45 protein-coding genes, 1 other RNA gene and 2 pseudogenes (2 of these 48 cut by a window edge) are annotated in these 57,671 nt (G+C 32.1%); 45 read left to right on the top strand and 3 right to left on the bottom strand.

Features of this window, described 5'->3' with window-relative positions:
- From alr to KPL51_RS07410, 13 genes are all read left to right on the top strand, one after another.
- Positions 1-1,064 carry the 3' portion of an alanine racemase gene (gene alr / locus KPL51_RS07470; protein WP_216159040.1) on the top strand. 97 nt of this gene lie to the left of the window's left edge, so the window shows 1,064 of its 1,161 coding nt (coding positions 98-1,161); its start codon lies off the left edge, out of view; the stop codon is at positions 1,062-1,064.
- Between the two features lie 159 nt (positions 1,065-1,223).
- Complete coding sequence (locus KPL51_RS07465) at positions 1,224-1,544, top strand: CopG family transcriptional regulator (protein ID WP_216159038.1); 321 nt, start codon at positions 1,224-1,226, stop codon at positions 1,542-1,544.
- Positions 1,504-1,851, top strand: coding sequence for a type II toxin-antitoxin system PemK/MazF family toxin (locus KPL51_RS07460; protein WP_216159037.1), 348 nt, complete (start codon positions 1,504-1,506; stop codon positions 1,849-1,851). The genes KPL51_RS07465 and KPL51_RS07460 overlap by 41 nt, the downstream gene beginning before the upstream one ends.
- Before the next feature lie 204 nt (positions 1,852-2,055).
- Positions 2,056-2,880 carry a transketolase gene (locus KPL51_RS07455; RefSeq protein WP_216159035.1) on the top strand — a complete coding sequence of 275 codons (825 nt, stop codon included), beginning with the start codon at positions 2,056-2,058 and terminating at the stop codon, positions 2,878-2,880.
- Complete coding sequence (locus tag KPL51_RS07450) at positions 2,880-3,818, top strand: transketolase family protein (protein WP_216159032.1); 939 nt, start codon at positions 2,880-2,882, stop codon at positions 3,816-3,818. Before KPL51_RS07455 ends, KPL51_RS07450 begins: the two co-directional genes overlap by 1 nt.
- Positions 3,819-3,934: 116 nt before the next feature.
- On the top strand, positions 3,935-4,291 hold the full coding sequence (locus KPL51_RS07445; protein ID WP_216159030.1) for a hypothetical protein: 357 nt from the start codon (positions 3,935-3,937) through the stop codon (positions 4,289-4,291).
- Positions 4,292-4,547: 256 nt separating this feature from the next.
- Positions 4,548-5,234: a cell division ATP-binding protein FtsE gene (ftsE, locus tag KPL51_RS07440; protein ID WP_216159029.1), complete on the top strand. Its 687-nt coding sequence runs from the start codon at positions 4,548-4,550 to the stop codon at positions 5,232-5,234.
- The gene (gene ftsX / locus KPL51_RS07435; protein WP_216159027.1) at positions 5,224-6,114 is read left to right on the top strand and encodes a permease-like cell division protein FtsX; all 891 of its coding nucleotides are present in this window, start codon (positions 5,224-5,226) and stop codon (positions 6,112-6,114) included. Before ftsE ends, ftsX begins: the two co-directional genes overlap by 11 nt.
- A gap of 207 nt (positions 6,115-6,321) precedes the next feature.
- Positions 6,322-7,482: a S41 family peptidase gene (locus tag KPL51_RS07430; RefSeq protein ID WP_224853961.1), complete on the top strand. Its 1,161-nt coding sequence runs from the start codon at positions 6,322-6,324 to the stop codon at positions 7,480-7,482.
- A 181-nt stretch (positions 7,483-7,663) separates the two neighbouring features.
- Entirely contained in the window at positions 7,664-8,956 is a 1,293-nt protein-coding gene (locus tag KPL51_RS07425; protein ID WP_216159024.1) for a PDZ domain-containing protein, read from the top strand.
- A gap of 760 nt (positions 8,957-9,716) precedes the next feature.
- Positions 9,717-10,193 (top strand): DUF3888 domain-containing protein, encoded by a 477-nt coding sequence (locus KPL51_RS07420; protein WP_216159022.1) that lies wholly within the window; start codon positions 9,717-9,719, stop codon positions 10,191-10,193.
- Positions 10,194-10,505: 312 nt separating this feature from the next.
- Complete coding sequence (locus KPL51_RS07415) at positions 10,506-10,934, top strand: hypothetical protein (protein WP_216159020.1); 429 nt, start codon at positions 10,506-10,508, stop codon at positions 10,932-10,934.
- 185 nt (positions 10,935-11,119) lie between these two features.
- Positions 11,120-11,554: a hypothetical protein gene (locus tag KPL51_RS07410; protein ID WP_216159018.1), complete on the top strand. Its 435-nt coding sequence runs from the start codon at positions 11,120-11,122 to the stop codon at positions 11,552-11,554.
- Positions 11,555-11,911: 357 nt separating this feature from the next.
- Here the strand turns inward: KPL51_RS07410 and KPL51_RS07405 are convergent, their stop codons facing one another.
- A complete protein-coding gene (locus KPL51_RS07405; protein ID WP_216159015.1) occupies positions 11,912-12,553 on the bottom strand; it encodes a carboxylesterase family protein in 642 nt (213 codons plus the stop codon).
- Between the two features lie 338 nt (positions 12,554-12,891).
- On the opposite strand from KPL51_RS07405, the gene uvrB reads away from it, so the two are divergent.
- The 24 genes and pseudogenes from uvrB (at position 12,892) to KPL51_RS07285 (ending at position 47,854) form a co-directional block, all read left to right on the top strand.
- Positions 12,892-14,877 (top strand): excinuclease ABC subunit UvrB, encoded by a 1,986-nt coding sequence (gene uvrB, locus KPL51_RS07400; RefSeq protein ID WP_216159013.1) that lies wholly within the window; start codon positions 12,892-12,894, stop codon positions 14,875-14,877.
- Between the two features lie 79 nt (positions 14,878-14,956).
- Positions 14,957-17,779, top strand: coding sequence for an excinuclease ABC subunit UvrA (uvrA, locus tag KPL51_RS07395; RefSeq protein ID WP_216159011.1), 2,823 nt, complete (start codon positions 14,957-14,959; stop codon positions 17,777-17,779).
- Positions 17,780-17,848: 69 nt separating this feature from the next.
- Positions 17,849-18,277, top strand: a complete 429-nt coding sequence (locus tag KPL51_RS07390) for an FHA domain-containing protein (protein ID WP_216159009.1) — start codon at positions 17,849-17,851, stop codon at positions 18,275-18,277.
- A 154-nt stretch (positions 18,278-18,431) separates the two neighbouring features.
- A complete protein-coding gene (locus tag KPL51_RS07385) occupies positions 18,432-19,676 on the top strand; it encodes an FtsW/RodA/SpoVE family cell cycle protein (RefSeq protein ID WP_216159007.1) in 1,245 nt (414 codons plus the stop codon).
- Positions 19,669-21,093, top strand: coding sequence for a peptidoglycan D,D-transpeptidase FtsI family protein (locus KPL51_RS07380; protein WP_216159005.1), 1,425 nt, complete (start codon positions 19,669-19,671; stop codon positions 21,091-21,093). Before KPL51_RS07385 ends, KPL51_RS07380 begins: the two co-directional genes overlap by 8 nt.
- Before the next feature lie 291 nt (positions 21,094-21,384).
- The gene (gene uvrC, locus KPL51_RS07375) at positions 21,385-23,250 is read left to right on the top strand and encodes an excinuclease ABC subunit UvrC (RefSeq protein ID WP_216159003.1); all 1,866 of its coding nucleotides are present in this window, start codon (positions 21,385-21,387) and stop codon (positions 23,248-23,250) included.
- 155 nt (positions 23,251-23,405) lie between these two features.
- Positions 23,406-24,323: a UDP-N-acetylmuramate dehydrogenase gene (gene murB / locus KPL51_RS07370; RefSeq protein ID WP_216159001.1), complete on the top strand. Its 918-nt coding sequence runs from the start codon at positions 23,406-23,408 to the stop codon at positions 24,321-24,323.
- 353 nt (positions 24,324-24,676) lie between these two features.
- The gene (rapZ, locus tag KPL51_RS07365) at positions 24,677-25,561 is read left to right on the top strand and encodes an RNase adapter RapZ (RefSeq protein WP_216158999.1); all 885 of its coding nucleotides are present in this window, start codon (positions 24,677-24,679) and stop codon (positions 25,559-25,561) included.
- On the top strand, positions 25,561-26,889 hold the full coding sequence (gene mgfK / locus KPL51_RS07360) for a gluconeogenesis morphogenetic factor MgfK (RefSeq protein ID WP_244998031.1): 1,329 nt from the start codon (positions 25,561-25,563) through the stop codon (positions 26,887-26,889). The genes rapZ and mgfK overlap by 1 nt, the downstream gene beginning before the upstream one ends.
- An 83-nt stretch (positions 26,890-26,972) precedes the next feature.
- Complete coding sequence (gene whiA, locus KPL51_RS07355) at positions 26,973-27,923, top strand: DNA-binding protein WhiA (protein WP_216158995.1); 951 nt, start codon at positions 26,973-26,975, stop codon at positions 27,921-27,923.
- Positions 27,924-27,931: 8 nt separating this feature from the next.
- Positions 27,932-29,236: a DRTGG domain-containing protein gene (locus KPL51_RS07350; protein WP_216158993.1), complete on the top strand. Its 1,305-nt coding sequence runs from the start codon at positions 27,932-27,934 to the stop codon at positions 29,234-29,236.
- Positions 29,237-29,344: 108 nt separating this feature from the next.
- Positions 29,345-29,629 carry a Dabb family protein gene (locus KPL51_RS07345; protein WP_216158991.1) on the top strand — a complete coding sequence of 95 codons (285 nt, stop codon included), beginning with the start codon at positions 29,345-29,347 and terminating at the stop codon, positions 29,627-29,629.
- A 135-nt stretch (positions 29,630-29,764) separates the two neighbouring features.
- Positions 29,765-32,080 (top strand): annotated as a pseudogene (locus tag KPL51_RS07340) (DNA polymerase III subunit alpha); the annotation flags it as partial.
- A 64-nt stretch (positions 32,081-32,144) separates the two neighbouring features.
- The gene (locus KPL51_RS07335; protein WP_216158987.1) at positions 32,145-33,005 is read left to right on the top strand and encodes an LAGLIDADG family homing endonuclease; all 861 of its coding nucleotides are present in this window, start codon (positions 32,145-32,147) and stop codon (positions 33,003-33,005) included.
- 323 nt (positions 33,006-33,328) lie between these two features.
- On the top strand, positions 33,329-34,573 hold the full coding sequence (locus KPL51_RS07330; protein WP_376770077.1) for a helix-hairpin-helix domain-containing protein: 1,245 nt from the start codon (positions 33,329-33,331) through the stop codon (positions 34,571-34,573).
- A gap of 463 nt (positions 34,574-35,036) precedes the next feature.
- Positions 35,037-35,996 carry a 6-phosphofructokinase gene (pfkA, locus tag KPL51_RS07325; RefSeq protein WP_216158985.1) on the top strand — a complete coding sequence of 320 codons (960 nt, stop codon included), beginning with the start codon at positions 35,037-35,039 and terminating at the stop codon, positions 35,994-35,996.
- 72 nt (positions 35,997-36,068) lie between these two features.
- Positions 36,069-37,829: a pyruvate kinase gene (pyk, locus tag KPL51_RS07320; RefSeq protein ID WP_216158983.1), complete on the top strand. Its 1,761-nt coding sequence runs from the start codon at positions 36,069-36,071 to the stop codon at positions 37,827-37,829.
- Between the two features lie 415 nt (positions 37,830-38,244).
- Positions 38,245-38,604 carry a DUF1540 domain-containing protein gene (locus tag KPL51_RS07315; protein ID WP_216158981.1) on the top strand — a complete coding sequence of 120 codons (360 nt, stop codon included), beginning with the start codon at positions 38,245-38,247 and terminating at the stop codon, positions 38,602-38,604.
- A 189-nt stretch (positions 38,605-38,793) separates the two neighbouring features.
- Positions 38,794-40,185 carry a 23S rRNA (uracil(1939)-C(5))-methyltransferase RlmD gene (gene rlmD / locus KPL51_RS07310; RefSeq protein WP_216158979.1) on the top strand — a complete coding sequence of 464 codons (1,392 nt, stop codon included), beginning with the start codon at positions 38,794-38,796 and terminating at the stop codon, positions 40,183-40,185.
- A gap of 128 nt (positions 40,186-40,313) precedes the next feature.
- Positions 40,314-41,558, top strand: coding sequence for a hypothetical protein (locus tag KPL51_RS07305; protein ID WP_216158977.1), 1,245 nt, complete (start codon positions 40,314-40,316; stop codon positions 41,556-41,558).
- Positions 41,559-41,899: 341 nt separating this feature from the next.
- Complete coding sequence (gene lepB, locus KPL51_RS07300; protein WP_216158975.1) at positions 41,900-42,415, top strand: signal peptidase I; 516 nt, start codon at positions 41,900-41,902, stop codon at positions 42,413-42,415.
- 373 nt (positions 42,416-42,788) lie between these two features.
- Positions 42,789-44,180, top strand: coding sequence for a dipeptidase PepV (gene pepV, locus KPL51_RS07295; protein WP_216158973.1), 1,392 nt, complete (start codon positions 42,789-42,791; stop codon positions 44,178-44,180).
- 295 nt (positions 44,181-44,475) lie between these two features.
- Positions 44,476-45,564: a dipeptide epimerase gene (locus KPL51_RS07290; protein ID WP_216158971.1), complete on the top strand. Its 1,089-nt coding sequence runs from the start codon at positions 44,476-44,478 to the stop codon at positions 45,562-45,564.
- Positions 45,565-45,694: 130 nt separating this feature from the next.
- A complete protein-coding gene (locus tag KPL51_RS07285) occupies positions 45,695-47,854 on the top strand; it encodes a HelD family protein (RefSeq protein ID WP_216159109.1) in 2,160 nt (719 codons plus the stop codon).
- 199 nt (positions 47,855-48,053) lie between these two features.
- Here the strand turns inward: KPL51_RS07285 and KPL51_RS07280 are convergent.
- Positions 48,054-48,377, bottom strand: a pseudogene (locus tag KPL51_RS07280) (DUF421 domain-containing protein); the annotation flags it as partial.
- A gap of 236 nt (positions 48,378-48,613) precedes the next feature.
- Between KPL51_RS07280 and KPL51_RS23980 the strand changes: the two are divergent.
- The 6 genes from KPL51_RS23980 (at position 48,614) to KPL51_RS07250 (ending at position 56,046) form a co-directional block, all read left to right on the top strand.
- Positions 48,614-50,401, top strand: coding sequence for a sigma-54-dependent Fis family transcriptional regulator (locus tag KPL51_RS23980; protein WP_216158969.1), 1,788 nt, complete (start codon positions 48,614-48,616; stop codon positions 50,399-50,401).
- A gap of 276 nt (positions 50,402-50,677) precedes the next feature.
- A complete protein-coding gene (locus tag KPL51_RS07270) occupies positions 50,678-52,033 on the top strand; it encodes an L-cysteine desulfidase family protein (RefSeq protein ID WP_216158967.1) in 1,356 nt (451 codons plus the stop codon).
- Positions 52,034-52,202: 169 nt separating this feature from the next.
- A non-coding RNA gene (ssrS, locus tag KPL51_RS07265) (6S RNA) lies at positions 52,203-52,391 on the top strand.
- 346 nt (positions 52,392-52,737) lie between these two features.
- Positions 52,738-53,541 carry a hypothetical protein gene (locus tag KPL51_RS07260; protein ID WP_216158965.1) on the top strand — a complete coding sequence of 268 codons (804 nt, stop codon included), beginning with the start codon at positions 52,738-52,740 and terminating at the stop codon, positions 53,539-53,541.
- A gap of 13 nt (positions 53,542-53,554) precedes the next feature.
- Complete coding sequence (locus KPL51_RS07255; RefSeq protein WP_216158963.1) at positions 53,555-54,673, top strand: ATP-binding protein; 1,119 nt, start codon at positions 53,555-53,557, stop codon at positions 54,671-54,673.
- 8 nt (positions 54,674-54,681) lie between these two features.
- Positions 54,682-56,046 (top strand): vWA domain-containing protein, encoded by a 1,365-nt coding sequence (locus tag KPL51_RS07250; protein WP_216158961.1) that lies wholly within the window; start codon positions 54,682-54,684, stop codon positions 56,044-56,046.
- 194 nt (positions 56,047-56,240) lie between these two features.
- On the opposite strand, the gene KPL51_RS07245 is transcribed toward KPL51_RS07250, so the two are convergent.
- A complete protein-coding gene (locus tag KPL51_RS07245) occupies positions 56,241-56,507 on the bottom strand; it encodes an SWEET family sugar transporter (RefSeq protein ID WP_216158958.1) in 267 nt (88 codons plus the stop codon).
- A gap of 212 nt (positions 56,508-56,719) precedes the next feature.
- On the opposite strand from KPL51_RS07245, the gene KPL51_RS24470 reads away from it, so the two are divergent.
- Both KPL51_RS24470 and truA read left to right on the top strand, forming a co-directional pair.
- A complete protein-coding gene (locus KPL51_RS24470; protein WP_376770078.1) occupies positions 56,720-56,848 on the top strand; it encodes an AraC family transcriptional regulator in 129 nt (42 codons plus the stop codon).
- Positions 56,849-56,999: 151 nt separating this feature from the next.
- Positions 57,000-57,671: the 5' portion of a tRNA pseudouridine(38-40) synthase TruA gene (truA, locus tag KPL51_RS07235; RefSeq protein WP_216158954.1), read on the top strand. 69 nt of this gene lie beyond the right edge of the window; 672 of the gene's 741 nt are visible here — the first part of the coding sequence; it begins with the start codon at positions 57,000-57,002; its stop codon lies beyond the right edge, outside the window.

Raw genomic sequence — 57,671 nt, 5'->3', positions numbered from 1 at the left:
TTATAGCAGTGGTAAAGGCAGATGCTTATGGCCATGGAGCTATAGACGTTGCTCCAGTGCTCCTTGAAAATGGCGCTAATAGACTCGCAGTAGCTGTAATAAGTGAAGCAGTGGAGCTTAGGCGTTCAGGCATAGAATGCCCAATAATGATTTTAGGATTTACACCACCAAATTTAATAGATAATCTATTAAAATATAATATTGAACAGGCTGTATACTCTTATGAATTTGCAAGAGAGTTATCAAAGATGGCACAAAAGAAAAATAAAATGGCTAAAATCCACATAGTTGTAGATACAGGCATGGGTAGGATAGGCTATCTTCCAAATGAGGACAGTGTAGAAGAGGTTTATAATATTAGTAAACTACCTAACATAATTATAGAAGGTATGTTTTGTCATTTTTCTGCAGCGGATGAAAAAGATAAGGCTTATACTTATGATCAAGTGAAAAAATATAATGAATTTTACGAAAAGTTAAAAGAAAAAAAAGTGAACATAAATATTAGGCATATGGCTAATAGTGCTGCTATTATAGATTTACCAGAAACTCATTATGAAGCAGTACGGCCTGGAATAATAATATATGGCTATTATCCGTCTGCAGAGGTAAGTGTGGATAAAATAGATTTAAAACCCGTAATGACATTAAAAACAAATATAGTACACATAAAAACACTACCTCCTGGAGAATACGTGAGTTATGGAAGAAAGTTTAAAACAGAGAGAGAAAGTGTTATAGCTACACTTCCAGTTGGATATGCTGATGGTTATACTAGACTCTTATTTCAAAAGGGAAAGGTTATTTTAAGAGGTAGCTTTGCTCCAGTAGTAGGAAGAATTTGCATGGATCAGTGCATGATTGATGTTACCGATATAAGCGGAGTAATAGTTGGAGATGAGGTTATACTAATAGGTGAAGATGGGAAAAATAAATTCACAGCAGACACTGTAGCGGAACTAATTGGTACTATAAACTATGAAATAGTGTGCATGGTTGGTAAAAGAGTTCCAAGAGTCTACATTAAAGAAGGCAAGGTTGTAAAAATTAGAAACTATGTGTAGCATTAACGCGCTATATGTAGAATGAACTATTAATATGTAAAAATGTACACTGCAAGAGGGCGAAATTACCGATAATTTCTTTGACAGATTGACATAGATTGAATTATAATATACTTTATACATATTGCTCTAAAGTAAATAGGAGGTATTAAATTTTCTATGTCAACTTCAAAGAAATTAGTAGTAAACCTATCGGAAAAACTATACATTGAATTTAATAAGGCGCTTGAAAAAGATTCTAAAAAAAGAAGTGAATTTTTTAGAGAAGCTGTAATACTATATATTGAGGAAAAGAAAAGGCTTAGTTATATAGATGAAATGAAACAAGGCTATTTAGAAATGGCTGAACTAAATTTAGAGATAGCCGGTATGGGTTTTGAAATTGATATCAAAGATTTTAAAGAATATGAAGTTAAGCTTTCGGAGAGTGATTTGTCTAATGACAACAATAGTGAAAAGAGGAGATATATTTTATGCTGATTTGAGCCCGGTTGTAGGCTCAGAGCAAGGTGGGGTTAGACCAGTAATTATAATTCAAAATGATATTGGCAACAAGTACAGTCCCACTATTATTATTGCAGCTATAACATCACAGATAAATAAGGCAAAACTCCCTACTCATGTTGAGATTTCTTCAGAAGAGTATGGTTTAAATAAAGATTCTGTAGTTTTGCTGGAACAAATAAGAACATTGGATAAAAAAAGACTAAAAGAAAAAATTGGTCATATGACTGATAGTGATATGAAAAAAGTAGATATAGCACTTTTAATTAGTGTAGGTTTATAAAATGGGTAAGGGCATTTATTGCCCTTATTTTTGTTTTGTGGATAGATATTACCATAGGTTTTTAATGATTTTTACAGAAGTTTTGAAAACTGTGTTGTTATACTGTGGAATATTGTTATAATAATTAAGGAAGACAAATAGAAGTACAAGTATACAACCATTAATAATTATTATTTATATAAAAGTAACATTAGGAGGATACATATGGAAAAAGCATTAGAAAAATTAAAGGCAATAGCTAGAGAAGTTAGGAAAGATATAGTAACTATGATTACAGAATCTCATTCTGGTCATCCAGGTGGTTCATTATCCTGTGTAGAAATTATCACTACACTATATTTTAATGAAATGAACGTAAGTGCAGAAAATAAGCATGACCCAGATAGAGATAGATTTGTACTGTCAAAGGGACATGCTGCACCAGCATTATATAGTGTGCTTGCTGAAAAAGGATTTTTTGATAAGGAGGAGTTGCTTGGACTAAGAAAATTAGGATCAAGGCTTCAAGGACATCCTAATATGAATACTGTGCCTGGAGTAGATATGTCTACGGGTTCACTAGGACAAGGTATTTCAGCAGCAGTGGGTATGGCACTAGCTGGGAAACTTGATAAAAAAAACTATAGGGTGTATACATTACTTGGTGATGGAGAACTTGCAGAAGGTCAAGTGTGGGAAGCAACTATGTCAGCTGCGCATTACAAGCTTGATAATCTAACTGCTTTTGTAGATCATAATGGACTTCAAATAGATGGTAAAGTTTCTGAAGTTATGGGCTCTGATCCAGTAGATGATAAGTTTTTAGCCTTTGGATGGAATGTTATTACTGTAGATGGACATGATTTTGATCAAATAAAAAATGCTATAGAAGCGGCTAAAAAAACAAAAGCAAAACCAACGGTTATAATTTGTGAAACTATAAAGGGCAAAGGCGTGTCCTTCATGGAAAATGAGGCGTGTTGGCATGGTACCGCTCCAAATAAAGAGCAATGTCAAAAAGCAATAGACGAAATTGGAGGTGCACTATAATGGGTAAAACTGCTACAAGAGAGGCTTATGGTAAGACTTTAGCTAAATTAGGACTCGAAAATGAAAATATAGTTGTTTTAGATGCAGATTTATCTAAATCCACTAAAACTGCGGATTTTAAAAAAGTTGCGCCTGAAAGATTTATCAATATGGGTATTGCTGAAGGAAATATGATGTCAGTAGCTGCTGGACTCGCTACTTGCGGTAAAATTCCTTTTGCAAGTACTTTTGCTATATTTGCTGCAGGAAGGGCTTTTGAACAAATAAGAAACTCAATTTGCTATCCAAAATTAAACGTTAAAATTTGTGCCACCCATGCGGGACTCACTGTAGGAGAAGATGGAGCATCTCATCAAGCTATAGAAGATATAGCACTAATGAGAAGTATACCAAATATGGTAGTTATAAGCCCAAGTGATGATATTGAAACTGCGGCAGCTATAGAGGTAATTACAAAGTATAATGGACCTTGCTATGTAAGACTAGGGAGAATGGGTGTTGAGACAATTAATGACAACCCCGATTACAAATTTGAACTCGGAAAAGCTGTAACACTAAGAAAAGGCAGAGATGCAACTATAATTGCTACAGGCATAATGGTAGATGCTGCATTAGAAGCTTATAACATTTTAGCTGAGGAAGGAATAAAGGTTAAAGTGATAAATATACACACAATTAAACCTATTGATGAAGAAGCAATTATTGATGCAGCTAGAAAAACTGGATTAATTGTTACAGCTGAAGAACATAGCATTATAGGCGGACTTGGCTCTGCAGTAGCTGAGGTTGTTTGTTCAAACCATCCAGTACCAGTTATTAGAGTTGGAGTTAAAGATACCTTTGGTGAAAGTGGCAAGCCGGAAGAACTTTTAAAAGCTTACGGATTAACTGCAGAGGATATAGTTAAAGCTCTTAAAAAAGGTCTTAGTTTAAAGTGATTTTAAAGACTCCTATGCACTATTGCGTAGGGGTTTCTATCTATTATTTTCAGTAATGTTTTTTATGAATAACTATGATATAATACCTCAAGAATAATAATGGGGAGAGGAACCGCATGAAAGAAATTTTAAAAGATTTATTACACTGTTTTATATTGTCATTAAAAATATTTTTGATCCCTATAATTTTAGGAGCTGTCGTTGGGATAATAGGCGGTTTACTTCATGGAGATTTATATCTACAAGACGTTTTGAGTTCGGTAAACAGGATGGCAATTAGGATATCTTGTTTTGGTCTTGCTATTGCAGGAATAGGCTTTGTAAAAAAAGGTATGCTGGAACCGCTAGATTATGAGGAAAAATGGATGGAATATTTTAATAAGTTCAATTTGGTAGGTGTAATATTTTTTATATCATTATTTATGTTAGCTTATTCAACAATTATAGACCTGATTTTATTTCAAATTTATTAATGAAAACTTTGTTTTATTGACTGCCAAATAAATTTAGAGAATTAAAATTATGGGGATTACATAAGTCCTCATATTTTTTGCTTTATAGGAAACTATAAATATAAGCATAAGTTTTCGTGTAAATGAATTAAAGTATCTTAAACATTATTCACGGAAATTTTATAATAAAATTTATTATAGGTCTAATCATTATGATATAATGTTATTATGAATTTTACTGAAACAAATTACATAAACGGGATAAGGAGAATTTAATATGATAGAATTTAAAAAAGTAACTAAGATTTATGATAATAATGTAATAGCCTTGTCGAACGTTGATATAACTATTGAAAAAGGCGAATTTGTATTCCTTGTAGGTCCAAGTGGAGCAGGAAAATCTACTTTTATTAAAATACTTTTAAAAGAGATAGAGCCAACTACAGGTACTGTTATTTTAAACGACATGGATATAACAAAATTAAAAAGAAACCAAGTACCTTATTTTAGAAGAAAAATTGGAGTTGTTTTCCAAGATTTTAGATTGATTGATACTTTAAATATTTACGAAAATGTTGCATTTGCACTGAGAGTTACAGAATGTTCTCCAAAAGAGATTAGAAAAAAAGTGCCTATGGTTTTAGATTTAGTGGGATTATCAAAAAAACATATGGCTTATCCTCATGAAATTTCAGGTGGGGAGCAACAAAGAGTTTCGCTTGCTAGAGCTATAGTTAATAATCCTGCACTTCTAATAGCTGATGAACCAACAGGAAATTTAGATCCTGAAACAGCAATAGGCATCATGGATATTTTAAATGATATCAATAAGGCTGGTACCACAGTAGTTATGGCTACGCATGCAAAAAACATAGTAGACTCTATGAAAAAGAGAGTAATTGCTATAGAAAAAGGTGTTCTAGCTAGAGATGAGCAAAGGGGAAGATACGGTTATGAAGATTAGTACAGTTAAATATTATATTGTGGATGCTTTAAAAAGTTTAAAAAGAAATAGAACAGTTAGTATGGCATCAGTTGCTACAGTTGCAGCTACTCTATTTATTTTAGGTGTATTTCTACTAATTGTTTTTAATGTTAATGCAGGAGTTGAGGAATTAGGTTCTAAACTCCAGGTGAAAATTTATCTTAAAGATGATTTAACAATAGCCGATAAGTCAGCTATTGAAAGAGCCCTTGACAATGTACAGGGTGTTTCAGAAATTAAATTTGAAGATAAGGGTGATGCACTAGAAAAAGTAAAGAAGCAATTTGGTGAAGATAGCAAATCCTTAGTTCAAGGCTTTGAAAAAAAGAATCCTTTCCCAAATGCATATGTTGTAAGTGTAGAAAAGCCTGAAGTAGTAAATAGTGTAGTTAAGGCTGCTGAAGGATTAAAAGGTATAGAAAAGATTAAGGACGTTAGGGAAATTGTTGATAAAATTATAAAAATAACAAACACACTAAAGGTAGTGGGATTGGCATTGTTTGTAATTTTAATAGGTGTATCACTATTCTTAATAGGAAACACAATTAAGTTAACCTTATATTCTAGAAAAAAAGAAATAGGTATAATGAAATTTGTTGGAGCTACTGATTGGTTTATAAGATGGCCATTTATTATTGAAGGTATGATGCTAGGTATATCAGGAGCAATTATTTCTACAGGCATATTATATTATGCTTATAGATTAGTTTTCTTAAAATATACTAATGCATTATTAGGAGTTAATTTAATAAGCCCTCATTTTATATTAAGTACCACTCTATGGCAATTTATGCTAGGGGGCTTAGTTATTGGAGCCGTGGGAAGTATTATGTCAATAAGAAAATTCTTGATTGTGTAAATATAATATATTTATTTTCATATTAGTGTTATAAATTTATTTAAACTACATAAATAATATATAGAGAATTACAAAGAGGTGTATAAAATGGGCGATGAAAATAAATTTGGACAATTTAAAACTGTAACGTATAGTGGTGAAAAGCAGAAAACCAAAAAGACAAAATGGATTATTTGGATTATAGTTTTGGTTCTGGTTACAAATGCTATGACTTTATTCGTTTCAACGCAAATATCTTTAAGAACTCCTAATGGAAAAGTCTTGATTGGAAGAGATGCTTATGACCAAGTAGTAAAGTTTCAAAAACTATTTTTAGTTAGAAATAAATTGTATGAATATTATGATGGTAAAATTAGTGATGATGTTTTAGTAGAAGGAGCTATAAAGGGTATGACAAATTCCCTAGAGGACCCTTATACAGTTTTTATGAACAAGAAAGAGTTTACAGACTTTAATTCACAAACAACAGGAGCTTATACAGGTCTTGGGTTACAAGTGGGGGTTAAAGACAATAACATAGTTGTAATTGCACCTTTTGATAAATCACCAGCAAAGACAGCTGGAATAATTTCTGGGGACGTTATTCAAAAGGTTAATGGCATAGCTGTAACTGGGAAGGAACTAGAAAAAGCTGTTGCTATGATGAAGGGTAAGGAAAATGAAGCAGTTAGTTTAACTATTAATAGAGCAGGTAAGGGCGCTTTCGATGTGAGTATGAAACGCGCTAAAATTGATCTTGTAACAGTTAAAGGCGAGATGTTAGACAAAAATGTTGGATATATTCAACTTACAATGTTTGATGAAAATACTGCTAAAAACTTTAATAAAAAATTAGCAGAATTGCAAGACAAAGGTATGAAGAGTCTATTACTAGATATAAGAGGAAATCCAGGTGGCCTTTTAGATCAATGTGTAGAGCTAACTTCTAATTTTGTACCAAAAGGAAAAGTTATAGTATATACAATAGATAAGAATAAGAAAAAGAAAGAATATAAGTCTACAGGTGGTCTAGCCGTAGGTATGCCACTAACTGTATTAACAGATGAAGGAAGTGCAAGTGCTTCAGAAATTTTTGCAGGAGCTATAAGGGACTATAAGGTTGGTACTTTAGTGGGAGAAAAAACCTTTGGAAAAGGTGTTGTTCAAACTATGCTTTATAGGAGTATGGATGGATTTGATGATGGTACTGCATTAAAAGTAACTATATCAAAATACTACACTCCGAGTGGCGAAAATATACATCACATTGGAATAAAACCAACAGTTCCAATAGTATATCCAAAAGCACTTAAAGAAAAACCATATGATAGAACTTTGGATCCACAGTTTAAAAAAGCTTTGGAATTAGCTAAAGAAAAAATAAAGTAATAACATACTGAGTATCTACCAATAGTTTTGGTAGATACTTAGTTTTTAAAAACAAATCAGCATCTAAGGTGATGATTACAGCACTGAAAGTGATGATTACAGCACTGAAAGTGATGATTAATACATTTACTGTGTAGTATATTATAGGTTTCATAGTAATATGAAAGGAGAATTTTACCCAATGGACATTGCAATACATACTTTAAGAGCAGTTGCTTCTGCAATTGTAGATCCTTCAAATTCGTTTATTTTAATAATGATTGCATTAATTTTTTATAATAAAAATAAGAAAATCGCTATAATGCAGAAAATGATAATGGGAGAAAGTTTAGATTCACCTTTTGAGTTAACTATATCTCAAATTGTGCTAGGGATCTTTGCTGGAGCTATAGCAAGCCTAATGTTTACTTTTTTAGGGCTAGTTTTTGATGAAAATTCAAATATTTATTTATTATTTATGCTATCCTTGTTTTTTATGGCATTTAAGCCTAGGTTTATATGCTTTGCTTATTCAGGCGCAGTTTTGGGTCTAACCAGTCTAGCATTTAAATATGCAGCAATTATATTACATATGCCAAAATTGAATATTGTAAACATAGATATTCTCACCTTAATGACTTTGGTGGGTGTATTACATATTATTGAGGGGATTTTAGTAATGATAGATGGTTCAAGAGGAGCCATTCCTGTTTTTACAAATAGAGATAATAAAATTATTGGTGGATTCGCCTTAAAAAGATATTGGGCATTGCCAATTGCTATACTTATACTATTAAGTACAGCTTCAACAGACTTATTGGCTGGGCAGAGTTTAATGACTCCTCAGTGGATGCCAGCAATAAGAGGGGATATAGTGGCAAAAATTCTTAAAAATTCAATTATAGCTTCTATTGCTCTTTATGGTGTTATAGGTTATAGCAGCATTACCTTTACTAAAACTAAGGCTACGAAGACTCTTTTCTCTGGAGTCTTAATAATGAGTTATGGTCTACTGCTAACAGCAATATCACAATTAGCAGTATTTGGCGCAGCTTATCAATTCTTTATTTTAATATTCGCAGCCGGGTTACATGAAGCAATGCTCCAACTAGAAAAACACCTGGAGCTCACCTTGAAACCTAAATTCATGAGTAGTGATGAGGGAATTATGGTGCTGGAAGTGGCCCCTAGATCTCCTGCCTTCCAAATGGGAATTCAAAGTGGAGACTTAATAGTTCAGATTAATGACAAAGTAATAGAGTTTGAAGACGAGATTGTAAATATTGTTAAAGGAAATTTTAAATCATTAACTTTTAAAATTAAAAAACCTTCTGGAGAACTAATAGACACGAGTTATAGCAATATGCCTGGGAACAAAAGGCTAGGAATAGTAATTGTACCAAGGGAAGTACCAAAGGATAATTCTATAATAAAAGTGGATGATGAAAGCTTTAAAGATGTATTAGACAAAATGAAAGACATAGATAAGAAATAAAAAAGAGTATGAAAGGTCGCCTGCGTGACTTGCAAACGAACTTGAAACTAGAAATTTGATTAAGAAATTCTAATGTTTTGCTCATGTGAAATTCTCTAACACTCACATTCGCCTTCCTGGCTCAGGTTCGCTAGCCTGCCGTCCTGGCAGGCTTACGAGAATTTTACATTCGCAAAACAAGAATTTCTAAATCAAATTTCAATAGTTTCTTCGTTACTTATTGCAAGTCACTCCGGCTGGATTTCATACTTTTTTTGAAGGTGTGGGGTTGAGTGATTATAGGGCACATAGTGATTATTAATTGCTGTGTGTTTTAATTTTTATTGGGAGAATTGTAGTGTGTTAGGCTTAGAGAGTAATAAAGATAGGCAATGTTGACTGTAAGAGTATGTAGCCAATTTTGGTGTTTTTGGAAACATATCGAGCCTTTATCTTTTAGCCGATAGGCTGTGAACTTTATAAATAAGTAAGATTAAAATATTATATAATCTAGTGTATTTGTTAGAAATTATTTTAGGCGGTAGCCTGGTTTTTGAGGGGAGTAAGGGTAAGATAAAAAGATATGAAATTTTTAATTTCTAATTGTTTACTCAATGAATTATTTATAAATAGGGAATAAACTATAAATATACGGTTGATTTAAATTTGTTAAATATGTTGAATTAATAATATGTGCCAATAATTTATGAAACAATTGCTAGTAAGAATTTTTCATAAAAAGGAAATACTATTATAAGAGTTGCTGAGGAGGATGTTTTTTATGATGAAAAAAACAGTAATAGTATTTGTGACATTGTTAATAGTTTTCGGTATACCATTTAACGGATATGCTTATGCTTTTGAACATATAGTGAAGCCTTCAGTTAGTACCACATACGTTCCACCAGAGAAATCACGGGAAGAGTTATATCAAGATGTTTTTATGACCCTACTTTTACCATATATCCAAGATGAAGTGGATAAATATTATAAAGAATATTTAACTACTTCACCTGGTGTAGCACCCTATGGTGTTTATATATTAGAGGCAGATAGAGTTAATGGTTATAGGGGATTTGATTTTAGATTAAAAATAGAGTTACATCCATATGTTGGCCCACACCTTAGTGTTGGAACTGATTATATTACTTTAAGAGTAATTCCATTTTATAATGTTAAGGTAGAGAAATTTGAACATATTACAAGTTCAGAATTGCCACCAAATTATCAAGATATTATAAAAAAGAAATTGCCATAATATAAATATTGCCTTGTTCTAAATCTTGATATTAACAGAAAAGGTGAATAAAGCTCTATTTTATAATTAGTTTTTGACATAAATAATACTACTATTGGATTGTTTTTATAATTGTTATTTGCTATAAATTAGATTTGATCACTTATTAATCAATACCTTAGGATTTAAAACTATTTCATGAGTAATAAATTTATTAACTACATTAAAATTATACATATTTTACTAAAAAAGTGTAATGTATCTGAACTTTAAATACAACATTAAAACATAACTCTAATTCAATATGGGAACATTAGTAGTGAGGTGATTTTTATGAGGAAAAAAACAATAGCTATTATATTTTTATTTATTATGATGTATTCCATAGTGGTCAGTGCTGAAGGTTTTAAATATGCTGAAATTTTTGATCCAAAGCAAGATAAGGTAGTAAAGGTAGTGCAGATGAACAGAAAAATTCATAAGATAGTCTCGAGATATATTAAGGATGTGGATGCTCTTTATGGGAAATACAACCCTCTTACTGATGATGGATATGCTATTAAAATTCCACTTTATCCAGTTGTTAAAGTGCAGGGTAAATGTTTAAATGCACTTGTAAATGAAGTCTATATAATAATTCCTGAAAATAATCCGCCATTTTTTATGATTTTCGAAAATCGGGATAAATTATTATGTTTCCCATTTAAAGGTGACATAGATAAATTATCTAAAGCTCTAGATTTTGAATTAAAAATAAGATGAATTATTTTATTTATTTTTTATGATATCAAATAGTTATAGTTTGTTAACAATATTGACACTTAAATGCAACAATCATATAGTAACATTAATTTATAGAAGAAATTGATTCTTCAAAAATAGTATTATGTCATTATTAGTTTCAATTTGTATCATAGCCTTAAGGGCGGAAAAGAGGAAAAATTATTATGGAAATTAAAGAGAAGAATGTATCTAAAAAATTAAGTAAATCAACTTTTTCAACTGTTATGTATGTTTTTGCTGCAGTTGCAGGAGTTTTTGGAATTGCATTATTAATTAATAACATGATTTTATTTAAAAGCACTGTTAGTCAAGCTGTAGCGCAAGGATATGCTATTGCTACTGTAAAAAAAGCATTATTAACATCACAATTGATACCGGGAATAATTGAGCCTATTGGTACATATGGTGGTATTGCACTTATTTTATTAGGTGTTGGAAAAGTCAATAAAAAAGTATCGAAATGCTTATCATTGTTAACAAAAGTTGAGGTTGGCACTGATGTTATTGAAGAGATTATTGTAGAGCCAAATGTTGTTGATTTAGAAAATGTAGAAGTTACAGAAGAGATAAAAACGAGCGAGCACACAGAAACTATCTAAAAAAGTTAAAGAAGTTAACCAAAAGATTTGTCTTAGAAGATTACTGAGGCAAGTCTTTTTTTCTAAGCGGATGCTAAAGCTTGTTCATACGCATTTTACGCAATATATACTTTTGTTAGCATTCGCTAAGAAAAAATAGTTAGGCTAAGAAAATTCCAAAATTTCTTTTGTTAATGTTAAGGTCTGCTTTGACAGCATTTATTTTTGAAATTCATTCAGAAAAATACAATATAACATATAAAAGTATGAAAGTTCTCCAGAGTGAATTGCAACACGAAACGACAAAACTATTTGAATTTCTTAATGCAATTTCTAGTTTTTAGTTCGTTTGCAAGCCACGTGGGAGAACTTTCATACTTATCTGATCTTTTTCTGAGCTAATAGCCATTTATAAAGTTCTGGTTCGTTGTAAGCTTGTGACCAGCAATCATGGGTTGCTTCAGAGTATATAGTGTATTTTACATTGCCATTAATTTTCTGAAGTGCTTGTACCATTCTTTCTGTTTCATCAATAGGAACTATATCATCCTTTGCTCCATGGAAAGCCCATACTGGGATGTCTTTTATTCTTGAAACATTAATTGGAAGTCCGCCACCACATATTGGTACTATTGCTGCAAAAAGTTCGGGATACTGCTGAGATAGTGACCAGGTACCGTAGCCACCTAGACTTAAACCGGTAAGATATACCCTATCTTTGTCGATTGATAAAGATTCAAAAGCTTCATGTAGCAGCGCAAGCACAGCGTCTTTCTGCATTTCCCAGTTAGAATTAGTTGGGCACTGTGGTGAAAGCGCTATAAAAGGGAATTTCTTTTCTTCTGCAAGTTTTGGGATACCATGCTTAGCAACCATTTCAACGTTCTCCCCACGTTCACCTGAACCATGTAAGAATAGCACTAATGGCCACTTTTTATCAGTTTCCTTGGAGTAATCCTCTGGAAGATATAATAGATATTCTAATTTTATTGCTTTTTTTATTGTTTTATTTAGCATCATCTTTTTTTTGACTCATTTTTATCACTCCTCATATTTATTCGATTTATGTTTCTTTTTTTACAAGTTCTATTTATTAATATAATATCCTTTAGATTATATTAATTTATTATGAACTTATTTTCATTGTAGCTCACGAGAATTGTATACTAGCCAAAGTAGATTATATATATGCCATATAATACGTACTGCTTACATTACTTACTATGGTTAATAGTGGTAGAGATTGTTGACATATTAAAAAGTTTTAGTTAAAATGGAATAGACGAACAAACGTTCAAATACATAATAGCAACTAATAATTGCTATTGAACTTATAGGAATACAAGGCGGTGATTTTTGTGAATGAATTTAAGTTACATTCAAAGTTTAAACCCACTGGGGATCAACCACAGGCTATTGATAGTCTTGTCATAGGGATTGAGGAGGGAAAGAAATTTCAAACTCTTAAAGGGGTAACTGGGTCAGGTAAGACTTTTACTATGGCTAATATTATTGAGAGAGTTCAAAAGCCTACTTTGGTGCTTGCTCATAATAAGGTTTTAGCGGCGCAGCTTTGCTCGGAGTTTAGGGAGTTTTTTCCTGACAATTGTGTGGAGTATTTTGTGTCCTACTATGATTATTATCAACCTGAGGCTTATATTGCACAGACAGATACATTTATAGAAAAGGATTCATCTATAAATGATGATATTGATAAATTAAGACATTCAGCTACCTCAGCACTACTAGAGCGTAATGATGTTATTGTGGTGGCTTCAGTTTCATGCATATATGGACTTGGAAATCCTGAAGAATATAAAAAACTTACAGTTTCACTAAGGCAGGGTATGGAAAAGGATAGAAATGAAGTATTAAGGCAATTAATAGATATACAGTATGAGAGAAATGACATTAATTTTATTCGTGGAACCTTTAGAGTAAGAGGGGACACAGTTGATATATTTCCTGCATCATCCTCCAGCGAAGGAATTAGGGTAGAGTTTTTCGGTGATGAAATAGATAAGATTAGATCTTTTGATTCCTTAACGGGAGAAATTATTGGAACTAGGAAGCATGTATCTATTTTCCCGGCTTCCCATTTTGCTACATCAAAGGAGAAATTAGAGCCTGCCATAGAACAAATAGAAGAAGAATTAGAGATTAGATTAAAAGATCTTATATCAGAGGATAAATTACTTGAGGCTCAAAGACTTAAGCAAAGAACTAATTATGATATTGAAATGATAAGAGAAGTTGGCTATTGTAGTGGTATAGAGAACTATTCTAGAATTTTAGATGGTAGACCTGCAGGAACAGCACCTCAAACATTGATGCACTATTTTCCAGAAGATTTTTTAATGTTTATAGATGAAAGTCATGTAACTCTTCCTCAGGTTAGAGCTATGTTCGGAGGAGATAAATCAAGAAAGACTAATTTAATTGATTATGGGTTTAGACTTCCTTCTGCCTTTGATAATAGACCACTAACATTTCAGGAGTTTGAGAACACTATGAATCAGACTGTTTTTGTAAGCGCAACCCCAAATGTTTATGAAGCAGAGCATAGTGAGAATACAGCAGAGCAAGTAATAAGACCTACAGGACTACTAGACCCTGAAATAATTATAAGGCCTGTTAAAGGGCAAATAGATGATTTGTACTCTAATATCCAGGAGACTATAAGGCGAGGGTTTAGAGTTTTAGTTACAACGCTTACTAAAAGAATGTCAGAGGATTTGACTAAATACTTTAGAGAAATGGATATGAAAATTACCTACCTACATTCCGATATTGATACTATAGAGAGAATGAAGATTATTCAAGATCTTAGGCTGGGTACATTTGATGTGCTAGTAGGTATCAATCTTTTAAGGGAAGGGTTAGATATCCCAGAAGTAGCCCTTGTTGCAATACTCGATGCGGATAAGGAAGGTTTTCTGCGTTCTGAGACCTCATTAATTCAAACCATAGGAAGAGCTGCAAGAAATTCAGAGAGTAAGGTAATAATGTATGCGGATAGAATCACAAAGTCTATGAAAAAGGCTATGGATGAAACTAATAGACGTAGGAAAATTCAAATGGATTATAATGAGGCCAATGGAATTACTCCAACTACTATTATAAAAGATATTAGAGAAGTAATCGGATCTGTTACAGTGGCAGAGGAGGAAGGGGTATATGAAACCCTTGAGGCTGCTATGGAAGCAAATTATGATGAGACTAAAAAGTTAATGGACAGGTACGAAAGTGAAATGAAGCAAGCGGCTAAAGATTTACAATTTGAAAGAGCAGCGCAGCTTAGAGATATAATTTATAAACTCAAGAAACAGATTAAGAATATTTAAGATAAAAGTTAAGAGTTGAGACTTAAGAGTTGAGAGTGTGAGTTTTTAATTATTTAAGGGAACTATGAGGAGTGAAATAATGAGGGATAAGATTTTTATAAAGGGTGCTAAAGTTAATAATTTAAAAAATGTAGATTTAGAGATACCAAGAGATAAATTTGTTGTGTTTACTGGACTTTCTGGATCTGGTAAATCCTCACTTGCTTTTGATACATTATATGCAGAAGGGCAAAGAAGGTATGTAGAGTCGCTGTCAGCATATGCAAGACAGTTTTTAGGTAATATGGATAAGCCGGATGTTGAATACATAGAGGGGCTCTCTCCTGCTATTTCTATAGATCAGAAAACTACTAATAGAAATCCACGTTCAACAGTGGGGACTGTGACTGAGATTTATGATTATTTGAGATTGCTTTATGCTAAAGTTGGAACACCACACTGTCCTAAGTGCGGTAAGGAGATTTCTCAGCAGAGTGTGGATCAGATGGTGGACACAATAATGGAAATGCCACAAAAGACCAAGCTTTTAATTCTTTCTCCTATAATAAGGGGAAAAAAAGGTGAGCACGTTAAGATAATAGAGAATATTAAAAAGAATGGATTTGTACGTGCTAGAATAGATGGAAATATAGTGGAGCTTATGGAAGAAGAGATAAGCCTTGCAAAGACTAAGAAGCACAGTATAGAAATAGTCATTGATAGAATTTCTGTAAAAGAGGAATCTCGTGGCCGTATTTCTGAATCGTTAGAAAGTGCTTTGAAATTAGCAGAGGGAACTGCAATAGCGAGCATTATAGATGGTGAAGACACTATTTTTAGTGAGCATTTTGCTTGTCCAGATTGTGGTATAAGTCTCGGGGAACTAGCACCTAGGATGTTTTCTTTTAATTCTCCTTTTGGTAAGTGTGATACTTGTGACGGACTTGGTACTCTTATGGAAATTGATGAGGATTTAATTATTCCAGATAAAAGTAAGAGCATCTTAGAGGGCGCTATTTTGTCCTTTGGAGAAGGCAGCCTTAAGGAAGATTCTTGGACTTTTGCAGTATTAAAGGCATTAAGTGCAAAATATAAGTTTAATTTAAATACACCTATAGAAAAGTATGATCCTGAAATTCTTAAGATACTTTTATACGGAACAAATGGAGAAAGAATCAAAGTAGACTATGTTAAGGAGTATAGAACAGGTACTTTTAATCATGTTTATGAAGGTATTATAAATAATTTAAAAAGACGATATTTTGAAACTTCTTCTGATTATATAAAAAGAGAAGTTGAACAATATATGGGGGATAATGCATGTCCTAAGTGCAATGGCGCAAGGTTAAGCCCAGAGGCACTAGCTGTAACAGTGGGGGATAAGAATATATATGAATTTTGTAGCATGTCAATTACAGACGAAGTGAATTTTTTACAAACAATTGAATTATCAGAAAAAAATAAGATGATATCCAATCAAATTTTTAAAGAAATAAATAACAGGCTGAGTTTCCTTATAAATGTGGGACTTAATTATCTGAATTTAACAAGGTCAGCAGGAACACTTTCTGGTGGAGAAGCTCAGAGAATAAGACTAGCTACTCAGATAGGTTCAAGCCTTATGGGAGTTTTATATATTTTAGATGAGCCTAGTATTGGACTTCATCAAAGAGATAATGCAAAGCTTATTAAGACATTAAAACAGTTAAGAGATTTAGGTAATACCTTAGTAGTTGTAGAACATGATGAGGACACTATGATTGAGGCAGATTATATTGTAGATATAGGACCAGGAGCTGGAGAACATGGTGGAGAAATCGTGGCGGCGGGAACAATTGAAGACATAAAAAACTGCCCAGCATCAATTACAGGTCAATACTTAAGTGGTAAAAAGAAGATTGAGGCTCCAGAGCAAACTAGAGTTTCTAATGGCTCATGTATAAAAATAATTAATGCGAGGCAAAATAACCTCAAGAATGTTAGTGTAGATTTTCCTTTAGGAGTATTTACTTGTGTTACAGGTGTTTCGGGTTCTGGAAAAAGTACTTTAGTTAATGATATTTTATATAAAGGCCTTAATAAGAAGGTAAATAACTCTAGAAAGAATCCTGGCCTTCATAAAGATATTTTAGGAGCAGAGAATATAGATAAAATTATAAACATTGACCAGGGACCGATTGGTAGAACTCCAAGATCTAATCCAGCTACATATACAGGGGTTTTTGATATAATAAGAGATGTTTTCTCAATGAGTTCAGAGGCGAAAATACGTGGATATAAGCCAGGTAGATTTAGTTTCAACGTAAAAGGTGGAAGATGTGAGGCTTGTAAGGGTGATGGAATAATTAAAATAGAAATGCAATTTTTATCTGATGTATATGTACCTTGTGAGGTTTGTAAAGGTAAAAGGTATAATAGAGAAACCTTGGAGGTTAAGTATAAAGGAAAAAATATTGACGAGATTTTAAATATGACTGTGGAGGAAGCTGTAAGATTCTTTGAAAACATTCCAAGAATCCATAATAAATTTAAAACACTTATAGATGTTGGACTTGGATATATAAGACTAGGTCAACCTTCTACCCAATTGTCGGGTGGTGAGGCTCAAAGAATTAAACTGGCATCGGAGCTATCTAAAAGAAGTACTGGTAAGACCTTTTATATTTTAGATGAACCTACTACAGGCCTTCATATTGATGATGTTAGTAAACTTATTAAAATACTTCAAAGATTAGTTGATTCAGGAAATACTGTGGTGGTAATTGAACATAATTTAGATGTTATAAAGTGCTCAGACTATATTATTGACTTAGGCCCTGAGGGTGGAGATAAGGGAGGTAGCATTTTGTGCACTGGAACACCAAAAGAAATATCTTTAAATGTAAATTCATATACAGGACAATATTTAAAAAAGATGTTATAATTTATCCAAGGCTAGCATATTAATTCAATGCTAGTCTTGGATAATTTTTTAAAGAGGAGAAAGTGACTTATGGCTAAGATAAGCTCGATTATGAACTATGCAATTATAGCGATTATTTACCTTATAATAATATTTGCTTTGAGAATAATGTACAAGGACATCAAAGGCGGTGGAAAGAAAAAAGTAGTAGTTAAAAAAACTATGGGGCTGGAAGTTATAGAAAGAGGAGAAAATTTCAATTTAAGAGTTGGTGCGGTTATTCCTCTAAACAACGAACTTTCCGTAGGAAGAAAAGCAGATAATCTTTTAATATTGGGTGATAAATACGTATCTTCGGAACATGCAAGAATATATAGGAAAAATACAGATTATATTTTACAGGATTTAGGAAGTACTAATGGTACATTAATGAACACGAAAAGGGTGAAAGATAGGGTAGTTATAAAAAAAGGTGACGAAATTAAAATAGGAACTTCAATTTTTAAGGTTATAGGATAAATTGTGAGTGTTAACAACATTTCAGAAGGATACTCATAAGCATATCTGTGGAGATGACAACCACAGATAAAAATAAAACTTTAGTTGGTGATAAAACCTCCTTCTGAAGTTGTTAAATTTCAGCACCGTAGGTGATGATTAATGAGGTGTTAACATGGAAAGTATAAAGGAAGAACGGAAGCTTCTAAGGTATACCTATCTTTTATGTATAGTTTTGTTTGCAAACATGTTCTTTATTGGTAAAGATGGTCTTGATAAAGGTGCCTTGATAATGGGCGTAATAATATGTATACTTTTTGCTTATTCCCATTTTATAATAAGAAGATTTTTTCCTGACGGAGATAAATATATTTTACTGTTTTCAAATGTTTTAGCAGTTATAGGTATGGCTATATTATATAGGTTAGACTCTCCTGTTGCGCTTAAACAACTCATATGGTATACCGTAGGGATTGCTATATTCATTTTAGTAGTAGTGCTTTTCCCCAGTTTAACTATTTTTGAAAAGTATAAATGGTTTTATTTGGTATGTACTATTATTCTTATGTCAATGGGAAGCATATTTGGAACAGAAATTAATGGTTCTAAAAACTGGATAGTTATTGCTGGTTTTAGCTTCCAACCAACAGAATTTGGTAAATTATCGCTGGTGGCATATTTAGCATCAGCGTTGCAGTATTATGGTAAAGATATTAAAGAAAAGTCAGAGCTTATAAAATTAAAAGGATTGATAGAGCCAGGTATCGTAGTTATGATATCACTTGGGCTTATGGTTTATCAAAAGGATTTAGGATCAGCCCTTTTGTTTTTTGCTATTTCGGTAACAATGCTATATATTGCTACTTCAAAATTCAAATATGTAATAGTATGTTTAGGACTTTTTATGGTAGGAGGCTTTATAAGCTATAAACTTTTTGCTCACGTGCGCCTAAGGATTTTGATTTGGGGTGATCCATGGAAATATGGCTATGATCAAGGGCATCAAGTAGTACAATCCTTAATTTCTATAGCCTCAGGTGGCCTTTTCGGAACAGGTCTTGGTCTTGGATATCCTAAAATGGTTCCTGTGGTTAATACAGATTTTATCTTTTCGGCTATTTGTGAGGAAATGGGTTTGCTCACTGGATTTGCTATACTTATCTTATATTTTTTACTGTTTTATAGATGCATGAGGGTGCCTATTTATGGTAAAGATAATTTTTCGAGATTACTAGCAGTGGGTTATAGTACAATGCTCGTAGCTCAAGTGCTGGTCATTGTAGGAGGAGTCGTTGGAGCTATTCCACTAACGGGTATAACTCTACCATTAGTTAGTTACGGGGGAAGCTCCATGATAGTAACTTTCTTTTCGCTAGGGATACTTCAAAAAATTTCGGAGGACGGTCAAAGTTATGAATGATTTTGTTATTAATATAAAAAAGGTCATGATGGTATTTTTAATACTCTTTATTGCTTTAATTTCTTACCTGACTTACAACTATGTATTTAATAGCCCCAAGGCCTTAACTAGTACTTTTAATCAGAGACTGTGGGCAGAAAGAAATAAGGTATTAAGGGGAACTATTTACGATAAGGATATGAAAGCATTAACTAAAAGTACGAAGACAAGTGATATTTCTCAGAAGGAGCAATACTTGCAAGGGGAGATTTTTGCCCATGCTATAGGGTACATGGATCCTGTATATGGACTTTCTGGACTTGAAAAAAAATATGATTCGCAGCTTATGGGTTCTGAAGATTCAGTGGTGTCAAAGCTTTTTGATTTCAACAAAAAGGAAGAAGAAAAGGTTGGCAATGGACTGCGAACTACGCTTGATTCTAATCTTCAAAAGGTAGCTTATAAAGCACTAGGAAATAATCGTGGTGCAGTAGTAGCAATAAATCCTAAAACAGGCGAAATTCTAGCTATGGTGTCCAAACCGTCTTATGATCCAAATAATTTAGAAGCTAGTTGGAAAGGGATAGTTGCAAATAAGGATATGCCACTGCTTAATAGAGCGGTATCTGGATTATATCCTCCAGGTTCTGTATTTAAAACTATTACTGCGGTAAGTGCTTTAGAAAACATCCCTGGTGTTGCTAGCAAGAGCTTTGAAGATAATGGAAAATTAGTTTTCAATCAAAGTACATCACTGCAAAATTACGATGGTGAGGTTATGGGAAATATAAACTTTAGATCTGCTTTTTTGCATTCTAGCAACGTGGTTTTCGGGTCCTTGGGTATTGAACTGGGAAATAGTGCACTTAAGGAAACTGCAGAAAAATTTAATTTTAATAAGGATACTCCAGCTTCTGGCTTAACAATAGAAAATAGTATATTTCCAAGTTATAAAAGTAATGAAAAAGGTAATATAGCACAAAGTGCTATAGGTCAAGCTGAGGTTTTAGTTACTCCTATGGAGATGGCATTAGTTGCAAGTACTGTTGCTAATAATGGTATTATGATGCAACCGATGCTAGTTAAGGAGATATTGAGTAGTAAGGGTAAATCTTTAGAAAAGATAGAGCCTAAGGAGCTAGGAGAAGTCATGTCAACGGAAACCGCGAGTACCATGAAGGATTTAATGAAGGGTGTAGTGGCAGAAGGTACAGGTTTTAATGCAGCTGTGGATGGTATAACGGTTTCGGGTAAAACAGGTACTGCAGACCATAAGGGTGATGCTAGTAAACAAGTTGGACCACATTCTTGGTTTATTGGGTTTGCACCTTATGACAATCCTACAATTGCCATAGCGGTAATTGTAGAAGAGGGTGGAGTCGGTGGTAAATTAGCTGCTGGAATTACTAAAGACATGATTGGTGCTTATTTGAAATAAAAGCAGAAAATTTTTGAAATATGCGTAAATGCTAATATTATAAAGTCAGATATGGAATAATATCTGACTTTATTTTCATATAGGGTGCCGTTATATTGTTTGTGAACAGAACTTGCAGCATGTCAGATGTTCAAGTCATTGCTATTTCGAATAAACAAGTTAATTTACAAGGCTACTGTGGGTATTACTAGTGTTGAAGCAACATTATATATGTAGCAATTTGTAATAAATTGCCCAGGAAATAGGAGTTATTTGGAATATGTGATGAAAAGATAAGAAAGGAGGAGATGTATGTTTGACTTTGAATATCAACTGAAGATTCTTCCAGAGGCACCGGGAGTATATCTTATGAGAAATCATCTTGGTGAAATAATATATGTGGGCAAGGCTAAAATTTTGAAAAATAGAGTAAGACAATATTTTCAAACTTCAAAAAATCATTCTGTAAAAGTCAAAGCTATGGTAAAAAACATATCCGAATTTGAATATATAGTAACAGATTCAGAGATGGAAGCACTGATCCTAGAGTGTAATCTTATTAAAAAGCATAGTCCAAGATATAATATTCTACTTAAGGATGACAAGCACTATCCATTTATAAAGATAACTATAAATGAGGAATTTCCTAGAGTTTTTGTAACTAGAAATATTGCTAATGACGGGGGAAAATATTTTGGACCCTACACAGATTCAGCAGCGGTATATACGGTTATTGAGCTTATAAAAAAAATATTTCCCCTTCGAACATGTAAGAGGGTTATTAAAGAGGGGTTGCCTTATACTAGGCCATGTCTAAACTATCATATTGGGCTTTGCAAAGCCCCTTGCGCAGGGTATATTAGCCGAGAAGATTATGGAAAGATTATAAAAGGTACTGTGGAGCTTTTGTCAGGAAAAGATAGTAATATAAAGGGCGATTTGAAGAAGAAAATGGAAATTGAAGCAGAACTTTTGGAATTTGAAAAAGCAGCTATAATTCGAGATAAAATCTTTGCCATAGATAAAATAACTGAAAAGCAAAAAATCATAATAGGAAATTGTGAAAATGAAGATTTTATTAATTTATTTGTGGATGAAAAGGATGTTTGTATTCAGGTGTTTTTCCTTAGAGATGGTAAGATAGTAGGCCGGGAACATTTTATTTTAAATGATGAAGCGGATGAAGTAGGAAGTGAACTAATAGAAGACTTTGTAAAGAGATTTTATGGAGGCACAGCCTTTATTCCTAAAAATATATATGTACCTTTTATAAATGAGAGTGAGATTTTAAAGGAGTGGCTTAGCTTAAAAAAAGAGTCAAAGGTATCTATAAAGATCCCTCAAAAAGGCGAAAAGAAAAAGACTTTAGATATGGTAGAAAATAATGCTAAGATAACACTAGAACAATTTAAAATAAAGGATAAACAAGATAAGGAAATTCATAAAATAGCATTGCAGGAGATTGTTGATTTACTAGAACTAGACGAAACACCAGAAAGGATTGAATCCTATGATATTTCAAATATAATGGGGGTAGATTCTGTAGGTAGTATGGTAGTTTTTGAAGATGGAAAACCCAAAAGCAGTGATTATAGGAGGTTTAAATTAAAATCTGTAATAGGAGCTAACGATTATGATAGTATGCGGGAAATCCTAGAGCGAAGGTTTAAACGTGGTCTTCATGAAGTGGAACAAATAAAAGAGAGAAATTTAGAACTCAGTAAAGGTAAGTTCTGTATATTTCCTGATTTAATCCTCATGGATGGTGGAAAAGGCCAGGTTAATGTGGCACTAGAGGTTTTAAATAGCCTTAACATTAATATACCAGTATGTGGAATGGTTAAAGATGACAAGCACAGAACTAGAGGATTAATATATAATAATATAGAGCTGATTATGAAGGGTAATGCTCAAAGTATGCACTTGATTACTAGAATACAGGATGAGGTACACAGGTTTGCTATTACTTATCACAGAACCCTGAGAGATAAAAGAACACTATATTCAATATTAGATAATATACCTAATATTGGAGAAAAGAGAAGAAGGGAGTTATTAAAGAAATTTGGCAGCATTGATAATATAAAAAATGCAAGCCAGGAGGAATTAATGGAGACCCCTTCAGTAGATAGTAAGGCTGCACAATGTGTTTTAGACTATTTTAAAAAGAGTAAATAATGTACGGGAAATTATTAATTAGTATCCTAAATATAAATTGTTGAAATATCTTATGAAAAAGGTTAAAATAAGAGAGTTATAACTTGCCTAATGTCAATTATACAATTTAAGATAGGGGAGTATACAAATATATTAATATGTTCAAGGAGTAAAATATGAAGCTATATGCAGAGTTATTAAAACAGTTATATAAAGTAATAGACAGAGCAAACATAGTAATAGATGAACCAATGAAAAACCATACTTATTTTAAAGTAGGGGGACCGGCGGATATACTAGTGAACCCAGAAGACGTTAGTGAAGTTCAAGCTGCAATAAAAATTTGCAAAGAAAATGAAGTTGATTATTATTTATTAGGCAATGGTTCTAATTTACTTGTAAAAGATGGTGGAATTAGAGGAGTAATTATAAAATTATCTAAGCTTAATAAAATTGAGGTAGAAGAAAATAAAATAATAGCACAAAGTGGAGCTACGTTATATGATGTGGCCCAGGTAGCATTAGGAAAGGGACTTAAAGGCATGGAGTTTGCTAGTGGGATTCCAGGTAGTATTGGTGGCGCAGCAGCTATGAATGCAGGAGCCTACGATGGCGAAATGTCTATGGTAATGGAAAGTATGTTAGCTATTGATGGTAACGGAGAATTATTAACTTTAAATAAAGATGAAATGGAACTTTCTTATAGAAGTAGTGCAATTTTAAAATATGGCTACACAGTAGTATCGGTTACTCTTAGTCTCCAGGTTGGGGATGTGAAAGTTATAAAAGCAAGAATGGATACTCTTGCAAAAAGAAGAAGTGATAAACAACCACTAGAATACCCATCAGCTGGAAGTACATTTAAAAGGCCAGAGGGACATTTTGCAGGCAAGCTTATAGAAGATTGTGGTTTAAAAGGTACTTGTGTTGGAGATGCTCAGGTATCCCAGAAACATTCTGGTTTTATTATTAATAGAAAGAATGCCAGTGCAAAGGACATTTTAGATTTGATTATACTTGTTCAAACGGAAGTGGAAGAAAAGTTTGGGGTAAAGCTCTATACTGAAGTGAAAATTTTGGGAGAAGAGAAATAAACTCAAAGCAGTAACCAGCTTGTAAAAAACCATAATTATATAGAAAGTTTGTAAGTTAAAATAAAATTTTCAAATGTGCAACCTAAGGCGGTTGTGCATTTTTTTTTATGCTTAAATCTCTTTAAGACAGGACTTAAAAATAATAAATTAGTGTACTTGTCATTATTTTCAGATGATTAATTACCCTTAAATGTGTTATAATAAAAAAATAAAACTGTATTAATATAATGAGTTATAAAAAATATTATTTTATAGTTTTAAGTCTTTGAAAGATGCTAAAAAATAAATTAATTGTTAATAGTAAATATATTTATAGCAACGGGTAAACACATCTTTGTAGAGGGGGTTTTTAAATGAGATTTGTTATATTGACAGGACTATCAGGTGCGGGAAAGACGCAAACTATAAGAGCTCTTGAGGACTTAGGATTCTTTTGTGTTGATAATTTGCCACCAACAGTAATTCCTAAATTCGCTGAGGCTTGTTATCAGACTAATGGAAATATAGATAAAATTGCCTTAGTTATAGATATTAGAGGTGGAAAGTTTTTTGATGATTTGTTTGAAAGTTTGACCTTTTTAAAAGAAGAAGGATATAAATATGAAATTTTATTTATAGAGGCTTCTGATGAGGTGCTTGTTAAGAGATATAAAGAATCAAGAAGAAAACATCCATTAGCACCAGAGGGAAGAGTTTTAAATGGAATTGCTACTGAAAGAAAAAAACTTAAGGATGTTCGTGAGCGCGCTGACCATATAATTAATACTAGTAAACTTTCTGCAAGAGAGCTTACGCAGGAAGTAAACAATATATATGCTGAGGAAGGTCAGATAGAAACTAAACTTATGATAACCATTCTTTCTTTTGGATTTAAATATGGCATACCTGTGGATTCAGACTTGGTATTTGATGTTAGGTTTTTGCCGAATCCCTATTATATTCCAGAGCTTAAGCAGTATTCAGGTAATGAAAAACCTGTTAGGGATTATGTGCTAGAGTTTGAGGGAACTATAATATTTATAGAGAAGCTTCAGGATATGTTAGAGTTCCTAATTCCAAATTATAAAAAAGAGGGGAAAAGACAACTGATAGTATCTATTGGATGTACAGGGGGAAGGCATAGGTCTGTAGCTATAGCCAATAAAATCTATGAAACTCTAGAGCAGGGTGGCTATAGTGTCAATATAGATCATCGGGATATATATGAAGATGTGAATAGAGGTGGCGGAAAACTGTGATGACCAGGGATTTTTTGAAGCCTGGAATTAATATAAAAAGGTGGATTTTTCTAGGTGTTATTGGTGTGGTGCTTTTAGTTTTTGGAATTATTGACTTTACTAATAATAAATATTTGTGGCCGAGTAATATAGTTTTACCAATAGTTCTTATAGGGCTAGGAATTTTGATTTTATATGTTGCGGCCATGAGAATTATTAAATCATTTATTAAACTAATAAATATAGGAAATATAGATCTAGCTAATGACTCAAAAAACCTGGGAGATTTGTTATATAAAAAGAGGGTACTTGTAAAGGGACCTAAAATTGTAGTAATCGGTGGAGGTACTGGTCTTGTAACTATGCTTAGGGGACTAAAAAAATATACCAATAATATAACTGCAATAGTTACTGTGGCAGATGATGGCGGTGGATCTGGGGTTTTAAGAGAAGATTTAGGTATTCTACCTCCAGGGGACATTAGAAATTGTATTTTAGCCTTGGCAGATACAGAGCCATTAATGGGGGAATTATTGCAGTATAGATTTAAAGATGGGCGGCTTAAGGATCAGAGCTTTGGCAATTTGTTTTTAGCAGCCATGGATGGAATTTCAAACAATTTTGAAGAAGCTGTGCAGAAAATGAGCTCTGTTCTTGCTGTAACAGGAAGGGTTATCCCAGTTACACTAGATAATATGATTTTAAAGGCAAAACTTAAAAACGGAGAAATAATTGATGGTGAATCCAACATACCCAAAGCTGCTATAGAGTATAATAGCGCTATTGAGGAAGTTTTTATAGAGCCTATAGATGCTAAAGCACTTAAGGAAGCAATAATGGCTATAAATGAAGCAGATGCGGTGATTCTAGGACCGGGTAGTCTTTATACTAGTATTATTCCCAATCTATTAGTGAGGGAAATAACAGAGGCCTTAGATAAAACAAAAGCATTAAGAATTTATGTGTCGAATATTATGACTCAACCAGGAGAAAGTGATAATTATGGGGTGAAAGACCATATAGAAGCTATACACAGGCATGCTAAATGCAAGGTTGTTGACTATGTTTTAGTAAATATAGGTAAAATAAGTAGTGATCTAGAAGAAAAATATCAGAAGGACAATTCTATTATGGTTGATATAAATGAAAAGGAAGTTACAAAGCTTGGTATCGAGGTAATTAAGAGCGATTTTGTGAAAATTCATAAAGGGTATGTAAGGCACGATGAAGACAAGCTTGCAACCATTTTAATAGAAACAATTATGGCGAAAAAATTATTCTATGATAGAAAGAAAATATTGGAGTACTTTTATTTATCACAGAGGCTTAAGGCACAAGAAAATAAATAGACTAGGCCTTAATAGGCTAGTCTATTGACTTGTTATTTATTTTAATGTGGATATGGAAAATAAAATTAATGAGGAGTAAAATAATGTCATTTTCGTCTAAGGTTAAAAATGAAATTTGTAGATTTACCGAAATGAGTAAGAAAGAAGCTATAGCTGAACTAGCTGCTATAATGAAAGTTAGTGGAACTATTGGACTTGGTTCAAATAAACAAGTGAATTTTCAAATAACTACTGAAAATCCTGCGATAGCAAGACTTATCTTTAAATTATTAAAAGAGCATTTTGCCATTCATGCTAGATTACTAGTTAAAAGAAGTAATTCTCTTAAAAAAAAGAATGTTTATGTGGTTATAATTACAGAAGAAATGGGTGTTAAAGACTTATTAAAGCAAGTGGCAGTACTGGAGGATGAAAACTTTTTTTCAATAGATTATACTATACCAGGCAGGTTAATTGATGCTGAAGAATGCAAACGTAAATATATAAGAGGCGCTTTTTTAGGTGGGGGAAGTATTAGTAATCCAGAAAAAAACTACCATGTAGAGTTTGTTACGCATGATAGCGATTATGCAGAGGAATTATGCACTCTTATTAATAGTTATGGACTGTTATCAAAGATAATACAAAGAAAAAACAGTTACGTAATTTATATTAAAGAGGGCGAACAGATTGTTGACCTGCTTAATATAATTGGTGCTCATAGTTCCTTATTATTTTTAGAAAATGTAAGAATAATGAAGGAAATGAGAAACAATGTAAATAGGCTTGTGAACTGCGAAACTGCAAATCTTAGTAAAACAGTAAATGCTTCAGTAAGACAAGTGGAAAGTATTAAATTAATACAAAAAGAGATAGGATTTCAAAGATTACCTAAGAATTTGAGGGAAATTGCTGAGCTAAGGCTTGATTACCCAGACGAATCACTAAAGGAACTGGGTGCGATACTTGAGCCACCAGTTGGCAAATCTGGAATTAATCATAGACTCCGAAGAATAGAAAAAATTGCTGAAGAATTAAGGAAAGAAGGAAGGTAAAAAATTTAATGTCAAAGCATGCAGAGATTATTAATTTTATTCTTTCACTAGATATAGGAACTAAAATATCAGTTAGGGGAATTAGTGCGCAGCTAGGCCTTAGTGATGGTACAGCTTATAGAACTATAAAAGAGGCTGAAAATATGGGCATCGTTAAGACTGTGCCTAGGGTTGGGACTGTAAGAGTAGATAAGGTAGATAAAAAGAATATTGAAACCCTTACGTATGCTGAAGTTATAAACGTCCTTGATGCAAGGATCTTAGGTGGAAAAGAAGGTATAAATAGAAGTCTAAATAAATTTATAATAGGAGCCATGGCTGTTGAAACTATACCTAAGTATATAAGGCCGGGTTATTTGCTTATTGTTGGAAATAGAGAAGATGCACAGGAACTTGCTCTTGAAAATGAAGCTGCAGTGTTAATTACTGGAGGCTTTGATTGCAGTGAAAAGATAAAGGCTTTGGCAGATGAAAAAGGTATTCCTGTATTGTCATCCTCATATGATACTTTTACAGTAGCAAGTATGATAAATAAAGCCATTGATGAAAGCATGGTTAAAAAAGAAATTATTTTAGTTGAAGATGTGATGGATGTAAATATCACCTGTCTTATGGGTACTGACACCGTTGCTACTTTTAAAAAACTAATGCTAGAAACTAATCATGAGAGATATCCGGTGCTTGATGAGAATATGAGACTTATTGGAATAGTTACTTTAAGAGACCTACAAGGACATGATGATGATAATGAACAAATACATAAAATTATGAATAAGAAACCTATAAGTGTAACACCTAAAACAACTGTAGCTTATGCTGCTCATATTATGGGGTGGGATGGAATAAAGATATGTCCTGTGGTATATAAAAAGAAGGTAGTGGGAGTTTTAACTATAGAACATGTTATAAAAGCTATGGAGTTTTCACTAAGGCAGCCTCAAGTATCAGAAACTATAGAAGATCTTATTTTAAAGAATTTTAAATGCGAAACTCAGGAGGATAGATTACACTTTAATGGTCAGATTATTCCGCAAATGTTAGACCCTATTGGTACTGCTTCTTGGAGTTCACTAAATATGATGCTATCAACTATGGGAATAATGGCACTCAGAGAAAACAATAATATTAATATTACAGTAGATAGTATTATGGCTTATTTCATGAAGCCTGTGCAAATGGGTAGTGATATTGATATATATACAGAAGTTCTGGATAAAGGTAGAAGTTTTTCTAAAGTGGAAATAAGTATGTTTAATAGATTTAAGGAACCTGTGGCAAAAGCCATGATTTCCGCGAAAATATTTTGTAAATAATATGTATATTTATATTAATATAATTTTTATTGTAATGGTGAATTTATATCTTAATATTGAATTTATTAATTAAGATAATATGTCTTTTAAATATAAGGGGGAATTATTATGTTTACACATATAGTATTTTTTAAACTCAAAAATAGTGATAAGGTAAATGAGGCTAGAGATATTTTACTTAGTATGGAGGGTAAGATATTACAACTTAAAGCCCTTGAGGTGGGAATAGACCTACTACATACTGAGCGCTCTTATGATTTATCATTGATTACTAGGTTTGACTGCTTAGAGGATATGCAGGCCTATGCAGTACATGAGTACCATGTAAATGAAGTGCTAAAATATCTAAAACCAATGCTAGAGTCTTCTAAAATTGTGGATTATGAAATTTAAATTGTGGGCTATGAGGGTTAAATTGTGGATTAATTAAATCTTCTGTGGATAAAATATAGGTTTTGAGGGGAAGTGAGAAATGTGGACGGGAAATTAGAGATAAAAGAGAAAGAGGATTTAGAAGAGAAAGAGAACTTGGGAAGTTTTGTGCATCTCCATGTGCATACGGAATACAGTTTGCTAGATGGCTCTGGAAAAATTCCGGATATTATTGCTAAAACTAAGGAACTGGGTATGAAGAGCATTGCTATAACAGACCATGGGGTTATGTATGGTTGTGTGGAATTTTATAAACAAGCAAAAGCGCAGGGCATTAAACCTATTATAGGATGTGAAATATATGTAGCCTCTAAATCTATGTACATAAAGGAAGCAGATAAAGAAAATGAAACTCATCATTTGATACTATTGGTTAAAAATGAAAAGGGCTATGATAATTTAATGCAGATAGTATCGGCAGCTTCCATTAAGGGATTTTATTATAAACCAAGGGTTGATCATGAATTCTTGGCAAAGTATAGTGAAGGAATAATCGCAACTAGTGCTTGTCTTGGTGGAGAGGTTCAAAGCTATCTTTTGCGTGGTAATTATGAAAAAGCTAAAAAAGTAGCACTTGAATATAGAGAAATATTTAAGGAGGGTTTTTACTTAGAACTTCAATATCACGGCATGCAAGACCAGCTTAAGGTCAATGAACTTTTAATTAAACTTTCAGATGATACTGGAATTCCTTTAATTTGTAGTAATGACACTCACTATATAATGCAAGAAGATTCTAAAGCTCATGATGTGCTTTTATGCATTCAAACAGCTAAAACTGTGGATGATGAGAATAGAATGAGATACCCATCAGACCAGTTTTATTTAAAATCTCCGGAAGAAATGGAAAAGACTTTTTCTTATGCCAAGGATGCCTTGAGTAATACAGTGAAAATTGCAGAGTCTTGTAATTTTGATTACGAATTTCATGTATCTAAGTTGCCTAAATTCCCACTTACAGAGGGGGAGGATCCTTACGTTTATTTAAGAGAACATTGCTACAAGGGCATGGCAACTCTGTATAAGGTATTTAGTGACGTAGCGGAAAATGACTTTTCTATAGAATGTATGAATGAAATAGCTGAGGGGAATTCTGAGGCTAAAGAGTATGTAGATAGACTTGAATATGAACTTAATATAATAAAACAAATGGGATATATAGATTATTTTCTTATAGTATGGGATTTTATAAAATTTGCAGTAGAACATGATATTCCAACAGGTCCTGGTCGTGGGTCTGCAGCTGGTTCTATAGTAGCTTTTGCTCTAGGAATAACTAAGATAGACCCTATTAAATATAGTTTAATTTTTGAGAGATTCTTAAATCCAGAAAGGGTTTCCATGCCAGATATAGATTCGGATTTCTGCTATGAGGGACGTCAAGCTGTAATTGATTATGTAGTGGAGAAATATGGCTCAGACAATGTATCACAAATCATAACTTTTGGAACTATGGCCCCAAGAGCTTGTATAAGAGATGTAGGAAGGGCTATGAATTATTCTTATGCTGAGGTAGATAGAATTGCTAAGATGATTCCAACTGTTATTGGTATAACTATAAATAAAGCTCTTGAAATGAATGCAGAGCTTAATTCCCTATATGAGGATGATATACGGGTTGAAGCACTTATAGACATTGCAAAAGCCTTAGAGGGACTTCCTAGGCATAGTTCTACACATGCAGCAGGAGTGGTTATTGCATCACAGCCCTTAGTAAGTTATGTACCTCTTCAGAAAAATGAAGAAATGATAGTAACACAATTTCCTATGGGAACTTTAGAGGAACTTGGACTTTTGAAAATGGATTTTCTGGGCCTTCGAACACTTACAGTTATGAGAGATTGTGTTGATTTCATAAAAGCAAATAGGAATGTAACCATAGATATAGATGATTTAGACATTGAAGACCATAAGGTCTATAAGATGATTGGTGAAGGAAAAACTGTAGGGATATTTCAATTAGAGTCTGCAGGAATGACAAGCTTTATGAAGGAATTAAAACCTGACAATTTAGAGGATATTATTGCAGGTATAAGTTTATATAGACCGGGCCCTATGGCTGAAATCCCAAGGTATATAAAAAATAAAAACAGCATGGATGATGTAGAATATGAAACTCCGCAGCTAGAGGAAATCCTTGGGGTTACTTATGGTGTAATGGTATATCAAGAGCAAGTTATGGAAATTGTTAGAAAACTTGCTGGGTATTCTATGGGAAGATCAGATCTTGTTCGTCGTGCTATGTCTAAAAAGAAACACAAGGTTATGGAAGAAGAACGATTTAACTTTATCCATGGAATTGTCCGTGCGGATGAAACCATAGAAGTAGAAGGTTGTTTAAGAAATGGGATTACAGAAAAGGCGGCAAATCGCATCTTTGATCAAATGATGGATTTCGCGTCGTATGCATTCGTATTTTAATCATATACTGTATAAAATATATACACCTTGCTAAAAATATTTGTGAGGTGAAAGTATGAAAGTTAGTGGTAAGTTACCATACAATAAATTGAGTGAATGTGATAGACAAATAGTTATAAGCACTTATTATGAAAAAACGTATTTGATGTTTAATGAAATATCAGATATGTTAAATATATCCGAAAGAGCTATATCAAGGGTTTTGAAAGATGCTGGAATAAATACAAAGAGGCTAAACCGGTATACATTAAATGAAAGTTTCTTTGAAAATATAGATAATGAACAAAAGGCATATATTCTAGGTCTTTTATATGCAGATGGATATGTAGGTGATGAGCACTTTAATAATATAGTTTTGGGTTTAATTGATAGAGAAATATTAGAACAAATAGCCAAACTGCTAGATTTTACAGGGACAATTAGAAAAAGTAAAAAGGGTGGATTTAAGAATTCAAAAGAAGGCTATGTTTTAAATTTTTCTTCTCAAATAATGGCTGATACTCTGAGAAATATAGGACTTTACCCTAATAAATCGTTAACGTTAAATAATATACCTAATATATCAGAATTTCTTCTTAGGCACTTTATTAGAGGATATTTTGATGGTGATGGTAGTATCATGTTAAGCAAAAATAGTAGCTATTATAGGACTGATAATGCTGTTAAGAAATATGAATATCCATCATATACGTTTATGATATTAGGAACAAAGGAATTTTTAGAGAAGATAGTAATCATAATGAAGTTAAGCCATTATATAATTACAAACACAAAAACAGAAGAAATTAAATGCTTAAGAGTAACTGCTAAGTGTGATGCACAGTATTTATATAATTATTTGTATGATAATGCAACTATATATTTAGAAAGAAAAAACAGTAAATGGTTAAAAGTTTTGAGTGCCTTTATGAAGTAATTTATAAAGAAAACAGGGTGAATTGCAGGAAAGATCTTAGAGCCTTAAATACTAACTTATGCTAGTAATAGACATAAGGTCGATGGGTAATGCCAAAGGTATAGTAAAAAGTTTAAGGATTGGTTAATCCGCAGCCAAGAGTCCTAGTAATAGGATTAAGGTTCAGAGACTAGGTTAAGGAATCCTAATCAACATTAATATGTTGATGGATGGTAAAAACCCACGAGTGCCCTGTACCCCAATAATTAGCAATTAAATTATTGGGGTAATGAGATAGTCCGATACTCTGTAGAGATATAGAGAGATAAGGATAAACAGCCTTATTGGAACTAAATGTCAATAAATCCCATGCCGCAGCCTACGCAGTTGTAGGTTACCAAACAGCATACTTAATGTGTTATTATCCCACAGAATTTATAGCTGCAATGCTAAACAGTGTAAAGGGTGCAAGTGAGAAAATAGCCTTTTATACCAGATATGCAGTGCAAATTGGAATTGGAGTGCTTCCTCCTAGTATAAATGAAAGTTTTGCTGGATTTACTGTAAAAGGAGATACTATAAGATTTGGCCTTACAGCACTAAAAAATGTAGGGGTAAATGTTATAGATAGCATTGTGAAAAACCGAGAACAAAAAGGTGATTTTACAGGGTTTATGGATTTTTGCAATAAAATAGATACATCCTGTGTAAGTAAAAGAGCAGTAGAAAGCCTTATCAAGGCAGGAGCCTTTGATGATTTTAAAATTCATAGGTCTCAACTATTAGCAATATATGAAAAAGTATTAGATGGAGTAAATAATGATAGAAAGAGAAACATTGCGGGACAAATAAATTTATTTTTAGATTTTGAAAATGATTATAATAATTTCGAAATAGAGTATCCGAGTATTAAAGAATTTAAAAAGAAACATCTTTTAGCTATGGAAAAAGAAATGACAGGAATATATTTATCTGGTCATCCACTAGATGAATATGAAGAGACACTAAAAATACAAACTGATACAAGAATATCTGATATTGTGGTTGATGAAAGTCTTGAAGAAGGCAATGAGTTATTGAATGAAAGTTTTAAACTTCAAGATGGTGATAAAGTTATTATTGGAGGTATAATATCTACTGTTTCAAGGAAAGTTACGAAAAACAATGCAATGATGGCTTTTATTAATTTAGAGGACTTATATGCAAGTGTAGAAGTAATAGTTTTTCCTAAGACCTTTGAAAAATATAAATCCTTAATAGAAGAGGATGAAATAGTAATAATAAAGGGAAGAGTAAGTATTAGGGAAGAGGAACAGCCAAAGATATTATGTGAAGATATTAAACCATTACTCAAGATTAATAGTGAGAAAATATATATCTTGATAGATAATGAATCCGCAATGAAGGAAGCAATAAAAAAATTAAAGCAGAATTTAGCTATTTATAGAGGAAATACTCCAGTATACCTTTGTACAAAAGAGCCAAGAAAAATGTATGCTGTAGATAAAGCATTATGGCTCAGTGAAGAAATTGATACTATGGAAGTTTTAAGAAGCATTTTTGGAGAGAATAACATAAAAATGCAATAGTATTCCTGGGTATTATAAGTGAAAGTAATCATAATGTATAGAAGTATTTACCATATAAGAAAGCATTTATCATAGGAAAGGAAGTATTTTACATTGGTTAAAATTGTGGGAGAAATAATTTCTCCCGTTTTTGACCATTGAAAGGTTTACAAAACCCTAATGGTATGCTATATCATAAAAGTTTAATATTTATCTATATAAAACGTTGAATATTTCGCGAATTTTGTATAATATTAGAGTATAAGAGTTTTTTAATGAGCAGACATATTATTGTCATAAAATTAGATATATTATAGCCAAAGTGGGACTAAGTTTGACCCATTGGTACAGGGATTGTCCCAATAGAGTATGGAAGAATAATATAAGGGGAAAACAATTACTAATTGTTTTATGCCCCAGAGAACTACAAAGGGGAACAATTTATAATTGTTTATGCCCTAGAGAACTACGAGGAGGAATATTTATGAAAACAATTGCGGTATTAACAAGTGGAGGAGACGCACCTGGAATGAATGCAGCCCTTAGAGCAGTAGTTAGAATGGCCATATATAAAGGCATAAGAGTTATGGGTATACAAAGAGGATATAGCGGACTTATAAACGGCGAATTTTTTGATATGAATAGACGTTCTGTTTCCGATATAATTCATAAAGGTGGAACTATTCTTAGAACTGCCCGTTGTGAAGAGTTTAAAACTGTAGAGGGTAGAGAAAAAGCAGCTAATGTACTAAGAGTATTCGGAATTGATGGCTTGGTGGTAATTGGAGGAGATGGTTCTTTCACAGGAGCACAGTACTTATCAGAAATGGGTATTGCAACTGTTGGTATCCCAGGAACTATAGATAATGATTTGGCTTATACTGAATATGCTATAGGATTTGATACTGCATTAAATACAGTACTTGATGCTATAAATAAGATAAGAGATACTTCAAGTTCACATGAAAGAATTAGTGTAGTTGAAGTAATGGGAAGAAATTGTGGAGATATAGCCTTGTATGCTGGAATTGGTGGAGGCGCTGAAAAAGTAATTATTCCTGAAAAAGGGTATGAAATAGATGGATTATGTAAAACTATATTTGAAGGCAAACTAAGAGGCAAAATGCATAATCTAATAATACTAGCTGAAGGTGTGGGTGGAGCAAATGAGCTTGCCAAGGAAATCGAAGAAATAACTGGAATAGAATCCAGAGCTACAATACTTGGCCATATACAAAGAGGTGGAAGTCCAAGCGGCTTTGATAGAATGTTAGCTTCTAGAATGGGAGTTAAAGCAGTAGAAGTGCTTATGGAAGGTAAATCAGGAAGGGTAATTGGTATGAGAGGCGGAAAAATTGTTGATGAAGACATCAATACTGCTCTAGCAATGCCAAGAAAATTGAATGAAGAACTTTATGAAATGGCAAAAATTCTTTCTTATTAAAATGAAATAAAATGATTTTATATAAGATTGTTTATTATTAAATAAAAATAACTTAAATAAGGGGAGAAGTTTATGAAAAAAACTAAAATTATATGTACAGTAGGACCAGCTAGTGATAACAGCGAAATAATAAAAGGATTAATGGATGCGGGAATGGATGCTTCAAGGCATAATTTTTCTCACGGAGACCATGCTGAACATAAGGGTAGAATGGACTTAGTAAAGGCATTAAGAAGTGAACATAATAAGCATATCGCTATAATACTCGATACTAAGGGACCAGAAATTAGAACAGGAGATTTTGCAGCAGGTAAACTTGAATTAAAAGAAGGCGCAAAATTTACTATAGTTTGTGGTGAGGAAGTTATGGGCGATGAAACTGTTTGCTCAGTTACATATAATAAATTATATGAAGATGTTAAACCTAATGATACTATACTTATTGATGACGGTTTAGTAGGTCTTATCGTTCAAGAAGTTAAGGGTAAAAGGATCGAATGTATAGTAGCTAACACTGGTATGGTAGGAAATCATAAGGGTGTTAACGTACCTGGAGTTTCAATAAATCTTCCACCTCTTACAGAAAGAGATATTGATGATTTGAAATTTGGAGTTGAGCAGGAAGTTGATATTGTTGCAGCCTCATTTGTAAGAAAAGCAACAGATGTACTTGATATAAGACGTGTTCTTAACGAAAATGGTGGAGCAGAAATACAAATATTCTCTAAGATTGAAAACAGAGAAGGGGTTAATAATATCGATGATATAATTAAGTTCTCCGATGGTATTATGGTAGCAAGAGGAGATTTGGGAGTTGAAATTCCTACAGAAGAAGTACCAATAGTTCAAAAAATGATTATTGAGAAATGTAATGCTGCTGGTAAGGCAGTTATAACAGCTACTCAAATGCTTGACTCTATGATGAGAAATCCAAGACCAACTAGAGCGGAATCTTCAGACGTTGCAAATGCAATATTTGATGGTACAGATGCAATAATGCTTAGTGGTGAAACTGCTAATGGTAAATATCCTATAGAGACAGTAGAGATAATGGCTAAAATAGCCAAAGCTGCTGAGAATGCTCTTAATTATCAAGAAAATTTAAAGAAAAAAGGAAAATCACATATTCCTAATGTACCAAATGCTATTAGTTTAGCTACTTGTAATACAGCTATGGAACTTAATGCTTCAGCTATTATTACTGCAACTCAAAGTGGTAATACAGCTAGAAAAGTTTCAGCTTATAGACCAGAGTGTCCAGTTATTGCTGTTACTCCTTATGAAAAGGTAGCTAGGGCTTTAGCATTAAACTGGGGTGTATATGCAGTATGTGCAGATAAAGTAGAATCTACAGATGAACTTATAGATAATTCTGTAAAGATTGCTTTAGAAGCAGGCTACGTAGAAAAGGGAGATTTAGTAGTTATAGCTGCTGGAATTCCAGCGAATTTTGTAGGTAGTACTAATATGATGAAAGTTCATATAGTTGGTGATATATTACTTAAAGGTAAGGGTAATATAAGCGCATCAGCTTGTGGAACAGCTTATCATGTAAAGAATGCAAGAGAAGCTAATGATACTATGCTAGATGGTGATATCTTAGTAATGAAAACATTAAACAGAGATTATATCGATATATTAGATAGAGTTTCTGGAATTATAGTAGAAGAAGATGAATTAAGCTCAAGTGTTGTTATTGAATGTACAAAAAGAGAAATTCCAATAATATACAATGCAACAGGAGCAGCTGAAATAATTAAAACGGGTTCATTTATAACTATGGATGCAGCTAGAGGTATTGTTTATAGTGGAAGAGCTAATATAAAAAACTAAATAAATTAAAATAGCAGATTACTAGCAATTAGGCTGGTAGTTTGCTAAAGATTGTCATATAACTGGCAATCTTTTTTTGAAAACTATAAAAATCTTTACATGTAACATAAAATTATGTATAATAAAAACAAATATGGTTACAATTATGAACAAAGAAGAAGGGCAACTGATTCTATTTGAGCATCTATATGGTGCTTTTTTTTATTTGCATTTTTTTGAAGACCTGTCTTGCAATCTTCTGGATTCAATATAAGGGGGGTTATCATGCATAAGTTAATATACATTTAAAAATGAAATCATGAAAGTAATAAATCAAAAGAATATGATATTAATTATCTTTATCTTTCACTTATATAGTATAATAAGAGCAAAAGATACAAACTATAAACTAAAATACATAGTTGGAGGTAAAATCATGAATGGAACTTTAAGTTGCAATGCAACAACTTGTGTCAATAACGTAACAGGAATATGTTCAGCTAGGACTATAAATGTTTTGGGGTCAAATGCCCATAGCAGTGAGTCCACACAATGTGAAACTTTTGCTGAGAAAGGGTTAAAGAATTCTTTAACTAATGCACTTAATCTGAATGTAGTTGGTGAAATTAAGCAAGTATTTAATAGTGACTCCATAGAGATGAGCCCAAGTATTAGATGTGATGCTACAAATTGTATGCATAATGAAAAAAAATTATGTATAGCAGATAATATTTTGGTAAATGTCACAGGTGCGCTAAGTAGCAAAAGAACACAATGTGAGACATTCGAAGAATAATGAAAACTAGTGAAGTGTGCATTTTTTTTAGATTATGCTAAAAGGCATCTTCAAAGAAATAATTAGTCAGATATCCATGGTATATTTGACTGCTTATTTCTTTTCAGGTGCTTTTAATATGGTAAAATGGATATAGGTTTTTATGATAGATATAGTTTTAGATTTAGGTTGAGGTTGGGAGGAGATTTTATGAAAAATAATGAAAGATTTGATAATTATGTTGTTCCTGTTGAGAAAAACATGGATTATGTAATGACTATAGATAATATGGGATACGAGGGTGAAGGTGTAGGTAAGATAGATAACTTTACGGTTTTCGTAGCGGGTGCAATTGTAGACGAAGTGGTAAAAATAAAAATTGTTAAGGTTTCTAAGAATTTTGCTTTTGGTAAATTATTGGAAATTATAGAATCATCGAAAAGGAGAATAGAGCCAGTTTGTAGTATATATAAGAATTGTGGAGGCTGTAATCTACAACATATAGACTACAGGGGACAATTAGAGTTTAAAACCAATAGAGTAGTACAGGTTATTAATAGAATAGGGAAATTAGAAGATGTTATAATCCACCCTACACTAGGAATGGATAGCCCTTATAATTATAGAAACAAGGTTCAATTACCTGTGTCTAATAAAAATGGTGGAGTAGACATTGGATTTTATGCTGCAAGGAGTCATGACATAATAAACAATGAAACTTGTCATATTCAAGATAAGGCTGCAGATATTGTGGTAAAGCTTACAAGGCAGTGGATAAAAGATTGTAATATTCAAAGTTATAATGAGGAGACCCACCAAGGTATACTTAGACATATTATGATTAGAAAAGGCTTTAGGACAGGAGAAGTAATGGTGGTGCTCGTTACTAATGGTAAAGCACTTCCACATAAAGAAGAATTTATAGCTATAATGACTAAGAAGATTCAAGGACTTGTTAGTATAGTACAAAATATTAATAATGAAAAAACAAATGTAATACTGGGAGCGCGTTGCATAACATTATGGGGAAAAGATGCTATAACTGATTACATAGGAGAATTTAAATTTGAAGTTTCTCCACTATCATTTTTCCAAGTTAATTCAGCTCAAACAGAAGTATTGTATAGTAAAGCTCTAGAGTATGCTAATTTAAGCGGTGGAGAAGTGGTACTAGATGCTTATTGTGGTACAGGAACTATATCACTATTTTTATCTCAGAAAGCTAAAAAGGTATATGGAGTTGAAATAGTACCAGAAGCTATTGAAAATGCTAAAATAAATGCAAAAGAAAACAAGATAGATAATGCAGAATTTATAGTAGGAGAGGCAGAAGTGGTTATTCCAGAACTTATTAGTAAAGGAGTACGAGCTGATGTAGTGGTAGTTGATCCACCAAGAAAGGGTTGTGAAAAAATTCTTTTAGAAGCAATTGCTAGTATGGGACCTATTACTATAGTTTACGTTTCTTGCGACCCTGGTACTTTAGCTCGCGATTTAGGGATTTTAGATGAACTAGGATATAGAACACTAGAGATTCAACCAGTGGACATGTTCCCTCAAACATCTCACGTGGAGTGCGTTGCTAGGATAGAGAAGAAATAGGACATAAAATATCACTTTTGTTGTATAGACAATAAATAAGTCATTTGTGAATTTGTGGGTTAATTGTGATATAATTAAAAGGTAACTATATAGGCTACGATGAATTTTGCATAAAGAGGAGTGATGAAATGCAAAAGGAAAAGAATATTAAAGTTGGAGTAGGTTTTGCCACTGGAAGAAAGAGCTTTAAAAAGGTTCTAAGGACATATATACATACTTGGTATGAATCCGGTTTGATGCAAAAGGAGGGTGTCAGTTTAAATCTTTTTGTAGCATATGATACAAATTATAATAAAACTAAAATAACAGATTTCACAAATGTAAATCCAGAACTATTGAAACAGATTGATATTAGTGAATTTATTGGAAATAGCAATATAAGAGAAGAAATTGACTATTTAATCAGTGAAAATGTAATAGATATTAACGAAGCTCTTTTGATATTTGGTAAGGGTTATGCAGCTAAGCGGAATACTGTGCTATATTACGCAATAAAGAATAAGATGGATTATCTAGTCTTTCTAGACGATGATGAATATCCTATGGCAGTTACTAGTACCAGGGATACTGTAATTTGGGGAGGTCAGCAGGTTTTATCAAAGCACCTTAAATATATTGAGAATGCGGATATAACCCATGGACACCATTGTGGATACATTTCACCTATTCCGTATATGGAATTTAATGATAAGATGAATGAAGGGGATTTCCAAAAGTTTATTGAGGCTATCAGCAATGATATAGTCAATTGGAATACCTTGAAAAAAGTCATGAAAAATGGTGGGGTAACCTATGCTGATACAAAGATTTTGACAAGTGATGAGGCAACAGAGGTAGAGGAAATAAACCATTCCAAATTCATCTCAGGGGCTAATCTTTGTATTAATCTTACTAATCCTAGTCGTATTTTCCCGTTTTACAATCCACCAGGAGCTAGAGGCGAGGATACTTTTTTAGCTACTTGTTTAAGTGATAGAAAAGTTATGAAGGTGCCTTGCTATACATTTCATGATGGGTTTTCTACTTATAATTACCTCTTAGAGGGAGTTCTACCAATACGACTTAAGTTTATTAAAGCAGATACAGAGCAGATTACCACTCGCTTTTACAAGGCGTGTATAGGGTGGATCCGTTACAAGCCACTATTCATATATATAACACAGCGGCCTGTTTATGAGGAAAAGATTAAAGAGATGAGACAACAACTAAGGGAAGTATTGCCTAAAGTTTGTGAATATTTTGGGAAACCTGAGTTTAGTAAGATTTTAAATGAATTAGATAAATATGATAAAAATGTGGAAAAACATTATGCTGAGTTTAAGGAAACACAAAGAGTTTGGGCGAAAATTATGGAATATTATTCTAAAAATTAATAAAGCATAAAAGTTAATAATTTTTTAGTTATTATTATAAGTTATTTAATAAGTGCTGATTTTAGAAATTAAGGGAGAACTCGTAGTACGCTATGAAAGTTCTTCCTTATTTTTTAATTAAAAGATTTTATTGACAAAAGATTTATGAAAAAATTTTAAAATTATTAACTCCTAACATTTGTATTTCAACTACACTTGGTAAAATGCTAGTGGTTTTAATATTTAACAGGTAAAAAATAGTAAAAATTTATGATTTGTTAACATATGGTGAATTTAAAATAATGATATATTATAAATATTGTGATAAAATATTAATGTGTTTGAATTGAGAGGGGATAATCATGGATATTATAAAAAAGATATTAAAAGATTGGATATTACCTATAGTAGCAGCCATTATAATAGCGTTTATCATAAATAAGGTTATTTTCTTTAATGTGTCTGTTCCAACTGGGTCCATGCTACCAACCATTAACCTAGGAGATAAGATTTTAGTAACAAGGGTTCATAACAAAAATAATCTTGGGCATGGGGATGTAGTAGTATTTCATTCTGATGAGTTGGATGAAGATTTGATAAAGAGGCTTATTGGGCTACCAAATGATGAAGTAGAAATAAAAGAAGATGGGTCAGTGTATGTAAATAAGGTTAAAATAGATGAGAGTTACGTTAAATACCCAGGTGGCAAAACAGGTACATTTAAAGTGCCAGAAGATAGTTACTTTTTTATGGGCGACAATAGAATAAATTCTCTAGACGCAAGATATTGGGAAAAACCTTATATACCTAAGAAGGATATAATGGGCAAAGCAAGAATTAGAATTAGTCCTTTTAGTACATTTGGAAAATTAAAATAAGAAAATAGCAGAGCATGAATGAAAGTTCGTATATCTGCTATTTTTATTTTTTGATAATATTGCAGGGTGTACCGATGCTCAAAATAGATCTGTATTAGAATTATGGATTTATCTCTTTGCTACAAAAGTAGATAAAACAACAATTTAATGTTATAATTAAGTATAGAACAAAATATGTTATTTAAGAAATAATAAAGGAAAAATGTAAGTTAAGAGCCTTTATGGCTCTTAACTGTTTTGTAGGTGAAAGTAAAGCTGATTTAGTAGATTAAGCTATTATTTAGATTAATCTACTTTAATACATTAAATCACATTAAGTGGCTTAATCCACACTAAGCCACTTAGTGTAAAATATAAATGGAGGGAAACTAATATGGAATTAAATAAATTAATTGACGCTATGAAAGAGGATATTGTTAAGTCTACTCAAGAGGTTATAAGAATTAAGAGTATAGAAAGTGAACCAAAACCAGGAATGCCTTTTGGTGAGGGTGTAGCTAAAACATTAGAATGTGCTTTAAATACTGCGAAAAAATTAGGCTTTCATACAGTTAACCTAGACGGTTATGTTGGATATGCAGAATATGGACAAGGTGAAGATTATGTTTTGGCCTTAGGTCACTTAGATGTAGTTCCTGAAGGAGAAGGTTGGATTTACCCACCTTATGCTGCAGAAATTCATGACGGAAAAATGTATGGACGTGGAACTACAGATGATAAAGGACCAATAATGGCAACACTTTATGGATTGAAAGCAATTAAAGATGCAAAACTACCAGTTTCTAAAAGAATTAGGGTTTTATTTGGTACTAATGAAGAAACAGGAAGCAAGGAACTTGACTATTATTTAGAAAGAGAAAAAGCACCAGTTGCTGGTTTTACACCAGATGCAGAATATCCAATAATTAATGGTGAAAAAGGTATAACTATTTTCAACATTGTAAAAGATTTTAAAAATAAAAATCAGAGTGAAAACAAAATAAAGTACTTTAAGGGTGGCCAAGTAGCTAACATAGTACCTGATTATTGCGAAGCTGGGATTGTGGCTAAAGATGCAAAAAATATTATTAATGCAGTGGATACTTTTGCGAAAACTAAGGATTATAAGCTTTCAGCAGAAGTTAAAGAGGGTATTGTAGTAATTAAATCTGTAGGTGAAGCAGCTCACGGAAGTACACCAGAACTTGGAGTAAATGCCATAATGCAATTATTCGCTTTCCTTGGAACTGTGGATTTTGGAACAAATGATGTGTCAGAAGTTATAGAATTTTTAAATAAAAATATAGGTTTAGAAACACACGGAGAGTCTTTTGGAGTTTGTCTTGAAGATGAGGATTCAGGAAAAATGTCGTTTAATGTTGGAGTTGTTAATATGGATGAAAATTCAGTTACAATGACTTTAAATTTAAGATATCCTGTAACAAATAAACTAGAAGACATGATGAATCCATTTAATAGTAAAATAGAAGGAACTGGGATAAAAGTAGAGAAATTTGAGCATCAAGCACCATTATACTTTTCACCAGATAGTCCAATTATTAAAACACTTCAAAAAGTTTACACTGAGCAAACTGGAGAAGAAGCTAAGTTATTATCTATAGGTGGAGGAACTTATGCTAAAGAAATGCCTAATACTGTAGCATTTGGACCAATGTTCGCAGGAGAACCCGATACTATTCATAAAAAGAATGAATATATTACAATTGATAATTTAATTAAAAATGCTAAAATATATGCTCATGCATTATATGAATTAGCAAAATAAGAAGTAAATAACTTTTAGATATGTATCTTATTTTATAAGTGAAATATTTAAGTTGAAATTGAATAATTTTTAGGCCTATATTTTATAAAATAAGATATAGGCCTAAATATTTTTAAAGGATTAAATTTAAAAAAAATTACAAAAGAACAATTTGTAATTAATTTATACAAAAGCGATAGAATTAAAACCAATATAGATGTATAATTGAATATTATACTATTAATTATTCATAGATTATTTTATGAATAAGTTAAACACCATAAAAAAAATATTAAATATTTAGCGAGGGATAATTATGAAAATTAAAGAGATTAAAATGGGAAAAATTAATACCCCTTTAATACAACCATACAGAGTAGGAAAGAGATTCCTTACATATTCTGATGAAATAGTTATAAAAATGATTACAGATACTGGGGAAGTAGGATTTGGTAGTGCTGCGCCAACACCTTCTATAACTGGTGAAACACCGAATTCAATTATTGGCGCAATAAATTATATTAAACCTGATATTTTAGGTCTAGACATTGATAATCTTGAAGAAATTATGAAAGTAATTCATAATTCTATTCATGCAAATAATAGTGCGAAAGCTGCTATTGATATTGCTATATATGATTTGCTTTGCAAGAAATATGGAATTCCACTTTATAAATTTTTGGGTGGATATAAAACGTCATTGACTACAGATCTTACAATATCAAATGATACGGTGGAAAATATGGTTGAAAAATCTTTAGAAGCTATAATGGCTGGCTATCTTTGCTTGAAAGTAAAAATTGGTAATGACCCAAACCTTGATATAGAGAGAGTAAAAGCAGTGAGGAAAGCAGTAAGGCGGGGAATAAAAATAAGGGTGGATGCTAATCAAGGTTGGAGACCAAAGGAAGCTGTAAGCATTATTAGAAAATTCGAAGACATGGGCCTGGATATTGAGTTTGTTGAGCAACCGGTTAATGCTTGGGATATAGATGGACTAAAATATGTTACAGACAATGTTGATACAAAGATTCTTGCAGATGAAGCAGTATTTGGTCCATCAGATGCATTTAAGATAATTGAAAGAAGAGCAGCAGATCTTATAAGCATAAAACTTATGAAGTGTGGTGGCATAAATAATGCAATAAAAATGTATAACATGGCAGAAAATATGGGTATAAGATGTATGATGGGATGCATGCTAGAAAGTAGAATGGGCATAACTGCAGCTGCTAGTTTTGCAGCATCAAAATCTAATTTGATTAAAGCAGACCTAGATACTATGTTGTTATTTGAGAAAGATTCAATAATTGGTGGAGCATCTGTGATAGGAAACACAATAAGTATGAATGATTCTCCAGGTCTTGGTATTTCAGATATCATTGGGTGGAATGAAATTTTATAAATATAAGAAGTTATACACATAAAAATACACAAGACTAGGATACTATCTTGGTGTTTATTTAAAGATAAAGTGTATTAAAAAATATAGTGAGGTAAGTGGGGTAATAGTTTTGAAAAATAATGAATATGATATGGATGCTAATCTATTACAAGTGGAATTAAAAAAACAGCTAGAGTTCAATATAGAACAAGAAAAACTAAAGGTTGATGTTGAAATAATTAGCGAAGAAATTTTAAAATATATTGAAAAAAGGAAGGAAATCACTAAATATATTTTAGAATATAGGAAAAAAGTAATTGAAGACTACAGAGATGATGAAGATATGGTAATTGAGTATTTTGATCATGAGATATATGTAAAGGAAGAAGCTTTCAGAACTATTGATAGAAGGCTTAAGGAGTTAACGGAGCTTAAAAGTTCCCCTTATTTTGGAAGAATTGATTTTTCAGAAGAAGATATTGGAATAAATAAGATGTATATCGGAAGATTTGGAGTTACCCCAGAAGATGTTTATGAACCATTAATAGTAGATTGGAGGGCTCCAATTGCATCCTTATTTTATACGGGAGCACTAGGTGAGGCTTTTTATGATGCTCCTAAAGAAAAGATATTGGTAAACATTTTAGCAAAGAGACAATATATTATAAAAAAAGAAAAACTTATGGGTATGTTTGACTCAGCGCTAGATATAAAAGATGAGATACTTCAAATGGTGCTTAGCAGTAATGCTTCAGAAAAATTGAAAGATATAATAATGACTATACAAAAGGAACAAGACGATTTAATAAGACAACCAAGAACTAAAACAATAGTAGTAGATGGAGTTGCAGGCAGTGGGAAAACTACTATCGCTCTTCATAGGGTAGCATACTTACTTTATAATTACAGAAAAATACTTCAAGATAAGGTTCTAATATTGGGTCCTAACAATGTATTTATGGAATATATATCTACCGTACTCCCAAGCCTTGGAGAATCAGGAGTTAAACAAACAACTTTTAGAGACTTTGCTTTTGATTTATTAGAGATAGATGAAGTAATGAGTTTAAAAGAATATATGGAAAAGGTTCTTAGTGGAGAAGAGGAGTTTACAGAAGATATTAGGTATAAGAATTCTACGCAGTATAAGGACTTTCTAGATAAAGCGGTTGAAAAATTAGATGCTGATTATTTTAAAATAGAAGATTTAATGTTTATGAATGGTTTAATTCTATCCAGAGAAGACATAATGGAAATGTTTTATAATTATTATAAAACTATGCCTTTATTTAGAAGAAGTAAGAAAATTAAAAGAATTATTTATTCTAAGATAAGAGATGTTAGAGACGAAAAAGTTAGATTTATACAAAAGGAATATGAAAAAACCGTAGCTGCATTATCAGAGGAAGAGAAGAGCTTTAAAGTAAATGATTTAGAATTTAATAGGAAGCTTAATATACGAGAAGTTATTAAAGAAGTTATAAAGTTAAAAAGAAATCTTACATGGCTCGAAAATGGAAATTGTGTTGATTTATACAATAAAATCAATGGATATAAGACATTAACAGAAAATGATTTAGGTGGTATTTTATATTTTAAAATTAAGCTTGAAGGAATAAAAATGTCTGAGGAAATAAAACATGTAGTAATAGATGAAGCACAAGATTATAATCTTCTTCAGTTCTTAGTAATTAAGGAATTAACAAGGTGTTCATCCTTTACTATAGTTGGAGACAGTAATCAAAGAATTATTCCATATGAAGGCATACTCCCTATGCACGATTTGAAAAATATACTTCCACAATGTAATGTTCAGGAGTTTAAACTAAATACAAGTTATAGATCTACTGTGGAAATTATGGAATATGCTAATAAATATTTGAGTACAGAGCCTATTGTTCCCATAGTAAGAAATGGTGAAACAGTAACGGAACAATTAATTGATAATGTGGATGAAGTTAAAAGCTATATGGTACAAAAAATTGCAGATTTTAAAACTAAAACTTATGAAAATATTGCAATTATTTGCAAGGACATAAAAGAAACAGAGAAAATCTACAAATTAATTAATGATAGTGCTAATGTTAAGATTTTAAATAAAGAAACCGCAGTTTATCATAGTGGAGTCGTAGTGATACCATCATACTTTGCTAAGGGTCTTGAGTTTGATGCTGTTATTATGGTGCTAGATCAGCCCAGTGCTACAACAGATAGTAAGCATACTCATTATAAGCAAGAGGATAAGCTTAGGTATGTTATGGCAACAAGAGCATTACACGAACTTCATGTTGTTAAAAAAAGGTTGATCTAAATTGGACTAAGGGTTTTTTCTTATATTATGCTATAACTAAAAGTATAGATTGCTAGAATGCATTCGCGTCGCCAAGAAATTCTAAATTTCTAAGGCTTGCTCAAATGCATTCCACGCAATCTATACTTTTGTTAGCATAATATAAGAAAAAAGAGTAAGTTCAAAATAGACAGTGGGAGGGAAATAGGTTATAAGAATGTAAAGTGACTTTATGAAGTTGCATATGAAAAATATGAATAGCACGTTCACCATCTAAGTATTTTTCAGCAACCTTTAATTTAAGAGTTATGAATTGTAAAATAAGGCATAAAGAAGTCCAAGTAACTAATCCTACCCAATGTGGCCATGCGTTACTAGTTAAATCTGTTGTTAGAGTCGAGGCTGTGGACCCGATGGTTATACCAACTACATAATCAAAAAAAGTAAGTTGACTAACTTGCTGCTTGCCAAGAATTCTAGTAAATATCAATAAGGTAAAAAATCCGATTATGCCTCTCACTAGTACTATTAGACCCTCATTCATAGGAACACCTTCCTTCAATAATATTATCCCCATATTTATGATTTGTATTAATTTTAGAAATTCAAATAAAATAGTTCAATAAGTTGTTAAGTGTCCCCAGCGCTACAAGTCAATTAATTGTTAACCGTCCCTGGTTCAAACCAAGAGGTCTAGCTAATAAACTTGCCACTTGCCACGCTGGTGTCACCGGATATATAATAAGGGAGAATCTATAAAAAAACAAAAGGATGATAAAGATGGATTTAATAAAAATTGTTGTGAATGTTCAGAAGATTTCTGAAGCAATAGCAAGTGTTATAAGAGTAGATGTGACTGTTGTAGATAATAATTACAATAGGATAGCAGGCACTGGAAGGTATAGAAATTGTATTGGAGAAAAAGTGAATGAAGAATCTGCTTTTGGTTTTGCATTAACGCAGGGGGAAAGCTTTATTATTGAAAACCCTAGGAAACATTTTGCTTGTTTAAAGTGTGAGAATGTCCAAAATTGTGAGGAGTTTGCAGAGGTTTGTTGTCCGATTCATGTAGGCAATGAAACGGTTGGAGTTATAGGACTTATTGCTTTTGAAGAAGAGCAGCGTGATGCTATTATAAATAATAAAGAGAACCTTATGAAATTTTTAAATAGAATGGCAGATCTGATATCATCAAAGCTAACGGAAGAAGAAAATACAGAACAAATAAAGCTTTTGGCAAGTGAACTTGAGATAGTTCTTGATGCTGTAGATAGAGGAATTATAGCAGCGGATCATGCAGGAAATATCCTTCATTACAACACCAAAGCATTAGAGCTATTTAATCTTAATGGAAACCAAATTTTAGATACTAATATAAAAAATCTTATTGGCAGTTTAGATTTTAATATTCTTATTGAAAAGCATAAAAACTTAAGCAATAAAGAATTTACGTATAAGGGTAGTAATTATCATTTTAGAGGGGTTTTTGATGCAAAGCCTATTAGTATAGGTGACAAAAGCTTTGGCATAGTATGTGCTTTTAGTAATATTTCTGATTTGTTAAAAACAGTAAATAGTATGACTACAGGTACTATGGTTACTTCTTTTGATAGCATTATAGGTAGTAGTTACTGCTTAGAACAGGTTAAAGAAGAAGCAAAAAAAGCTTCGAAATCTACTTCGACAGTACTTATTCAAGGAGAAAGTGGAACGGGAAAAGAACTATTTGCTAGGGCTGTTCACTTTAATAGCAATAGAGCAAAGGGACCTTTTATTGCCATAAATTGCGCTGCTATTCCAGAGCAACTTCTAGAAAGTGAGTTTTTTGGATATGAAGATGGCGCGTTTACAGGAGCAAGAAGAGGTGGTAAGGCAGGGAAATTTGAATTAGCTAATAAGGGAACAATATTTTTGGATGAAATTGGAGATATGCCAATTCATCTTCAAACTAAACTTTTAAGGGTAGCACAGGAGTACACTATTGAGAAGATTGGTGGAAAAGAAGCTATTCCTATAGATGTAAGAATTATTGCAGCTACTAATAAAGATTTAGAAAAAAAAGTGTTAGAAGGAGAGTTTAGACAGGATTTGTTTTATAGATTAAATGTAATTCCTCTTAATATACCCCCACTTAGAGATAGAAAAGAAGATATAGTAGTTCTAATGGATTATCTTTTAGATAAATGTAATGCTAAGCTAGAAAAGCATATAAACAAAATAGAGGATAATGTCTTAGAAGTTTTTATGAATTATCAATGGCCAGGCAATGTACGTGAACTTGAAAATACTATAGAATATGCTGTAAATATGTGTGGTAGTTCTGTTATAAGATGCAATGACCTACCAAAAAGATTGAATGGTTTAGAAAATATGGTAGTTAGTCATGAAAATGTAGGTATTATGTCTATTAAGGAATTAGAGAAAAAAGAAATACAAAAGGCACTAGAACATTTTGGACATAGCAAACAAGCAATTACAAAGGCTGCCCAGGCTTTAGAATTAAGTAGAGCAACATTATATAGAAAGATAAAGGAATATGAAATTAAACAGTATCAAAATGAGAATTAAATCTCATTTTGATACTGTTTTTCATTGTTTTCTATCATTTTGAGAAAATGAGTATTTGAATGACTATTATCCGCCCAATTCTATTGGCATGAATATTGCTTTAAAGTATAGTAGACATCTAAAAAACATTCATAACAACTACATATATTTTTGATATATTGATTTTGTTCCAATGCATATTGCTATAGCAGGGTAGGTAGCTTCAAAAATAACTGCTAAGTAGGTAGTATGTTTTATTTAAAATGAATTAGGATAATTTATAGAGGGAGTGATCTTATGAAATTAAGAAATCTTATAGTTAAAACATTGAGGGAAGAAGTTGTTCCTGCCATGGGATGTACAGAGCCAGTAGCTGTTGCTCTTGCCTGTGCAAAGGCTAAAGAATTAATGACTTATAATTATATAGAAAGTGCAGAAGTATTTGTTAGTGCCAACATTTACAAAAATGGATTGTCTGTTGGTATTCCCAATACTCAGGAAGTTGGGCTTTATATTGCAGCAGCACTTGGTTTTATTGGTGGAGAAAGTGAAAAGGATTTGAGAGTACTGGAAGGAATTAATGAAATGCAAGTTCAACTTGCAAAAGAACTTTTAAATAGTGGAAAATTATCATTAGATATTAAAGATACTACAGATAAGATTTATGTGGAGGTAAATCTTGTGACGGATAAGGGCAATTGTAGAGTAATTATAAGCGGTAAACATAATAGATTTGTTTATATAGAAAGTCTAGGAAAAGTTTTTTTAGATATAAGAAAAGACGATAAAACCAGCAATACGGTGAAAAATATTTTATATAGCTTAAAGATAAGAGAAATTATAAGCGAAATTGAGAAGATTCCTCATGAAGACATTGCTTTTATGTTAGATGGAGTAATAATGAATGAAGCAATAGCTAAGGTTGGACTAGAGAGCAAAATGGGCATGGGAGTTGGCTTTGGTCTTAAGAAAAGTATAGAGCAAGGGTTTCTGTCTGAGGACTTAATGACCTCTTCAATGATGTTAACAGCATCTGCCAGCGATGCGAGAATGTCAGGAATAAATTTATCTGTTATGAGCAGTAACGGAAGTGGAAACAATGGACTTACAGCAATTTTGCCTATTGTAGCATATAAGAATAAATTTAATGTGAGTGATGAAAAACTTGCTAAAGCAGTGGCAATAAGTCATATTATGAACAGCTATATAAAACATTATATTGGAAGGCTATCAGCACTTTGTGCCTGTGGTGTTGCAGCTGGCACTGGAGCAGGAATAGCTATAGCATGGCTTATGGGTGCTAGTTATGATCAAATAGATGGAGTTATAGTTAATACCATTGCAAACACTAGTGGTATGATATGTGATGGTGCTAAGGAAGGCTGTGCATTAAAGCTTTCAACATCTGCATCAGTTGCAGTACAATCCGCAGTTTTGGCTATAAATGATTGTATTGTACCAGCAAGAAATGGCATTGTAGCAGAAACCGCAGAAGACACAATTATGAATTTAGGAATTTTATCTTCAGAGGGAATGAATGTTGCTGATACTGTTATATTAAAGACTATGAAGAGAATGCAAAAGAATCATAAGAGCATGGTAATAAAGGAAAGTTCAAAAGAATATTTAAATAAAATAGGCATAATTGCATAAAATTAAATTTTATAAATATAATGTAAGTAGCTATTATATTCCCGATTTTGTATAAAAAAAGATAAAAAAATTTATTAAAAAACATAATTTACTATTGAAATTTATTTTAACTCTGATATAATGAAATTAATAAATAGTAATTAAACGTATTCAAATTTTATATAAATCTATATTTCTGGGATATTCGTCAAGCTCTTATTTTCAACCTACAATATTTATACGGGAGTTCAAGATCTAGGTGCATATTAGGCCTATAAGCCCAATATTTAATTGGCAAGGACTGCTAAACATCTCTGAGGACACCCACCTATCATAAAGATAGGTGTAAAAATTAGGGCAACGGTACCTTGGATTATAAATTTTAAAATTTTGATTCGTTTAGGAAAGAGATAGAAATATCTCTTTTTTTTATTTTTATAAAATAATTAAAAGTGAGTATTAGTTAATAACTTAACTCAATCAGATGCAGATGGATGCAGATGCACAAATGAGTGCGATTGAGTGCGATTGAGTGGGGACGGTTAATAACTAATTAAACTTTAAACTAAAAAAATTAACTTAATTTGTTGGGAACGGATAACAATTATTTATGCTTTCCTTTTTTATGGTATAATTATAATTGTTTTAAATTAATAAGGCTCTTTCAAAAAATAGAATAATGATTAATTGCATTTTGAAAATGCCTAATATAGAGGTGTATTTTTATGAAAGAAGATAAAGTTCTTCAAATGATAGATAGTAACCCAATTATTATAAAAAACATTGAAAATCCTAGCGATGAAATGAAACTTAGGGCTATAAAAAAAGATGGTATAATGATACGTTATATAAAAAATCCTACAAAAGAAATGCAGGACATGGCAATAAAAAGCAATTCTATGGCCATTGAGTTTATAGAAAACCCAACTTATGATATGAAAAAATATGTTGTGTCAAAGCTTTGGAATACTTTAGATTTTATCGAAAATCCTTCAGAAGAATTGATAAAAGTGGGCATTGAGCAAAAGGGGTACGCAATAAAATATGCGAAAAGCCCTAGCGCCCTATTACAAAAATTAGCTATAGAAAAAGATTATGACTCTATAAGATTTATAGACAACCCAATTGAGGAAATACAACTTCTAGCTATAGAAAAAAATTATGAGACCTTAAGATATATAGAAAATGCAACAGTAAATGCAGAAATATTGGCTATTACTGAAAATGAAGGTGCTATAAAGTTCATTTCAGATTTGGATGAAGCTAAGAAAATATTGTTTTTAAAGCATAATGCTTTAGTAATGAAATATTTTATTAATGATCTATCAATAGATGCTGTTGAGATGGCTTTTAAAGAAGTATTATCTAAAGAAGATGTACCAGATAAATATGTTAGAGATTTTATAAATTGTGAAAGCATAAGTGAAAAACATGGGAATATATCGGTGGACAAAACCATTTTTATTTATAAATATGGTAGTAAACAATGTAAAAGAATAGCAGTGGACGAAAAGCTGAAGATGGTATAAGAGGAGATAAATTATGAATTTTAAGGATACTTTGCTAAGTGTAGAACTTGTTATAGAAACGGATGAAGTCCCAATAGTTGTAGGAGAAAGTGGAATAGGAAAAACTGCTCTAGCTAAAGAACTGGCAGAAAAGAGAGGCTGGAGCTTAGTTGTTATAGATGGTAACCTTCTAAAAGAAGGGGAAATAGGTGGTCTTCCAACTGTTGAGGACTATAGTTTTAAGAATGATAGAGGTATGGTTGTTAGTAAAAAAAGTACTGTTTATGCTATTCACACAAAGCTACAGGAAATAGATAACTTGATACGGGATGGTAAAGAAGTGTTTTTATTTATTGATGAAATAAATCGCTGTGAGCATACTGTGCAACAAGAACTTATGAATCTTATACTAAATAGAGATATAAATGGATATGAGCTTAGTGATAAAGTGAAAATCTTAGCTGCAATGAACCCTTCTAGTAAATACGGAGATGATGTTGATTATCAAGTAGTTGATATGGACTCAGCACAGGAAAATAGATTTGTTTGGCTTGATATGGAAAGTGATTCTAAAGCTTGGCTGAGCTGGGCTATTGAAAATAACTTGGAGCAAAAGGTTATAGAATTTATATCTACTTTCCCAGAATACTTACAGAACACGTTAAAGGATGAGCAAATAAGAGCGACCCCTAGAAGCTTTGAAAGAGTATCTAAAACCTATAAAATATATAAAAAAGGTGAAAATAAGATTCCTAAAAGAATACTTTTGAATATTATAAAAGGAAATTTAGGGGATAGAATTGCACATGAGTTTATGGCTTTTACAGAGGAGAATAATGAACCACTAATTTCTTATGAAGAGGTATTTGCACATTCAAAGTTATCACAAGAAGTTATTTCAAAAGTAAAAAAAGAAAGCCACACCAGATTATATTTAATTGCTAAGAATATTTTACATACTTTAAATAGAAAAGAAATTTTGAATAGTGATATAGAAAGATTTGTAGAATTTTTAAAAATATATCCTGTTGATCTAGGTATAGGAATTATGCAGGATATTAAGGAAAGTTATTCTAGTGTCTATAAGTTATGTTTAGAAAATGAAGCTTTCATTGAAATGTATTTTAAGGCTTATAATGAAATAAAAGGCTAGGTGATAGTATGGGAAAAATATTTGAAAGCCTTAAAAGCTCGCTTTATGACGAGATTTCTAATGTGAAAATTGATGAAAACATGCCAAAGAATTTTAATGAAGATTTTTTGAAGCTTGTTACCATGGTTAATTTTATGCTTATAGAAGATAATGAAAACTTTTATGGATATTTTCTTCTGCAAATGTCTAGAGAGATAAAATATGATATAAGCTCGCCTACAGCTGTAAATTTTAAACTATCTAAATATGTAATTTACTTCAATCCCTATATTTTTTTAAATCTTACAGGAGACCAAATGAAAAGCACTATTAAACATGAAATTTATCACATATTATCATTTCATTTAAACCGTGCAAGGGTGCTTAAAGTAAAATATAGTACCTTGGCTATTAATTTGGCAATGGATATAGTGGTGAATCAACATCTAAAGGAACTTCCACATTTTGCTACAACTTTAGATAGTATAAATTTTAAGTATAGTTTAAATATGGAGCCTTATATGGCCATGGAGTATTATACTGATAAAATTCAAATGGCTCTAAATTTATTAGAGGAAAAAGATGAGAGTCAGCAAGATGATTCTAAGGATTCTCACATAGAAAAAGAATATGATGCTTCTAAAACTCATGACATGTGGGAAGAATCCACAGAAATGGACGAGGATACACTCAAAAATTTTACCGAAAAATTTGTAAGACTATCTGATAAAGGTGCAGTTCCTCTTTATTTGGAGGGCATGCTTAAGGGACTTTCAGGTAAAAAAGCTGAAATTCCTTGGAATATGTATCTGAAAAAAATGATGGGAACATTAGAAGGTGACAGAAAAAAGACTATTACAAGAAGAAGTAGACGTCAACCTAATAGATTAGATTTAAGGGGAGAACTTAGAGGGCATACAGCTAGGATTACCCTGGCTATAGATATAAGTGGTAGCATAAGTGATGAGGAATTTCATGGAGCAATAAAAGAAGTTTTTAATATTGTAAAAACTTATAAACATGAAATAACATTGCTTGAATGCGATACAGAAATAAGACAAGCATACAAGGTGAAATCCGTAAGTAGTGTACGTGAACGTTCTATTGCAGGTGGAGGTACAAAGTTTACTCCGGTTTTTGATTATGTAAATAATACTGATACAAACATATTAATATATTTTACAGATGGAAAGGGTGAAGTAAACCTAGGGGTAACTCCTAAAGGCTATAAAACACTGTGGGTTATATCAGGAAGTGGAGATAAACTTTCATTAAGTGAACCTTTTGGTACAGTAAAAAAACTAAAACCTGTAGAAATAAAAGAAGATACTGAGGATAGGCTAGATGTAATGGTAGATGGTTTTTCCGGGAATAATCACGAACCAATTTACTAACAGGCAAAGTATAAACTTTCTCCTGCGTGCCTTGCAACAGAACTTGAAACTGGAAATTTGATTAAGAAATTTCAATAGTTTCTGCGCTTCTTATTGCAAGTCACTGCGTAGAAAGTTCATACTTGATATAGGTGTAGAAGAAAAGAAATAAAACCAGCATCCTTTTAGGAGAATGGTTTTATTTCTTATTATACTTAAGCTTTCTTAGCTTTTTTTAAATCGTCAAAAGTATGTTTTAAAATTATTAATGCAAATACAAGTGTTATAGCATTGGCGAGTGCTACAGATGCTTGTCTTGTATAAATTCCATATACAAGCCATAAGAAAACTCCTATGGTAAACATAAGGTACATGCTAAAGGAAATTCCAGAAGTGTTTTTAGTTTTTATTACTTTAATTGCTTGTGGTAAAAAGGATAGTGTTGTAAATGCTGCGGCCATAAAGCCAATTGTTGTAATCATTGTTTTCCCCCTAAAAAGATAAAAATTTATTTATAGTTTCAGTATAACAGTTTAAAAAACATATTTGTTCAAATCTTATTATAAAGTTATCAATTTGAATTAAAAGTTTATTATGTTTTTATTGTTTCTGAAGAAATAAAACCTATAATTTAAATATTCTAAATTACATAGGTGCTAAGATTATCCCCTTGTTTAATTGTATTTCCTTAGAAGTGAAGACATTTGTAAATCCAGTGGAAATATTTAAAGCACTATTTTATGATCAAAGTCATTTTAGTAGGGCTTTCAAAGCAATAGTGGGGGTTTCACCAAGGGTGTATAGAAATTGCAATTATGCATAAGTAATGATCCACTGCAAATGGTGTTATCGTTTGTTGCCTCGAAAGAGAAAAATGTAATAGCTTTATTCTAATAGAAAAGTTATAATTAAAGTGTTCATGGGGTAAAATTAAATCATGAATAATCGAATAAGTTAGAGGCGGATAAATATATATGAAAAATTTAAAGATGATATTAGCATATGATGGAAGTAGATATAAAGGATGGCAAAAGCAACAGGATAATGACTTAACGGTGCAAGGTAAAATTCAAAGTGTATTATCTAAAATGGCAAGTGAAGATATTGAGGTTGAAGGCTGCGCGCGAACTGATGTAGGGGTACATGCTGAAAATTATACTGCAAACTTTCATATTAATTCTGATTTAAGTATTGACGCAATTTTGGATTATCTTTATGAATTTTTACCAGAAGATATAACAGTGAAATCTATGGTGGAAGCAAGTGAAAGATTTCATGCTGGATTTAACATAAAATCAATTACTTATGTGTATAAGATTAATATTAATGAGTTTAGAAATGTATTTAATAGAAAATATGTGTATCACAGTGAGGCTAATCTAAATTTGGAAGAAATGAGAATTGCAGCGGAAATTTTAGTTGGGTGTCATGACTTTCAAGGGTTTGCTACTGTAACAGATAATAATAATAAATCCACTACTAAAACTATTAATTACATAAACATAACAGATAAAAATGGAATGGTTGAGATAGAGATTAATGCTGATGATTTCTTATGGAATATGGTAAGGATTATTATAGCTAGCCTTTTAGATATAGGGGAAGGTAAGCTTGAGGTAGAGGATATAGAGACATTGTTAACTGAA

It is taken from the genome of Clostridium bowmanii, assembly GCF_018861315.1.
Taxonomy (GTDB): Bacteria; Bacillota; Clostridia; order Clostridiales; family Clostridiaceae; genus Clostridium_AD; species Clostridium_AD bowmanii.
The sequence above is the reverse complement of the archived record's forward strand: the minus strand, read 5'-3'. Positions and strand labels throughout refer to the sequence as shown.

Coding starts and splice junctions, on each gene's coding strand:
- KPL51_RS07345 (WP_216158991.1), top strand. CDS start 29,345: ATGTTTACACATATAGTATTTTTTAAACTCAAAAATAGTGATAAGGTA.
- KPL51_RS07450 (WP_216159032.1), top strand. CDS start 2,880: ATGGGTAAAACTGCTACAAGAGAGGCTTATGGTAAGACTTTAGCTAAA.
- KPL51_RS07250 (WP_216158961.1), top strand. CDS start 54,682: ATGGGAAAAATATTTGAAAGCCTTAAAAGCTCGCTTTATGACGAGATT.
- KPL51_RS07425 (WP_216159024.1), top strand. CDS start 7,664: ATGGACATTGCAATACATACTTTAAGAGCAGTTGCTTCTGCAATTGTA.
- ftsX (WP_216159027.1), top strand. CDS start 5,224: ATGAAGATTAGTACAGTTAAATATTATATTGTGGATGCTTTAAAAAGT.
- KPL51_RS07445 (WP_216159030.1), top strand. CDS start 3,935: ATGAAAGAAATTTTAAAAGATTTATTACACTGTTTTATATTGTCATTA.
- KPL51_RS07390 (WP_216159009.1), top strand. CDS start 17,849: ATGGCTAAGATAAGCTCGATTATGAACTATGCAATTATAGCGATTATT.
- KPL51_RS07315 (WP_216158981.1), top strand. CDS start 38,245: ATGAATGGAACTTTAAGTTGCAATGCAACAACTTGTGTCAATAACGTA.
- KPL51_RS07420 (WP_216159022.1), top strand. CDS start 9,717: ATGATGAAAAAAACAGTAATAGTATTTGTGACATTGTTAATAGTTTTC.
- KPL51_RS07255 (WP_216158963.1), top strand. CDS start 53,555: ATGAATTTTAAGGATACTTTGCTAAGTGTAGAACTTGTTATAGAAACG.
- whiA (WP_216158995.1), top strand. CDS start 26,973: ATGTCATTTTCGTCTAAGGTTAAAAATGAAATTTGTAGATTTACCGAA.
- ftsE (WP_216159029.1), top strand. CDS start 4,548: ATGATAGAATTTAAAAAAGTAACTAAGATTTATGATAATAATGTAATA.
- KPL51_RS07405 (WP_216159015.1), bottom strand. CDS start 12,553: ATGATGCTAAATAAAACAATAAAAAAAGCAATAAAATTAGAATATCTA.
- KPL51_RS07305 (WP_216158977.1), top strand. CDS start 40,314: ATGCAAAAGGAAAAGAATATTAAAGTTGGAGTAGGTTTTGCCACTGGA.
- KPL51_RS07290 (WP_216158971.1), top strand. CDS start 44,476: ATGAAAATTAAAGAGATTAAAATGGGAAAAATTAATACCCCTTTAATA.
- KPL51_RS07350 (WP_216158993.1), top strand. CDS start 27,932: ATGTCAAAGCATGCAGAGATTATTAATTTTATTCTTTCACTAGATATA.
- KPL51_RS07385 (WP_216159007.1), top strand. CDS start 18,432: ATGGAAAGTATAAAGGAAGAACGGAAGCTTCTAAGGTATACCTATCTT.
- murB (WP_216159001.1), top strand. CDS start 23,406: ATGAAGCTATATGCAGAGTTATTAAAACAGTTATATAAAGTAATAGAC.
- KPL51_RS07465 (WP_216159038.1), top strand. CDS start 1,224: ATGTCAACTTCAAAGAAATTAGTAGTAAACCTATCGGAAAAACTATAC.
- KPL51_RS07410 (WP_216159018.1), top strand. CDS start 11,120: ATGGAAATTAAAGAGAAGAATGTATCTAAAAAATTAAGTAAATCAACT.
- KPL51_RS07270 (WP_216158967.1), top strand. CDS start 50,678: ATGAAATTAAGAAATCTTATAGTTAAAACATTGAGGGAAGAAGTTGTT.
- rapZ (WP_216158999.1), top strand. CDS start 24,677: ATGAGATTTGTTATATTGACAGGACTATCAGGTGCGGGAAAGACGCAA.
- KPL51_RS07245 (WP_216158958.1), bottom strand. CDS start 56,507: ATGATTACAACAATTGGCTTTATGGCCGCAGCATTTACAACACTATCC.
- uvrA (WP_216159011.1), top strand. CDS start 14,957: ATGAGGGATAAGATTTTTATAAAGGGTGCTAAAGTTAATAATTTAAAA.
- KPL51_RS07380 (WP_216159005.1), top strand. CDS start 19,669: ATGAATGATTTTGTTATTAATATAAAAAAGGTCATGATGGTATTTTTA.
- pfkA (WP_216158985.1), top strand. CDS start 35,037: ATGAAAACAATTGCGGTATTAACAAGTGGAGGAGACGCACCTGGAATG.
- KPL51_RS07455 (WP_216159035.1), top strand. CDS start 2,056: ATGGAAAAAGCATTAGAAAAATTAAAGGCAATAGCTAGAGAAGTTAGG.
- mgfK (WP_244998031.1), top strand. CDS start 25,561: ATGACCAGGGATTTTTTGAAGCCTGGAATTAATATAAAAAGGTGGATT.
- KPL51_RS07285 (WP_216159109.1), top strand. CDS start 45,695: ATGGATGCTAATCTATTACAAGTGGAATTAAAAAAACAGCTAGAGTTC.
- uvrC (WP_216159003.1), top strand. CDS start 21,385: ATGTTTGACTTTGAATATCAACTGAAGATTCTTCCAGAGGCACCGGGA.
- KPL51_RS07430 (WP_224853961.1), top strand. CDS start 6,322: ATGACTTTATTCGTTTCAACGCAAATATCTTTAAGAACTCCTAATGGA.
- rlmD (WP_216158979.1), top strand. CDS start 38,794: ATGAAAAATAATGAAAGATTTGATAATTATGTTGTTCCTGTTGAGAAA.
- KPL51_RS07415 (WP_216159020.1), top strand. CDS start 10,506: ATGAGGAAAAAAACAATAGCTATTATATTTTTATTTATTATGATGTAT.
- KPL51_RS07335 (WP_216158987.1), top strand. CDS start 32,145: ATGAAAGTTAGTGGTAAGTTACCATACAATAAATTGAGTGAATGTGAT.
- lepB (WP_216158975.1), top strand. CDS start 41,900: ATGGATATTATAAAAAAGATATTAAAAGATTGGATATTACCTATAGTA.
- KPL51_RS23980 (WP_216158969.1), top strand. CDS start 48,614: ATGGATTTAATAAAAATTGTTGTGAATGTTCAGAAGATTTCTGAAGCA.
- KPL51_RS07460 (WP_216159037.1), top strand. CDS start 1,504: ATGACAACAATAGTGAAAAGAGGAGATATATTTTATGCTGATTTGAGC.
- pepV (WP_216158973.1), top strand. CDS start 42,789: ATGGAATTAAATAAATTAATTGACGCTATGAAAGAGGATATTGTTAAG.
- pyk (WP_216158983.1), top strand. CDS start 36,069: ATGAAAAAAACTAAAATTATATGTACAGTAGGACCAGCTAGTGATAAC.
- KPL51_RS07260 (WP_216158965.1), top strand. CDS start 52,738: ATGAAAGAAGATAAAGTTCTTCAAATGATAGATAGTAACCCAATTATT.